Raw genomic sequence first — 56169 nt, forward strand, 5'->3', positions numbered from 1 at the left:
TGAACCTGCCGCCGGTGGATGGCGACTTCGGTATCGCGGGATTTCTTGAAGGCAATCCCAACAAGCCGGTCGCCGTGGCCTTCATTCCGAATGCCCAAAACCCGGACCTCATCAACAGCTCACGCCGACGCATGTCGCGCAGCGAGATACGCACGCGCTCGGGCAACAAGCTGTGGTTCGATGACTGGGAGCAGCAGCGGGGCATCGAACTGGGCACGGAGCATTCGGGCCGCTCGCAGCTCAACCTGGGCTTCATTCCCGACCGCGACCTGAACGAGCGGGGCACGGGAGCGGAGCTTCGCACGGGCGCGCATCTGGTCAATCGTGGTGGCGCTGGCGTGATGGTGACGGCGTACAACCAGCCAGGCGGTGGCGGCAAGGTGCTCGCCATGGATGAGACCAACGCGCTGTTCAAGGACCACCAGGCATTCGCCGGCACGCTCGCGCAGTCCGCTGAAGCGTCGAAGGCCACGCCCGCTGACCTCGACGCACAGAAGGGCATCAACGCAGGTCTGCATGAACTGAAGAAACCCGGTGTGCTGGTGACAGGGCCTGGACCGGTCGCCCTGGCGTCGGGCGATGGTGTGCAGCTCGCCGCCGATGGCTCGATCATCGGCACGGCGAAGAAGGGGATTCACTTCAGCACGCTCAGGCGGTTCACGGTGGCGGCAGGTGACTTGCTGTCGTTGTTCACGCAGAAGGGCCTGAGTCTCATCACGGCGGCGGGTGACTTCGTGGCGCAGGCCCAGCGTGGCAGGATGCAGCTCGCCTCGCAGGAAGGCCTGACGATCGAGTCAGTCAACGGCGCGGTTCACATGAAGGCGGCGAAGGAGATCATCCTGAACGTGAACGGCACCTACGTGAAGCTGACCGGCGAAGGTGTCGAGATCGGCTCGCGCGGCGGGGTGCTGTTCCGGACAACCAGCATGAAGGGCACCGGTCCCGCGCAGATGGACCTGGGTGGCACGGCGTTCGCGCCGAAGTTCGTGCCGTACACGACCGACTGCGAGGTGTGGCGGACCCATCCGAAGTTCGTGGTGCCACCGCCGGCACCTGCGCCACTCCCGGCGCAATGGGAGGCACTGGCGAATACGGGAGCAGTCGCGCCTGCGCCGTCGCTTGATATCACGTCTATGGCCTCGGCGGGTGGCGGAGGGCTGCAGGGCGCGCAGCCGCTGCCACAGACGCAGCAGCTACCGAACTCGACGGGTTCCGCAGATGGTCCGGCAGGTAACGGCGGATTGGTTATCAACGACCCCGACAACACCAACCAGTATTGTGTCGCTCCCGATCCGATCCAGTTGCAGAGTCCAGCGCCATGCGACTGGAGGCTGCCGGATTTCACGGAGTTCGCCCGCATGGAACGGGAGACGCCGGCCTACCAGAAATATGGTTGGACTAGAACCGAGCGTATTAAGGACGGCGATGATCCAGTAATGTGCTCTGGGACGGATATCACGACGTGTCAGTTCAGTTACGACTCCAGCAGTAAGACGTTGACCGCAAAAGTCGTTACGGTATTGGCGCCAAAGTTGCTGGTCAGAATGAATCCTTCAACCGGGGAACCGCTGCGTGATGAGAAGAACAACTACGCGGTCGTGCAGTATGAGACCTTTAAAAACGGAGCGAACTCCCGCAAGACTTTTGCTGCGCAGGGACTAATGCTGGTGGAGCGTGATCCGGCAGAAGTCGATGCTTCGACGTACAAAAACATGATCGAGAAAACGCTGAATCAGGGGAACTACAAGCTGATTCTCGATGGATGCCAGAAGGGTGGCGCGTGTGGTTGCCGGATTGCGGTGAAGTTCTGTGCGGATATCCATGTGGTTAGGGAGGCTGACGCAGCAGCGCTTAATCCGAATATCGTTATTAATCTCTTTCCTACGACCGCACGAGCGGACGCAAGAAATTGGCCGGAAACAGAATACGAGAAAGATCCAGGAACGGGGCGATATACCGAAAAAATTACACAAACGAAAGCGCATGAAACAGGGCATCTGTTCAATTTCCCTGACGAGTATTGGATGCAAGGTGGGTTCGTACATTCCATGTATATCAAGGACGGCATGGATATAGACTTTTCCCTGGCAGACGCCAACAAGACGACGAACAAGGTTTGGGTGATTGAAACTGAAAATAATCTCATGGGAAACGGCTGCAGTAAGCCTATCGCGACTACTTCACCTTATTACCTTGAATATATACGCCGATGGTTCTCGGCGCACACCAGCAAACTGTGGCGGGTGGGCTACAACGCTCCCGCTGCAGCGGGCAAGAAATCTGAACTCGGCACTGGAAACCCTGCGGCAAAGACGCGGGCGATCGATGCCAAAAAATAACGGTGATCCGAAATTTCGAAAGATATGGTGGACGGCTTTTTTGTCCCTGATAGTGCTATGGCCAGGAGGCAGGTGCGCGATGGCGAATGATTCGAATAACGACGTCGTACGACCCGGCGCGTTTTCTCTTTCATGGTCAGGTGGTCTGGAGTATGGGTCGAGGCAAATGACTTTCGACGGCGAAAGCAAGTTTTATTTTGCGAAGGGAGACACGATTAACGAGGAATCCCAGACGGGTATCGGAGTGTTTGTTCTCACCGTACAAAACACGGATTTGCAGGAGCTGACAACTGCTGCCAAGACCCTGTGTGAAACAGATATTCAGGGGGGCGGCCCTGAAACTTACGACCCACCAGCCACGTACCGGGTTGCCTGTCTCGAAGATGGGAAGGTAGTGAATCGGCGTGGATCGATACGAAAGATTCCTGAGAAATTCAACAGAGAAATTTTCGATGCGCCGTTCAGGCTGTCAGAGGAAGCGTGGAAGCATGGCGCGAAACTTATCAAGTTAGACTTCACAACGGAGAGCGTCGAGCATAAAAACGGAAGTTATATTATTTCTGTTCGGTTCATTAATTCCGGAAATCGCTGGATAAGGTTTAAGACACCGGATCATTGGCCCGGTGACAATCGGAATGGCGGACTTGCTGTTGCTCCGTTTAGTGAACTTGGGAAAATGCAAGCTCGTGATGATTGGGGATTTAATCTGGCGAGTAGAAAAATACTCAACAAAAATGAATTTCCAGATGGAGAGATATTGCTCAATCCAGGTGACAGTAGAACTTTGAAAATTGAGTCCATTCCGGACAATAAAATCCAGAAGGGTGAGTACGATCTTTCGGGTGTGGCTTATTTGAATATTCAATATGAGGGCTATGGTTGGGGGCTGTCAACACACGTCGATTTCTGTCCCATTAAAACCCGCATCAGCATCGACCGCGACTACCCCTCAACACCCCAGGAGCACGAGCAGTGGGAAGCGCAGCACCGCCAGGACATGTCGTGGCAACCGGTCAAGCCCGGCGAAACCTTTGCCGAGGACGGCCTGTACCGCGCCGTGCAAAAGAGCGGTGGCATGCCAATTCACAGCCTTCAGCTCAGGCCGTTCAAGGCCGGGGACGTAGCCCCCACGGACAGCGTGAAGATGTTCACGGAGTCCGCCTCCGGCGCGGAGCTGAGCAAGCCGGTGCAGTGGCTATGGGCGGGCAGCGCGCCGACACCCGTCAAGCCATGGTCGCCCGACCTCATCGAAGGCACCGAGCACACGTGTGACCCTGGCGCTGTCTGCCCACGCAGCGGCCGATGGCTTGCGCGTACGGCGACGCGGGACTGGCAGTACAGCTACGACCTCGCGCGCATCGTGACCCGCAGCCGGGGAGAGCGCATGCCGGGTGACGACGGAACAACATGGGAATGGCTGGGGCTCTGACAGTCGCGTGTCCAGCGTGACGTGCCCGCAGCATCCACAACGAAACGATTGAGCCTTTCCCCCGCGCGTCGCCCGAAAACCCTTATGCGACAGGGGGTTGGTGCGGTTGGGCGCGAGTTGTCCCCAGCCTTGCCAACAAAATCTGTGGGTAACTCGAACGCCAGACGCAAACCCGCACAGACATAAAAAAAGGAAGGCGCAGTGCCTTCCCTTTCTTCACAAAGCGACGACGCCTTACTTCTTCTCGTCGTTCAGCTGCGGCAGCGTATAAGCTGCACCCGGCGCGAGCAGACCCACCTTCGAGTACACGCGCAGCTTCTCGCGCGTGTCGGTGATGTCGAGGTTGCGCATCGTCAGCTGGCCGATACGGTCGCGTGGCGAGAACGTCGAGGCGACCTTCTCCATCGACAGACGCTCCGGCTGATACGTGAGGTTGTCCGACTTCGTGCTGAGGATCGAGTAGTCGTTGCCGCGGCGCAGTTCGATCTTCACTTCGCCGGTGATGGCGCGCGCCACCCAGTGCTGGGCCGTTTCACGCAGCATGATGGCCTGCGGGTCGAACCAGCGGCCCTGGTACAGCAGGCGGCCCAGACGGCGGCCGTTCTCGCGGTACTGCTCGATGGTGTCTTCGTTGTGGATGCCCGTCACGAGGCGCTCATAGGCGATGTAGAGCAGCGCCAGACCCGGGGCTTCGTAGATGCCGCGGCTCTTCGCCTCGATGATGCGGTTTTCGATCTGGTCGCTCATGCCCAGACCGTGACGGCCGCCGATGCGGTTCGCTTCGAGCAGCAGTTCCACGGCGTTCGGGAACGTCTGGCCGTTCAGCGCGACCGGCTGGCCTTCCTCGAAGCGGATCGTCACTTCTTCGCGGTCGATCTTGACGTCGTCGCGCCAGAACGCCACGCCCATGATCGGGTTCACGATCTTGATGCCGCTTTCCAGGCTTTCGAGATCCTTCGCTTCGTGCGTTGCGCCGAGCAGATTCGAGTCGGTCGAATAGGCCTTCTCGGCCGACATCTTGTATTCGAAGCCCGACTGGCGCATGAACTCCGACATTTCCGAGCGGCCGCCCAGTTCGTCGATGAACTGCTGGTCGAGCCACGGCTTGTAGATCTTCAGGTCCGGATTGACGAGCAGGCCATAGCGGTAGAAGCGCTCGATGTCGTTGCCCTTGTAGGTCGAACCGTCGCCCCAGATGTTGACGCCGTCTTCCTTCATCGCGGCCACGAGCATCGTGCCCGTCACGGCGCGGCCAATCGGGGTCGTATTGAAGTACGTCACGCCGGCCGTCGAGATGTGGAACGCGCCACATTGCAGGGCGGCGATGCCTTCCGCCACGAGCTGCGCACGGCAGTCGATCAGGCGTGCACCGGCGGCGCCGTACTCGGTCGCGCGGCGCGGGATCGAATCGTAGTCGTCTTCGTCGGGCTGGCCCAGGTTCGCCGTGTAGGCGTAAGGCACGGCGCCCTTGAGCTTCATCCAGTGCAGCGCGGCGCTGGTGTCGAGGCCGCCGGAGAAGGCGATACCGACCTTTTGGCCGGTCGGAAGGCTTTCAAGAATTGTGCTCATGATGAGAAAGAACCCGGTAGAACGAGAATGCGGAAGGAATTCGGTCGAATCGTCAAGTATGTTGTATCCCCGGCCTTTCGGCAAGCCTGGCGGGGAGGGCCACAGGCCCCGTTCGACGCGGCATCCGCGTTAATAAAAAGGGGCGCAGCAAGGGCCCATGCTCAGCGCAGGGTGTCCCAGGCCGCTTCGATCGCACGCAGGGCGCCCATCACGATCGACCGGTTCAGCGCCGCGGCCAGCACGCCGTCGCGCTCGGCATACGCCTCGCACAGCCGCTGGTGGTCGGTGCAGGAACGCTGCAGGCGGCCCGGCAGCGAGGTGCTCAGGTGGCGCAGGCGGTTCGTGCGCATGCGCATGGAGTCCAGCACCTCCTTGAAGATGCCGTTGCGGCTCACACGCAGTTCCTCGTCGCGAAACGCGACGTTGGCCCAGAAGTAGCCGTCCACGTCGCCCTTTGCCGCGACTTCGGCGAGCTTGCCATGCGCGCGCCACAGCGCGGCGATGTCCTCGTCCGTGGCGTGCTCGACGATCGCGAGCGACACCTGGCCGTAAAGCAGGGCGCGCAGCGCGTAGATCTCGCGCACTTCCTTCAACTGCATGGCGGCCACGCGCGGGCGGCGGCGCGGCGACCAGTCGACGAGTCCTTCACGCGTGAGCGCGAATAGCGCCTCGCGCACGGGCGTGCGGCTCACGCCGAAGCGTTTGGCGAGATCGACCGAATTCAGGTCGTCGCCGGGACGCAACCGGCCTTCGATGATGCCGCGCGCCACCCAGTCGACGATCTCGGCCACGCTCGACTGCTCGCCCGTTTCCGGGGCGGCCATTACGCCGACATCTTCATCCATGCGCTTTCCCCCGTGGCGCCGCGAGCGGGCGCAGCGCCGCCGATTGTAACAAATCCGCTGCCTGCTTCGCCTTCGAAGTCGCAGGTCGGTTACTTAAGTGTATACACTCAGGCGCGAAAATCTCTGCGAAAAGCGGAAATTCGCCATATACTGAATATAACTGTCGACACTAAAGCGCAATCCAATTCGACTACCCGTCAGGCAAGGAGACGCCATGTACATGGGAACCGAGATTGCCGGCTCAACGCACGTCGAGGCGAGTGTCTCGGCGCGGCTCGACCGGCTGCCGCCCACGCGGTACTTCCGCGGGCTGGTCGCGCGCATCGCGGTGGGCGGATGGTTCGAGTTCTATGAAATGTTCATGGCGGCCTATATCTCGCTGGGCCTCATCCACAGCGGCCTGTACCGCGCCACCACGGCCGGGCTCTTCGATGTGAACGGCTTCGCCAGCTTTCTGGGCTCGTTCTTCGCGGGCATGTTCGTCGGCACGGTGGCGCTGGGCGGCGTCACCGACCGCTTCGGGCGGCGCATCGTGTTCACCTTCGCCATGCTGACGTACTCCGTGGCGAGCTTCATCGCGGCCTTCCAGCATTCGCCGCTCGGCATGGACGCCTGGCGCTTCGTGGCGGGCGTGGGCATCGGCATGCAGCTCATCACTGTCGACACTTATATCTCCGAGCTCACGCCGCGCGATGCACGCGGGCGCTACACGGCGTTCAGCATTCTCGTCATTCTGACTTCGGTGCCCGTGGTCGCGGTCATCTCCTACGCGCTCGTGCCGCGCACGTTCCTCGGCATGGAAGGCTGGCGCTGGGTGATGATCATCGGCGCGGCCGGCGCGGTGTTCATCTGGTTCATTCGCCACGGCTTGCCGGAATCGCCGCGCTGGCTCGAGAGCAAGGGGCGGGTGAGCGAGGCGCGCCAGATCGTCGACGAGATCGAGCGCAGGGTGGTCGCCGAAACCGGCAAGCCGCTCGCCGAGCCGCCCGAAGGCCCGAATGCGAGCCAGCTGGAGGCGCGCGGCGCGTGGATCGAGATGTGGCAGGGCCGCTACTTCAAGCGCACGGTGATGCTGTCGCTGTTCAACTTCTGCCAGACCTTCGGCGTGTATGGCTTTGGCGCGTGGGTGCCGGTGCTGCTGTACTCGAAGGGCATCACGATCACGCATTCGCTGCTCTACACCATGGTGATCGCCATCACGACCCCGCTCGGCGCCATCGGCGCCATGGCCTGCGCGGAGCGCTACCAGCGCAAGTGGCAACTGGTGGGCTGTGCCATCGTCGTGGCCGTGGCGGGCGTGATGTTCGGCCAGGTGCGCGACCCCGTGCCGATCCTCCTGTTCGGCAGCGCGGTGACGATCGCGAACAACTGGCTCATCGGCATCTTCCACACCTATCAGGCCGAGCTGTATCCCACGCGCATTCGCGCGCGCGCCGTGGGCTTCGTCTTCAGCTGGAGCCGGGTGAGTTCGATCTTCGTCGGCTTTTGGGTCGCGGCGCTGCTCAAGCACTACGGCGTGCCGGCCGTGTTCCTGCTGATCTCGTCGGCCATGGTCGTGATCGTCGTGGCGGTCGGCGCGTGGGGTCCGAAAACCAACGGTGTACGTCTCGAGGAGTTGTCCCAATGAGTGGTTCCATCGCCGCCGCGTTCGCGCAGGGCCTGCATGCACTGGCCCAGCGCCCCTTGCCCGCCGACGTCCTGCAGGAAGCGAAGCGCTCGTTCATCAACGTTGCGGGCACAACGATCGGCGCCTGCACGCATCCGGGCGTGGAAGCGATACTCGCGACTGCGCGCGATCTCGGCGCCGCCCATGAGGCGGGCGTGCCCGGTCGTACGGAGCGCATCGACGTGCATTTCGCCGCGCTGGCGAACGGCTTCGCGGGTCACCTCGACGATTTCGACGATACGCATCTCGTCACCGTGATCCATCCCGCGGCGGCCACGCTCGCCGTACTCGCCGCGCTCGCGCCGCAAACGCGGCCCACGGGCGCGCAGGCGCTCACGGCGTTCGCGCTGGGCTGCGAGGCGCAATTGCGCGTGGGCGTGGCGATCTCGCCCGAGCACTACGACCGGGGCTGGCATATCACGGGCACGTGCGGCGTGATTGGTTGTGCGGTCACGGCGGCGCTGCTGCTCGGCCTCGACGAAGTCCAGCTCAAGGAGGCCGTATCGATTGCCGCCTCGATGTTCGTCGGGCAACGCGAGGCCTTCGGCACCATGACCAAGCCGTTTCATCCCGGCAAGGCGGCTGCCAACGGCATCGACGCGGCACGGCTCGCCCAGCACGGGCAGCGCGCCGCCGAGGACATCTTCGAAGCGCCGGGCGGCTACTCGCGATCGCTCTCGACGAAGGTGGACTTCGAGCGCATGAACGGCGATTTCGGCGAGCGCTGGGAGTTGCTGTTCAACACCTACAAGCCGTATCCGTGCGGGATCGTCGCGCATCCGGCCATCGATGCCGGCCTCGCAATCGCTGAGCGCATTGCGGACGCCGGTTCGATCGACGCGATCGTAGTGCGCTGTCATCCGCTCGTGCCGGAGTTGATGGGCAACCCGCAGCCTCGTGACGGCCTGCAGGCGCGCTTCAGCGCGATCCATGGTGTGGCCGCCGCGCTGTGCGATGGCCAGGTGGGCCTCGCGCAATACGACGACAGCCGCGTGACGCGCGACGACGTGAAGGCGCTGCGCGCGAAGACGACGCTCGCGCCCGACCCCGCCTTGAACCGCGACGAGGTCTACATCGAGGCGCGGCTGCACGACGGCAGCGTGGTCGCGCATCACGTCGACCATGCGCGCGGCAGTCTCGCGCGGCCCCTGACCGACGACGAACTGCTCGACAAGGTGCGTCTGCTGATCGACCCGCGGCTCGGCGCGGGCGCGGCGGATCGCATTGCCGCCGCCGTCGCGAACGTCGAGCGCGCCGCGAGTCTCGATGCGTTCTTCGCCCTTTGCACGCCGAACGAGGATCTGGTTCATGCATAACCCCGCCGCCCATTCCGCCGTTGCCGATGCATTTGTGGCGCTTGCCGCCGCGAAGCCTGGCGAGCGCGAACTCGAAGCCGCGCGCAGCGCCGTGGCGAACGCGCGCCGCTGCGCCGCGCAGCCCCGCGACGCCAGCCCGCTGAGCGCCATGCTCGCGCAGGCCACCGATGCGCGCTCGCGCGCATGGCAGCTCGGCGCCGCGCTCGCCACGCTGGATGCGGGCTCGACCGCCACGCCCGCCGTGGCAGCAGCGCTTACGCTCGGCGAGTCTCTCGGGGCCGACGAAGACGACATTGCCGCTGCCGTCGCGGTCGGCACGCGCGCTTCGGCGCGGCTCGGCGCCGCCGTGGACGACGAAGCGTTCCGTGCGCGCTGGAACGTCGCCGCGTCGCTCGGGATCGTGGGGGCGACGCTCGCGGCAGCGCGCCTGCTCGCGCTCGACGCGCTGCACACGCGCCACGCGCTTGGCATCGCCGCGACGCAGGCGGCCGGGCTCGCGCGCAACGTGGGCGAAGCCATGGGCTCGCTGGAAACCGGCAAGGCCGCTGCCGATGCCATCGAAGCGGCCTTGCTCGCGAAACACGGCTTCACGAGCGCGGCGGCGTCGATAGACGGACGGCGCGGCCTGGCCGCGCTGATGGCCTACCGTTTCGACGCCGGCGCGATTACCGCATGAGCTGCACCGGGCAGCGCGATTCAATATGGATTCCGAACGGATAACGATGCCAATAACGCCTTCGCCTTCGCGCCGCCGCATGCTTCAGTGCGTCGCGGCGTGCAGCATGCTGCCCGTCGTCGGCGCAATGCGTGCGTTTGCCGCCGACGCCTCACCCTCGTCATCGTCATCGCCGGACGACACCGGCATCACCGCGCAGCTTGCGCGCTATCTCGTCGCTGCGCGCGACCAGCCGTTGCCCGACGCCGTAGTGCGGCGGGCACCGTGGAGCAGCCGGGGTGCGCCTTCGTGACGTCGCCAAGGTGAACGACAAGGCGCGCGATCTCATGGAGCCCGTGCTCGGCCAGCAAAAGACCGCGCAACTGATCGAGCGGATCAACGCGCTGGAGCACGTCGCGAACGTGGCCGATCTGCGGCCGCTGTTCACGGCGTGATGCGTTCGCTACGGCATGCGCGTTCGGGACGTATCCACGACCTGCTCGTCCTTCATGCCCAACAGGCCGACGGACTCCGTGCCGGGCCGCCGCGTGGCTTTCCAGATCATCAGCAGGTGGTAGTAGAGTCGCGGGCTGAAGCCGAACCGGTACGCGTAGAGATTGCCGAGCGCGAGCTGGAGCCCGGCGCGCGCCTCGCGATTGCGCGCGAGCAGCGAGACCACGATCGGTACGAGCCGGCGCATGGCGAGCTTGCGCGCCGGTTCGAGTTCGGGCGGCAGCGCGAGGCTCTTGAGAAAGCGCCACGCCGAGATCGACGAGGCATTGATGCTCGTGCGCGTTGCCTGGGATACCGAAACGTCGGTAATGCGATAGCACGAGACGTATTCGTTCACATAGCACACGCGCTTTGCCGCGAGGCACAAGCGCGTGCCGAACACGTAATCGCAGCAGGTGCCGTAGTGGTCGTCGTAGCCGATGCGCTTGACGAGCGCCGCATCGGCGAGCCAGCCGTTATTGGGGAACATCTGCACGATGCCCACGCGGCCCGGCGGGTATTGCAGCCCAGCGGCGCTGGCCGTGCGGTGATACGCGATGTTCATGCGTTCGCTGGCCGCCTGCATGATGCGCCCGTCGTGATCGGTTTCGTATTGATCGCCGAACGCGACTTCCAGATCCGGATAACGCTGCCACTGCGCGAGCAGCTTCTCGATACAGTGCACGAGCAGATAGTCGTCGTCGTGGATCAGTAGGATCTTGTCTCCGCTCGCGCGCTCGAAGAGGCTGGCCACGTTGGGCGCCTGGCCGAGCGCGGGCACGTTGCGCCGGTAGGCGATGCGCGGGTCGTCGCCGTAACGCGAGGCGATCAGTTGCTGCGTGCGATCGTCGCTCGAGTCGTCGCCGATCACGATCTCGACGTTCGCATGCGTTTGCATGAGACACGATTCGATGCAGCGAACCAGCAGTTCAGGCCGGTTGTACGTCGGCAGGCAAATGGAGACCTTCGTTGTTGTCGTCATGGGCAGACCCCAGTGCTTGAGGGATGCGGAGACGTTCGCAAAGACGGGTTCGGAATGCGAACTTCATCCGGTGGACATGACGGTAAAGGAACAAAACGCGAAAGAAATTGAAAATAATTCGCAAGGAATGCGCCTTGCGCACGGCGGCCCGCAAAGCCCCGACCGGCGGGCATCCGCACAAAGTGCCGAGGATTGGTCTTACGAATCGGAAAGAAAATCCGGGCCGCGAAATAATCGGGAAGTCGTCGAGGAGGGTCTGAGTGCCGGAACAGTTGTGGCATTCGCGTTAACATTGGCGCTCCGCCTGAAACGACCGACGGCATCCATGGCCACCATCTCCTACGCCCACAAACCGCTCACGCCGTTTCGCCGTGCGCTCGCACGCTTTTCCCTCTCCGAACTCGCGAAATACACGAAGCTCACGCTCGGCATGTGGATAGGCTTCGGCGTTCCGTACGCGTGCGGGTATCCCGAGGCGGCGGTCGCGCTCTCGGGCTCGGCCATGCTCACGCTCGCGCTCGGCAGTTCCATCTCGGCGGCGCGCGGGTACTTCCACAAGCGCGTGATGTCGAACCTCGTGGCGATGCCGATCGGCACGCTCCTGATCTGGCTGACCGCGCCGCATTTGTGGCTGGGCGTGATCCTGCTGCCGCTCGTGATCTTCACGATCGTGCGCATCCGGCCTTCGGTGTTCCAGATGACGAGCATCACCGTGCCGATGACGCTCGTGCTCTTCACGGGCGTGCACATACCGCTGCTCGAGCAACGGCTGATCGGCGTGGTGCTCGGCATGCTGCTCGGTTTCATCATTCAGCAGGTCGCGTTTCCGCCCGACCACGGATTCTGGGCAAATACGCTCGTGAACGACGGCAACGCACAGGCCGAAGCCTTGCTCAACGAAGTCGCGACGAACACGCTGGACCGCGCGAAGCTGAAATCGGCGACGGCCGCGCTGCGGGTGTCGAGCAGCAATCTGAAGCAGGCGCACGATCTCCTCAAGTCGGACCTGGAGCAGTCGTGGGTGTCGGCGCATCTGAAGCGCAATCGCGATCGCCTGCCGCTGTTCGCTTGCTACCACGAGCTATTCGATTCGATCGTCGGCTTCCTCGAAACGCTCGACACGTTCAACGCGCAATACGAGGCGCTCGACGCACAATGGAAAGAGGCCTACCGGCGCGGCCTTGCGCGCCTCGTGGACGTACACCGGCAACTGGCTTCCCAGGCCGACCTGCGGGTGGAACGCCCAGCTCTGCTCGTGGCGCCGCTGACTCGCGAGGAACTGCATGCGCTCGTCGAAGCGCTGCCCGCCACGGGCGTGTTCACGAGCGTCTATCTCGGGCATTTGACCGGTTACGGCATCCTGCTGAGCCGTTTGAGCGACATGCATACCGAGCACTTGCGCAAAGCGTGAGCGCCGCGCTCATTCCTCGCGGATCTTCCCGGCGATCCGCGCGGCGGCGGCCTGCAGATCGCCCGGGCTCGTGCAACTCATGCGTTGAATGTCTACCGCCCGCCGCGCCAGCGAGCGTCTACCCGTAATAGTCCTGGGGTGGGCGCGCCGCGTCGCATCGCGTGGCGCGCCCCGCTCGCAGCGTCCCGACTGCCGTGCCCGCCGGCCTTGCGCGCCCGATTATTCGCGATCCGCGAATGACGTATTCGGGCGTTATCCGGTACTGATTACACCGCGCTTGCGACTATCTTTGCCTCGTCGATGTCGACGGCGTCCTGCGAGCGTGCAGCGGTGTACGTCGCGTCGCACACCGTTTTCGACCATGAGCGTGTGGCGCGGCATGCGGCCGGCCCAAGGAGACAGAGATGAAACCGAACACATGGGACACGGCCTACGAATGGAAGGCCGTGACGCTGCTGGCGCTGGGCTTCGGCCTCGTGGGCCTCGACCGCTGGCTGATCGCGCCGCTGTTCCCGTCCATCATGAAAGACCTCAACCTCAATGCGCAGGATGTCGGCAATTGCATCGGCATCCTCGGCCTTTCGTGGGGCGTGTTCGCGGCGGTCATGGGCGGCCTGTCCGACAAGGTGGGGCGGCGCAAGGTGCTGATTCCGGCGATCATCGCGTTCTCGCTGCTCTCGGGCTTTTCGGGCCTCGCAGGCGGCTTCGCGAGCCTGCTGGCCGTACGCGCGCTGATGGGCGTGGCCGAAGGTTCGTTCTGCCCGACCAGCTTCGCCGCCACGGCCGATGCTTCGCACCCGAAGCGCCGCGGCTTCAATCTCGGGCTTCAGCAAAGCGGCTTCGCGCTGTTCGGGCTCGCGCTTGCGCCGATCATCGCCACGCAGTTGCTGGGCGTGATGACGTGGCGCTGGGTGTTCGCGCTCGTCTCGGTGCCGGGGCTGATTCTCGGCTTGCTGATGTACCGCGTGATCCGGGAGCCGCAAGGCGCGCCTGCGCGTAATGCCGGTGCGTCTGCCTCGAAGGCCGAACGCGGCCACTGGCGCGACGTGATCCGCAGCCGCAACATTCCCGTGGCGATGGTCGCGCTGTTCTGCGCCATGACGGGCGTGTTCGTGCTCGGCGCCATGCTGCCGCTCTATCTCACGCAGTACCTGTCGCTCGATACGCAGCGCATGGGCGTCGTGGCCTCGGCGATCGGCTTTGGCGGTTTCGTCGGACAGTTCGGTTTGCCGGGGCTTTCGGATCTGCTGGGCCGGCGCCTCGCGAGCGTCATCGGCTTCGTGGGCACCGCTGTCATGCTGATCGTGTTTCGCGGTCTCGGCGCGCAGCCGTTCGCGCTCTTCGCTGTGCTGTTCGCGGCGTCGTTCTTCACGCTCGGCCTCGTTTCGCTGCTCTCGGGACCGGTTGCCACCGAAGCCGCGCCGGCCGGCATGGTCTCGACTTCGATCGGCCTCGTGGTGGGCGCCGGTGAAATCTTCGGCGGCGGCGTGGCGCCCGCGCTCGCCGGATTTGTTGCAGCGCATTTCGGTATCCAGAACATTTTGTGGCTGCCGATCGGCGCCGTGTTCCTCGGCGTGCTGGTGAGCCTCTTCCTCAAGGAAACCGCGCCCGCGAGGCTGCGGCGCAGCGAGGCCGCCGCCCCCATTGCGCCCGCCGCGCCCTTGCCTGCAGCGGGGCAGGCCGAGTAGCGTGCGCGCGCTGTCCGTGTCGTCCTCGGCGGCTGCGCCGCCCGTGCAGGAGCGGCGCGAGCGACCGGAGGCGGGCCCTATACTTGAAGGGCCCGAACCCGAGAAGAAGAGAGGAGCATGGACCGATTCCTGAGCATCGAAGCCTTCGTGCGCGTGGCGGAAACGAGCAGTTTCGCGGAAGCGGCCCGGCAACTCGGCGTGACCAGTTCGGTCGTGACGAACCGGATCCAGCAACTGGAGAAGTTCGTCAACGCCCCGCTCTTTCATCGCAGCACGCGGCACGTGCGCCTCTCCGAAGTCGGGGAGGCGTTTTATCGTGAATGCGCGGAGGTGGTGGGGCGCGTGAACGAACTGACGGACCAGATGCGCGAACTGCGCGCCACGCCCACGGGCAGGCTGCGCATCCAGATCTTGCCGGGCTTCGCGCTGGGCCATTTCGGCGCGCCGCTCGCCGAGTTCAACCGCCGCTATCCCGGCATCCAGCTCGACGTGATCGTCAACGACCGCGTGGTCGATCCGATCGAAGAAGGTTTCGACGTCGCGTTCCAGATCTTCCCGCCGATCTCCGATTCGCTGATCGAGCGGCGGCTCTTTTCGGTGCGCCGGCTCTTTTGCGCCACCCCCGCGTATGTGCAAGAGCATGGCGCGCCGCAGCATCCGCGTGAATTGCTGCAGCACACCACGGCGCTCTATTCGGGCTATCCCTCGCGCAACCGCTGGACGATGACCCGCGGCGACGAAGTCGTGGAAATGGAGTTGCCCGGCATGATCCGCTCGAACTCGGTGCATTTGCTGCGCGATTACGCGCTCACGGGCGGCGGCGTGGTGTGCCTGCCTACGCTCGTGGCGAGCGAGGCGCTCCTCAACGGCTCGCTCGTGCCGATCCTCACCGACTACCACCTCTCGGCGTTGAGCTTTGCCGCCGTGTATCCCTCCACGCAGCGCCAGGCCCTGAAAGTGAAGGCGCTAGTGGAGTTTCTGGCCGAGTATCTGGGCCCCGAGCCCGCGTGGGACGTGCCGCTGATCGAGCGCGGCTGGGTGCGCTAGCGCCTGCGACGATTGCCTGCCGCGATTATTTGCGAAACGCGAATGCCGTAGTCGCCTGGCCGCCGGTTGTTACCGCCGCGCAGCGCTCCTAAAGTTGATTCCAACGAACCTTCCAAAACAGGAGACAGCCATGACCGATTCGTCATTCCACACCGCCTTTGGCTCGCTCGAGCAGTATCGCAAGGGCGAGATCGAAATCACGAGCGGCGACGCCCGCCACTATGTTTTCTCGAACGTCTTCGAAGTCGCCGCAAGCTCGGCGCCCTACGAGAAGGTCGTGGTCGGCAAGAACCTCGAATACGTGATCGAGGTGCTGCGCACGGAAGGGCAGTCGCGCTGGTTCGCCTGCGCACACGATGAGTTCGTGATCCTGATGGATGGCGAAGTGCGCATCGACTTCATCAAGCTCGATACGCCGCTCAAGGGCGGTACGGGTACGGTCGACGCGGGCGAGCAGCCTGCGGGCCGCAAGATGGGCCACGTGGTGCTGCGCCGCGGCCATCAAGCGCTGCTGCCGGCTGGCTGCGCGTATCGCTTCAGCGCGCAGAAGGCTGGCGTCGCGCTCGTGCAGACCATGGCCGGTGAGCTGTCCGTGCAGAAGTGGGCAGAGATCTGCCTGCACTGACAACACGCGCAAACCGAACACTCGACTACTGGAGACGCGACATGGCCACCCTCGAAACCCTCGACCACTCCGCAGGCTTCGCCGCCGACACCGTGCGCGCGAGCGAGCCCGACGCCGTGACCGGCTATCGCCGCTACACGCTCGGCGCCTTCGAATTCACGCGCGACGAATACTTCGTGAAAGTGCTGTGGCCCGCGAAGGGACAGACGCGCACGCACGCCATCCCCGCCGACGCCTTCCTGCGCGCCATGATGCGCGACGTGGCCTGGGGCTTTTTCTACGGCTGGGTGAATTTCGACCACGTGTTCGGCACGCGCAATCACTACGGCAAGGTGGACGTGTACGCGGGCTCGTTCAACGGCATCATGAAGGACGCCGGCGTGGACTATATCGAGACCTTCGAAACGCCCACCATCATGGCGACCTTCAAGGCGATCCTGCACGACTGGACCAACGAAGGCTTCGACCCGTTCGCCGCGCCCGAGGAAACCGGCACCGCATTCGGCCGCAAGCATGGCGAGAACGACGCCGCGATCGAGCGCACGCGCATCGCCACGCGCCGCATGCCGGGCCTCGAAGGCGACTCGCCGCTGCGCGACGACCTGCCGGTGAACCGCGCCTTCGCCGACGTGGCTCAGGACAACCCCGAAGTGCACGCCGAGCCCGGTTTCGAAGGCGAGCTGCATGCGTTCAACCTCTTCAAGTACCTCTCGCGCTCGGACGTGACGTGGAATCCCTCGGTCACTTCGGTGTGCGGCCAGAGCCTGTTCTGCCCGACCACCGAGGAGTACATCCTGCCGGTTTTCCACGGCAACGACCGCGTGGAGTGGTTCCTGCAGCTCTCCGACGAGATCGTCTGGGACATCGGCGACAAAAACACCGGTGCGCCGCGCGCACGCATCACCATGCGCGCGGGCGACATTTGCGCCATGCCCGCCGATATCCGCCATCAGGGCTATTCGACCAAGCGTTCGATGCTGCTCGTGTGGGAGAACGCGACCGCCGGCTTGCCCAAGCGCTACGAGAGCGGCGAACTCAAGCCGTATCCGGTCGAGTTCTGAGCGAGTTCCCAGCAGCTACCCAGCATGCCTAAGCATCAACCGAGGATTTACTCATGCAAACGCAATTGTTCATCGACGGCCGCTTCGTTGACGCCGTCGAGGGCGGCACCATCGACGTGCTCAATCCGCACGACGGCTCGCTGATCACGAAGATCGCCGCCGCCACCGCGGCCGACATCGATCTGGCCGTGGCCGCCGCCACGCGCGCCTTCCCGCAGTGGTCGGCGATGCCGGCCGCCGAGCGCGGCCGCCTGCTGCTGCGTCTGGCCGACGCCATCGAAGCGAACGGCGAAGAACTCGCGCAACTGGAATCGCTCGACACGGGGCACCCGATCCGCGATTCACGCGCGCTAGACGTGCCGCGCACGGCGGCGTGCTTCCGCTACTTCGGCGGCATGGCCGACAAGCTGCAAGGCTCGGTCATTCCGGTCGAAACGGGCTTTCTCAACTACGTGCAGCGCGCGCCCATAGGCGTGGTGGGCCAGATCGTGCCGTGGAATTTCCCGCTCATGTTCACGAGCTGGAAGATGGGCCCGGCGCTCGCGGCCGGCAACACGGTCGTGCTGAAGCCCTCGGAAATCACGCCGCTTTCCACGCTGCGTATCGTCGAGTTGATGGCGGAAGTGGGCTTTCCCGCGGGTGTCGTCAATATCGTGCCGGGCTATGGGCATACGGCCGGGCAGCGGCTCGCGGAGCACGAGGGCGTGGGCAAGATCGCCTTCACCGGCTCGACGGCAACGGGGCGGCGCATCGTGGAGGCCTCGCAGGGCAACCTGAAGCGCGTGCAGCTCGAACTGGGCGGCAAGGGCGCCAATATCGTGTTCGACGACGCCAATCTCGACGCCGCCATCAACGGCGCGGCCTGGGCGATCTTCCACAACCAGGGGCAGGCGTGCATTGCGGGTTCGCGTCTGGTGCTGCATGAGCGCATCGCCGACGCATTTCTCGAACGCTTCGTGGCGCTCGCCGCCTCGATTCGTGTCGGCAATCCTTTGGACCCCGAAACAGAAATGGGGCCGCTCACTTCGCTGCAGCATCTGGAGCGCGTGAAGGCCTTCGTGGACGTGGCGCGCGAGCAGGGCGGGCGCGTGCTCACGGGCGGCAGCGCGCCGCAGGACCCCGCGCTCGCCAACGGCTACTACGTGCGCCCCACGGTGATCGAGGCGAAGACGCCGGACGATCGCATCGCGCAGGAAGAGGTGTTCGGCCCGTTCGTGACCGTGCTGCGCTTCAAGTCCGACGAAGAGGCGCTCGCCATCGCCAACGGCACCGACTACGGTCTCGGCAGCGGCCTGTGGACGCGCGACCTCTCGCGCGCGCACAGCATCGCGGGCAAGATTCACGCGGGCATGTGCTGGGTGAACTGCTACAAGCGCGTGAATCCGGGCAGCCCGTTCGGCGGCGTCGGTCAATCGGGCTACGGTCGCGAAATGGGCTTCGAGGCGATGCACGACTACACGGAGGCCCGCTCGGTGTGGGTCAACGTGGACGCCCAGGTGCCGCCCCACTTCAAGCGTTGAGGCACGTATGGATCGCTTCGTTTATCAGGGCTTGCCGTCGCGCGTGGTGTTCGGCTGGGGCAACCTCGCGCGGTTGCCCGAAGAGGTGGACCGGCTGGGCGCACGCCGCGCGTTGATCCTCTCGACGCCCGAGCAGCGGCCGCTCGCTGAAGAAGTGGCGCGCCTGCTCGGCGAGCGCGCCGCGGGTATCCATGCCGAAGCGGTCATGCACGTGCCCGTGGAGGTCGCGCGGGCAGCGCGCGAGAAAGCGGCGGCACTGGATGCGCAGTGCTGCGTGGCCGTGGGCGGCGGCTCGACCATCGGCCTTGGCAAGGCCATCGCGCTCGAATCGGCGCTGCCGATCGTCGCCGTGCCCACGACCTACGCGGGCTCGGAGATGACGCCCATCTACGGTCTCACCGAAGGGCGCCTGAAAAAGACCGGGCGCGACCTGCGCGTGCTGCCGCGCACTGTGATCTACGACCCGTCGCTCACGGTCTCGCTGCCCGCCGGCATTTCGGCGGCCTCGGGCGTGAACGCCATCGCGCACGCGGTGGAGGCGCTCTATGCCGAGGACGCGAACCCGGTGATCAGCCTGATGGCCGAAGAATCGATTCGCGCGCTGGGCGAAGCGTTGCCGGGCGTCGTGCGTCGCCCGGACGACGCGGCGATGCGCAGTCGCGCGCTCTATGGCGCGTGGCTCGCGGGCACTTCCTTGGGCGCCGTGAGCATGGCGCTGCATCACAAGCTCTGCCACACGCTCGGCGGCACCTTCAACCTGCCGCACGCGCAAACGCATGCGGTCATGCTGTCGCACACGGCGCATTACAACCACGCGGCCGCGCCACACGCGCTCGAGCGCGTGGCGCGTGCGCTCGGCGGCGCGCATGCGGATGAGGCCGGGCCGCGGCTCTATGCGTTGAACGAGTCGCTTGGCATTCCCATGTCGCTCGCGGAGATCGGCATGCCCGAAGCGGGCCTCGACGAAGCGGCCGAACTCGCGTGCACCAATGCCTATCCCAATCCGCGGCCGCTGGAGCGCGCGGCGATCCGCGAACTGCTGCAACGCGCGTGGGAAGGCCTGGTGCCGCGCTAGCCGGGTTGCGCCACGCCACGTGCGCGGCGCACAAAACAACGGAAAGGAGACAACCATGTCGATGCCTGGCACCGAAGCCGAACGCGCCTTGACGGAACAGGTCGTGGGCCGCTTCGCGAACACACCCGATGCGCGCCTGCGCACGCTGATGCAAAGCCTGGTGCGCCATCTGCACGCCTACGTGCGCGAAGTCGAGCCGACGGAGGCGGAGTGGTTCGCTGCGATCCGCTTCCTGACCGAGACGGGCCAGATGTGCGACGACGTCGTGCGCCAGGAATTCATCCTGCTGTCCGACACGCTGGGCGTGTCGATGCTCGTCGATGCGATCAATCACCGCTATGCTTCCGGCGCGACCGATACGACCGTGTTCGGCCCGTTCTACATCGAAGGCATGCCCGAACGCGCCTATGGCGAGAACATGGCGTTCACGCCGGGTACGCCGGCCCTCGTGCATGGCCGCGTGCTGACGACCGACGGCGAGCCCGTGGCGAACGCGCTGCTCGACGTGTGGCAGACGGCCGACAACGGCATGTACTCGGGGCAGGACACCGAACAGCCGCACGGCAACCTGCGCGGCCGCTATCGCACCGACGCCGAAGGCCGCTACGCGCTCCGCACCATCGAGCCCGTGTGCTATCCCATTCCGACCGACGGCCCGGTGGGCCGCATGCTCAACGCCACGGGGCGGCATCCGTGGCGGCCCGCCCATCTGCACTTCATGATCACGGCGCCGGGCCACAGCGCGCTCGTCACGCACCTGTTCAACCAGAACGACCCGTATCTGGATTCGGACGCGGTGTTCGGCGTGAAGCCCTCGCTGCTCGTCGACTATCGCGAGCACGCGGCGGGTGGGGCGGCCGCGCAGCAGTTCGGCTTCGAGGGCGGCTTTCGCGAGGCGTGCTACGACTTCGTGCTGGAGCGCGCATGAGACCGCACACACGCTACTACGCCGTATTCGCCACCGACAAGCCCGGCATGCGCGAAGTCCGCGAGCGCGAACGCGCGGTGCATCGCACCTATCTGCGCTCGGCCGCGCAACGCGGGGTGTTCGTGCGGCTGGGCGGCTCGACGCTCGCGCCGCATTGCGACGCGCTCAACGGCACGCTGCTCGTGATAGAGGCGGAAGGCTACGACGACGTGATGCGCTTCGTGCGCGACGATCCCTATACGCTGGCGGGCTTGTTCGAGCACGTCGAGATCCGTCCGTGGGACTGGAATCTTGGCAATCCTGAGCAAAGAGTGTGAACCATGCAGACCGTGTGCCTGTGTTGCCTTGACGACGTGCCCGACGGCGGCGCGCGCGTGATCGACGCCGCGCTGGCCGGGCGGCCGGTCGTCGTCGTGCGGCGGGCCGGCGAAGTATGGGCGTACGCGAACCGTTGCCCGCACTTCTCGGTGCCGCTCGACTACGAGCCCGGCCATGTGCCGACGTATCGCGCACAGGTGATCATGTGCGCGCATCACAGTGCGTTATTTCGCTTCGAAGACGGGCAGTGCATCGAAGGCCCGTGCGCCGGCGCCAAGCTCGATGCGATTCCCGTGTGGCTCGACGCGCAGTCCAACGTCGTGGCGCATTGCGGCGGCGCCTGACCGTTTTCCACGCACGGGCCATCGATGCTCGCGCTGAGTCCGGCGTCGGATTGCGCATGACGCAGGAACAGCGCGAGCAGTTCAGGCCGTAGCCCGTCGCCGCGTTGAGCGGCGAGCGCGTGAAGGGCGAGGAGCGGAGCAAGCGGTGACATGATTCGACTCCCTATGTGAGACGTTCCGTTCGTGGCGCAGTCAGACCCGCCTGATGAGCCCGAGCTGCGTGAGCGCCGTTACGCCGTCGTCGAGCCCGATCTCCTCGACGATCTTGCCGTCTTTCAGGCGCAATACCGTCGTGCCGGTGAAGTGCATCTTGCGGCCGCTCGCCGCCGGCAACGATCCCGCGAGAAAGTCACCGAACGCCGGGCCCGAATGGGTGCCGCCGCCTTCCCACTGACCCACCACGTATTCGCCTTCAGCGATGAGATCGGCGGCGCCCCAGAAGTTCAGATCGGGGAACGCCGCGCGAAAGCCGGTCATGAACGCCTTGATGTCCTCGCGGCCGCGGCGCGGCTCGTGCAGCGAATACTTGAGCAGCATGTCCGGCGCGGCTAGCTCGTCGACGACGCTGAGGTCGCAGGTTTCGCCCCAGAAACGCGTGAACCAGCGGCCAACGAACGCCTTGTTGTCCTCTTCCATCGACATGTTCGACTCCTTGCTGATCTCGATTCACGGCGAAGCAGGATTGCTCCGCCTGAAATGAACGATATCGACCGGCAAACCACGCAGATACCCGTTTCTTGCCGTGACATTCGCGTGGCATTCACGCCGTGGCACGCGCCGAATTAGAGCGCAACATTCGGATCGGAACGCACGGTGCGCCGGCGTATCGTTGGTCTGTGGGCGAGATCGGCAAGAATGCCGCTTGCGAGAGGAGGAACGCACGCGATGAAAACCGGGGCCATGCGGGCTGAGAAGCCGGAATCCGCAACGTACGACTGGGTCGAGATCGAGCGATCGCTCGACGCGCGCGGCTACGCCGTGCTGCCCCGCGTGCTCAGGCCCGAGCAATGCGCGCAACTCGCCGCCCTGTACGCGAGGGACGATGGCTTTCGCTCGCGCATCGTCATGGCGCGTCACAATTTCGGGCGCGGGGAATACAAGTACTTCGCGTATCCGCTGCCGTCGCTGCTTCAGCGCTTGCGGCATGCGCTCTATCCGTACCTCGCGCCGATCGCCAACCGCTGGAACGGGCAACTGGGGATCGACACGCAATACCCGGCCGACCTCGACGCCTTTCTCGATCAATGCCACCGCGCAGGGCAAACACGTCCGACACCGCTCATCCTCGAATACGGCCCGGGCGACTATAACTGCCTGCACCAGGACCTCTACGGCGAGCATGTGTTTCCGCTGCAGGTGGCGATGCTGCTGTCACGGCCCGGCGTCGACTTCGAAGGCGGCGAGTTCGTGATGACGCAGAGCGCGTCGAACGGTCAGTGTGCCGAAGTGATTCCGCTGGAGCAGGGCGACGCGGTGCTGTTCACCGTCAACCAGCGCCCGGCTGCGACCCGGCGCGGCGGCACGCGCCGGGTCGCCATGCGGCACGGCGTGAGCGTGGTGCGCAGCGGCAAGCGTCATACCGTCGGCCTGATTTTTCACGATTCACGTTAGCGCGCGTACGACGCGAAGGAACGCATCATGCAACTGTTTCTCAGCCATATCGAGTCGCCGCTCGGCGACCTCATGCTGGTGAGCGATGCGCAGCAGCGGCTGCACGCGCTCGAATTCGCCGATCACCGCTCGCGCCTGCATCGTGGCTTGCGCGAACGCCACAACAGTGCCGAATGGATCGACGCCGCCGCGCCGGCTTCGATCGCCGACGCCGTGACGCGTTATTTCTCGGGCGAATTGACCGCGCTCGATTCTCTGCCGGTCGTCATGACAGGCTCGGACCTGGAGGAAAAGGTCTGGGCCGCGTTGCGTCAGATTCCGGCTGGCACCACCACCAGCTACGGCAAGCTCGCGAAAGCGTTGGGATTCGAAGACCCGCGCGCGGCGATCGACATCGGCGCGGCGAACGGCGCGAATCCCATCGCGATCGTCGTGCCGTGCCACCGCGTGATCGCCAGCAACGGCGAGTTGAAGGGCTACGCGTGGGGCTTGCATCGCAAGCGCTGGCTGCTCGAACACGAGAAGGCGATACCCGCCACGCGCGACGTTCCGCAAACGGCAACGCTCCCAGGCTTTTGAAATGAATATGTCCTTGCCTATGACTTCATCTGCCGACCCATTCGACAAGCTCGATTGGAGCGCAATCGCCGCGCAACTGGACAGCGAAGGCTATGCGGTACTGCCTCGGCTAGCCGGCGCGGACGAAGCCCGCAGGCTCGCGCGCGAAGCCGGCACATCGAGCGCATTGCGCCGCGTTGCGCTCGACTCGCTCGATCTCGGCCGTGGCGATCTGCTGTATTTCGGCACGCCTCTCCCGCAGCCGTGGGCGCAATGGCGTGTGGACCTCTATCGTCAGTTGGCGCCCATTGCCAATCGATGGAACGAGATGCTTGGCATGCCTTATCGATTCCTGGCGCAGTTGGATGAATTTCGGCAGCGCAACCGGCGAGCGGGGCAAACGCGGGCGCAGTCGCATTTGAACCAGCTAGGCACCGACGACTATCTGGCGCTGCATCAACGCAGTGACGGCGAGCATGTATTTCCGCTGCAAGTGGTCGCCTTGCTCTCGGCGCCGGGGAAAGACTTCACGGGCGGCGAACTGGTGCTGACCGAGCAGCGTCCGCGCATGCAGTCGCGCCCGACGGTCGTCCCGCTCGGGTTGGGCGACGCGGCGATCATCGCCACGGCCCAGCGGCCATTCAAGGGCAGCAGCGCTTACTACCGCGTGAACCTGCGGCATGCCATCAGCCGCGTGCGCAGCGGCGAGCGCATTGGCGCCGAGTTGTCGTTCCACGACGCACCGCAAGCGGCAAACGATCAACACGCTTTCGATCTCGACATCTGAATCCTGCCGCGCAGGCATTCCAGTCCGGCGCGGCAGATGCAACTAACTGTCCGGCCGACCCACCCCCGGCCCACGCCGCGCCACAGCGCGGCGGTACCAATTCGTCTTCACGCGACGCACATCGCCCAGGGACTTCCCTTACAAAGACTTTATCGACTATTTATCGATAAATTGTCGTGATAGATTTCCGGGCTGAATTGGGCGCAACGGGGAAGCGCGCCAGCGCGCGCCGGGTCCACGAGACCGGCGGAAATCGATAAGGCGGAGGAGAGATGCTGGTTTTGATAGGGGTGCCGATCGTCGTGAACGGTTTCGCATTGCGCATGAACGCGCTGCTCGTCGTGTCGTCGCGGGCCTGATGTTCGCGTCGTTCGCCCTCTTCAACCTGCTCGACCGCGCGAACCCGCGCCGCGTCGTCAACTTCGTGTTCTGGGGCGTCTATGCGCTGACGTTCCTGTTCGGCGGCGTGCTGCCGCATTTCGTGATGGGGTGTCTCGCCATCGCGCTCGCGTTGCTCGCGGGCTCGGGCAAGCTGGGCCGCAGCCCCGCGGCCAACGACGATGCCAAAGCCGAGGCGCGCCGCGAGCAAGGGGCGCGGCGCTTCGGCAGCCGGCTCTTCATTCCGGCGCTGCTCATCGCGGTGGTGACGCTCGTCGGCACGCTCCCACTCAAGTACGCGCCCTTCGTCGAAGCGAAGAACGTCACGCTCATTTCGCTCGTGATCGCCACGCTCGTTGCGTTCGGCGCGGCGCTCGTCATGTTGCGCGATTCGCCCGTGCAGGCGCTCAAGGGCGCGCGGCACACCATGGACGCCGTGGGCTGGGCCGCCATCCTGCCGCAGATGCTCGCGGCGCTCGGCGCGCTGTTCGCCGCGGCGGGCGTCGGCCACGTGGTGTCCGAACTCGTCACGAACTGGATTCCCCAGAATTCGGCGTTCGCGGTCGTGGCCGCCTACACTTTCGGCATGGCCCTCTTCACGATGATCATGGGCAACGCGTTCGCTGCCTTCCCGGTGATGACCGCCGGCATCGGCCTGCCGCTGATCGTGCATCAGTTCCACGGTACACCGGCGATTCTTGGCGCCATCGGCATGCTCTCCGGCTTCTGCGGCACGCTCATGACGCCGATGGCCGCGAACTTCAACATCGTCCCCGCGGCGCTGCTCGAATTGAGCGACAAGAACGGCGTGATCAAGGCGCAATGGCCGACCGCCGTGCTGCTGCTCGTCGTCAACACGCTGCTGATGTACGCCTTAGTTTTCCGGTTCTGATGAGATCACGATGACCACACACCTCACCGCCGCCCATGCCTCGAAGTTCGCCTCGCTCGCGCTTGCCCACCTCACGCGCGAGTACCCGAACAAGCTGACTCACTCGCTCGAAGGCCCGCAGGACGTGCTGGGCCCGCGCGCGCTGCACCCGGTGTTTTACGGCAGCTACGACTGGCATTCGTGCGTGCACGGCTACTGGCTCGTGCTGCATCTGCTGGAGCGCTTTCCCGACCTGCCCGAGGGGCCGCAGATCGTCGCCGTGGTCGACGAGCACTTCACGCCGGAGAAGATGGCCGGTGAGATGGCCTACCTCACGCTCGCGCACAACCGCGGTTTCGAGCGCCCTTATGGCTGGGCATGGCTGCTCGCGCTCGCGGCACAGGTCGACGCGCTGGTCGAGTCGATGAAGCTGCCGCAGGCCGCGCGCTGGCAGGCGGCGCTGGCGCCGCTCACCGACTGGTTCGTCGAGCGTTTCGAGGAATTCCTGCCGAAGGCGACCTATCCGTTGCGAGTGGGCACTCACTTCAATACGGCGTTCGCGCTCACGCTCGCGTACGACTTCGCGAAAGCCACGTCGCGTCCTGCGCTGGCGACGCTGATCGAAGACACCGCCACGCGCTGGCATACGAACGACGCGGGCTGCCAGGCGTGGGAGCCGGGCGGCGACGAGTTCCTCTCGCCCGCGCTGAGCGTGGCCCTGCTGATGAGCCGCGTACTGAGCGCGCAGGATTTCGAGCCGTGGTTCACGCGCTTCTTGCCCAACCTCGCGGTGCAAGAACCGGTCACGCTTTTCACGCCGGCCACCGTGACCGACCGCAGCGACGGCAAGATCGCCCACCTCGACGGGCTCAACCTGAGCCGCGCGTGGTGTCAGCGCTCACTTGCACGCGCGCTGCCCGCGGGCGACGCACGTGTGGCCGTCCTCAACGATGCCGCGCAATTGCATCTGGCCCGCGCGCTCGACCACGTGGCCGGGGACTATATGGGCGAGCACTGGCTCGCCACCTTCGCGACGCTCGCGCTCGAAGCATGACAAAAGCGTGCAGCCGATGGGGCGCGCCGTGTGTGCGCGACCCACGCCGTTTTCCAGACTGAAGATTTACGCGCCTGCGGTCGATATCACGGGCTGAAGCCCCGAGCCGCCGCCGGAATCCGCTGCGCACAGGCCGGCTCGGGACGTCGAACCCATTCAGGTCTGGAAGGTATGCAAGTAGAGAAATTCATGACGAGCCGTGTCGTTACCGTCGGTTTCGACGACACGCTCGCGACGGTGCGCGAGATCTTCGCGGAAGCGAGCTTTCACCATCTGCTCGTGGTCGAAGACGGCAAGCTGCAAGGCGTCGTTTCCGATCGCGACCTGCTGCGCGCGATCAGCCCGTTCATCGACAGCGTGGTCGAATCCGCGCGCGACCTCGGCACGCTCAACAAGCGCGTGCACCAGATCATGAGCCGCAAGCCGCTCACGCTGCGACCCGAGTCGAGCCTCTCCGACGCCGTGGCCCTCTTTCTCTCCAACAAGATTTCGTGCATCCCCATCGTGGATGCCGAATTTCGCCCCGTGGGCATCGTGAGTTGGCGCGACGTGCTGCGCTATCTCGTGCCGGTGGACGAGGGCGAAGCGGGCGCACGCGAAGCCAGCGCGTGATGCGGATTGACTCGTATGCATCCCACATATGGGTCTGTATTACGAAGCGTTGCTAACGGTCGTGCTTCTTTGCTGTCAACCATAAAGTTCGCACGCTCTCCTGCCGTTGTTATGTACTGGGCGCTTAATCAGCCTGAACGCAAGGGCTGCACTGGGTAGGCGCACCGGAACATTCGATGAAAAACGACTGGGACACGCGCGGCCTCCAGAGCCGCGCGCCCCACGGAGAGAGACCAGGAATGCTTCACAAGCTGTCGATACGCGCGAGCCTGACCCTGATGATCGCCTTCTTTGGCGTCGTCCTGATCGTCGGCGCCGCCACAGGACTCCTGTCGATGCGAGCGGGCAACGAGTCGCTGCGCACCATGTACACCGTCAATACGCCGGCCGTCGCCGACCTCGAAGGCAGCGCCGGCCAGTTGCTGCGTCTGCGCCTCGCGCTCGCCACCAACGCGTCGCTGTCCGATCTCGGCGACCACGATGCCGCGGACGCGGTGCTCAAGCGCTTCGATCAATACCTGAAGAACTCGAACGAGCGTCTGGACCACTATCTGTCGATTGCGAGCGGAGAAGGCGAGGCGCAGGATCTCATCGCCGACATGCAGGCCAAGCGCAACAGCTTCCTGCACGATGGCGTCGAGCCGGCGCTGGCGGCGCTCAAGGCCGGTGACAAGACCGCGTTCCAGGAATTGCAGGGCCACAAGCTGCCGTCGCTCTACAGCAACTACGAAAAGGCGATGCTCGTGCTCGAGAAGCGCCAGATCGACCTCGGCGCGCAGCGCTACCAGGAAGCGCAGGACCGCTTCAATGCGGTGAGCGTCGCCGTGGGCGTGGGCATGGTGCTCTCGTTGCTGTTCGCGTGGATCGGCCGCGCGGCGCTCATGCGCGCGATCGTGCATCCCGTGGACGCGGCCATCGCGCAGTTCCAGCGCATCGCCGCCGGCGACCTGAGCGGCACGGTGCAGACGACGAGCAACAACGAAATGGGCCGCCTGCAGGCCGCGCTGCGGCAGATGCAGAATGCACTCATCAAGACGGTCAGCAGCGTGCGTGAAGGCGCGCTGTCGATCGACAAGGGCGTGAGCGAGATCGCCGCGGGCAATACGGATCTTTCGCAGCGCACCGAAGAGCAGGCCGCCTCGCTCGAGGAAACGGCGGCGAGCATCGAAGAGCTGACCTCTACCGTCAAGCAGACCGCAGAAAACGCACGCCAGGCCAGCACGCTCGCCGAGGGCGCTTCCGGCCTCGCCGCGCAGGGCGGCGCGCTCTCGCGCGAAGTGGTCGGCACGATGCAGGACATCGTGGGCGACTCGCGGCGCGTGGGCGAGATCGTCGGCGTGATCGAGGCGATTGCGTTCCAGACCAACATTCTCGCGCTCAACGCGGCTGTGGAAGCGGCGCGTGCGGGCGAGGAAGGGCGCGGCTTCGCGGTGGTGGCGAGCGAAGTGCGCTCTTTGGCGCAGCGCAGCGCCGCGGCGGCCAAGGAGATCAAGGAACTGATCGAGTCGTCGACCTCGCGCGTGGAAACGGGCGCGGGCCTCGTCGAGCGCTCGGGCTCGACGATGAGCGAAATCGTCGAAGCGATCGCGCGCGTCAGCGCGATCATGAACGAGATCGCATCGGCGGCGGCGGAGCAGAGCACGGGCATCGATCAGGTCAACATCGCCGTGGGACAGATGGACCTCGTGACCCAGCAGAACGCGGCACTCGTCGAGCAGGCAACGGCCGCGGCATCGTCGCTCGAAAACGAAGCGCACCGGCTCAATGCAGCGGTTTCGGTGTTCCGCACCGGTCACGCGGGGTAAGGCAAACGCTGCATGGTGTGATGCGCCGGTTATAGTCGTGCCTTCACGACTGCGGACTTCCAGCACCATGCAGCTTCTCGATCACGTTTCGATCGGCGTGCCCGATCTCGACGCAGCGCGTCCCTTCTACGATGCGATCATGAATGCGTTGGGTGCGCTGAAGGTCTACGACCGCCCCAACGCGCTCGGCTACGGTGAGCGTTGCGACGCGGCCGAAACGCAGTCTTCGTATCTTTCCATCTATCTGGATGCCAGCGCCATCGAGCCGAACAAGCGGCACTGGTGCTTCAAGGCCGCGACGCGCTCGCAGGTCGATGCGTTCCATGCCGCCGGTCTCGCGGCGGGCGGACGGTCGGATGGCGACCCGGGCTTGCGGCCGCACTATCACGCCGACTATTACGCCGCCTTTCTCATCGATCCGGCCGGCAACCGGGTCGAGGCCGTGTGCCATACTGCATCGGCCTGACGCTGCGCATCAGGTCAGGCGTGGGAGAGGGGGAAATGACAGGCACTGGCAAATACTGGTTTCGAGCCAAACGCTATGGCTGGGGCTGGGGACTTCCGCTCACCTGGCAGGGGTGGGTGGTACTCGTGGTGTATGTCGTCTCGATCTGTTTGATCGCCGTTTTCTTTGAACCGCACGGGCATCCGTATGCGTTTGCGGGCCTCGCGATACTCGCCACTGTCGCACTCTCGGTGATCTGCTGGCTCAAGGGCGAGCCGCCACGCTGGCGCTGGGGCAAGCACCGCGAGTGAGCCGTTTCAGAATCGACGGCAAATATCTGCATATCACGACACTGCCTGCTCGCGGCCCCGTAAAGAATGCATTTCCGAACGGGTGTGGGTGAAGGTCGAATAGACGGTATCGCACGGCAATCCCGAACGCGTCCGAAGTGCTGCGCCTCGCGTGCGCAGCCGCACGGGGAAACGCGTTTTCTTGCCGCTTTGCACCATAAAATCAGCACCTTATCCGTATGTTACCTGTCATCGTTTTTCCCGATTGAGCGCGTAAAGGCTGGTGATACTGTTGTGGGCACATTCTTCAAAGCAGCAATGTGGCGGGCAGATGTTCCTCAACGATGCTGGCGAATCGGAGATGCATGATGTCCAGTAACGGCGTGTGGCGAAACCTTCATCGCGTAGCGGCGACGGGTATGGTGGCGGCAGGGCTGGGCCTCGCGGCCGGTGCGCATGCCGCGGGTGAGCCGATCAAGATCGGCGTGATCAGCGAGGAGTCCGCGGTGGCGGGCGCTTCGATCAGCAAGGCGGCGCAGCTCGCCGCGGCCGAGATCAACGCGAGCGGCGGCGTGGATGGCCGGCCCATCCAGATCATCGCGTACGACGACCACTCGTCGGCCTCGGACGGCGTGCGCGCGTTCCAGCGCGCCGCGACCCAGGACAAGGTGGTTGCCGTGATCGGCAGCTATATCAGCGAAGTGGCGCTCGCCATGGAACCCTGGTCGGCGCGCCTGAAAATGCCCTTTATCACGCCGGGCGCCGCGAGCAACGATATTTCGAAGCACGTCCACGACGACTACGACCACTACAAGTACACGTTCCACGGCTGGATGACTTCGGCGTTCATCGCGCAGTCGATCTGCGATTTCTCGCACGATATTCTCGTCGGTCAGTTCAAGATGAAGTCGACGGTCGTGATGAGCGAGGACGCCGCATGGACCAAGCCGCTCGACGAGCGCTTCATGGAATGCCTGCCCAAGGCCGGGCTCAAGGTGGTCGATCATATCCGCTTCAATCCGGATACTTCGGACTTCACACCAATTTTCAACCAGATCGAGGCCAGGCACCCCGATACGATCACCACGGGCATCAGCCACGTGGGCGTACAGCCGACGGTGCAATGGCACGATCAGCAGGTGCCGATCCCGATGTCGGGCCAAAGCTCGCAGGCCACGACCACGAGCTTCTGGAAGGACACGAACGGCGCGACGGAGGGCGTGATCACGGCTTCCGCAGCGGCGCCGGGCGTGGCGATCACGCCGAAGACGGTGCCCTTCGCGGATGCCTACCAGAAGAAGTTCGGCGTATCGCCTGCGTATTGCGGCTTCTCGACCTATGACCTCGTGTACATCCTCGCGGATGCGATCAAGCGCAACAAGGGCTCGACCGATCCGGACCAGATGGTCGCCGCGCTCGAGAAGACGGATTACGTAGGCACGATCGGGCGCTGGCAGTTCTACGGCAAGGACGACCAGTTCACGCACGCGCTCAAGTACGGCCCGGGCTATATCACCGGCATCAACCTGCAGTGGCAGGACGGCAAGCAGATCGCGATCTGGCCCAAGTCCGTTGCGAACGGCAAGGTCAAGTTCCCGACCTTCATCAAGCTCCAGCAAGCTAGCGTGAACTAGCTTCGTAGTGCGTCGCGCCGTGCGGCCCTTCGTCTGACGATGGGCCGCACGGCGCTTGTTGCGACACACCAACCCACCTGAAAGGCCGGACATGCTGCTCTTGCAGATCCTCATCGACGGCTTTGCCATCAGTTCGCTCTACGCGCTCGGCGCCATCGGCTTCACGCTGATTTTCGGCGTCTCCGGCATCTTGAATCTCGCACATGGCGGCGTGATGCTCGTCGCGGCGCTGATGGGCTGGATGCTCGCGGGCGAGGCGGGCCTCGGCACCTATCTCGGCACGCTGCTTGGCGTGGTCGCCGGTCTCATCGCGGCCTATGTCACCTACCTGATGGTGGTGCGGCCGATCCAGCGTTCGGCGGCGATTCCGGGCGAAGAGAAGGAAATTTTCGTGCTCACCGGCACCTTGCTGTGGGGCATCATGATCCAGCAGGGCATGGCCTGGCTCTTCACCGACAACCCGGTGACGATGCGCCCGCTCATCAGCGGCGTGGCGATGATCGGCAGCGTGCGCGTGCCGTTCAACGAGATCATGATCGCCGTGGTCTGCTGGGCCGTGATCGGTCTCCTCTGGCTGTTCGTGAATCGCACGCGCGCGGGCAAGGCGCTGCTCGCCGCCTCGATGAATCCGCGCGGCCTCACGCTGCTCGGCTTCGAACTCTCGCGCATCTATCTGCTCGCATGGACCATCTACGGCGTGCTGGCGGGCATTGCGGGCGTGCTGCTGGCGTCGTTCCTCGGCGTGAGCACGAACAACGCCGGGCAGCTCACGGCGAGCGCGTTCTCCATCGTCGTGCTGGGCGGGCTCGGCAGCGTTTCCGGGTCGTTGATGGCCGCGTATGTGGTCGGCTATCTGGAGACCGTGACCGCGTATCTCGTCGCGCCGACGCTGCGGCCGCTTCCGGCGCTGCTGCTGCTGGTGCTCGTCGTGTACGTGCGGCCCCAGGGCTTCCTGGGACGTCGCTAACCGAGCGAAGGGAGCACATCGACATGTCCGGTCTTCTTCGTTCGCGTGGGGTATGGGTGGCCGTGTTGCTCGCCGTCGCGGCGGCCACGCTGCCCTGGTGGATGTCGGGGTATATCCTCGGCGTGCTCACGGTCGCGTACTACTTCGGCGTATTCGCGATGTCGTGGGATCTGCTGTTCGGCTTTGCCGGCGAGGTCAATTTCGGCCCGACGTTCCTGATCGGCCTCGGCGCCTATTCGGCGGCCATCATCGATGCCCACTGGGGGCTGCCGATTCCTGTCTGCGTAATCGCGGGCGGCCTCTTCGCGCTGCTGGGCGGCCTGCTGCTCGCGGTCCCCGCGCTGCGGCTGCGCGGTCCGTACTTCGGCCTCGTCACGCTCGTGGCGGTGCTGCTGCTGCAGAACGCGATCGTGATTTTCGCGGGCGTGACGGGCGGCGAGATCGGCATGATGGTGCCGGACGTGATGTCCGTCGACGCCAACCACAACTACTGGATCGCGCTCGCGTTTCTGGTGGTTTGCGCGATCCTGCTGTTCGGCCTCTCCCGCTCGGCCATCGGCCTCATCCTGCAGGCCAGCGGCCAGGACGCTACCGGCGCGCAGGCGCTGGGCTTCAACGTCACGCGGCACAAGCTCGTGGCCTTTTGCATCAGCGCCGTGTTTTCGGGCGTGGCGGGCGCGATGCTGGTGTTCTATCAAGGCACGGCTTCGGTGAGCACGGTGGTGGACTTGAGCGTCGGCGTGCAGATCATCATCGCGGCCGTGCTCGGCGGGCGCCGCACGATACTCGGCGCCGTGCTCGGATCGATCTTCCTGATCGTGGCCGGCGAGTTCCTGCGTCCGCTCGGCCAGCTCAACACGTTCGTTGTCGCGGCGGTGGCGCTGGCGGCGCTGCTGTTCTTTCCGGACGGTTTGCTCGGCAACCTGCTACGGACGAGGGAACGCCAATGAACGACACGCCACTGCTCTCCGTTCGCGGGCTGACCAAGCGCTTTGGCGGTCTGGTCGCGGTGAAGGACATTGGCTTCGACATCCGGCCCGGCGAGATACTGGGCCTGATCGGACCCAACGGGTCCGGCAAGTCGACCGTGATGAAGCTGATCATGGGCATCGAGCGGCCCAACGCGGGCTCGGTCAAGGTGAACGGCGTGGAGATGGCCGGTTGGGCGCCGCACCGCATCGCGCGCGCCGGCGTGGGCATCGTGTTCCAGCACTCGCGCCCCCTGCATCGGCAAACGGTGCTGGAGCACATCAAGCTCGCGCTGCTGCCAGACTCGCTCGTCAAGCTCGCGGCCGAGCCGCATGTGCATCAGCGCGCGCAGGAAATTGCCGCGCGCGTGGGTCTGGCCGCCGTCATGCACCGGCATCCCGCCACGCTGCCGTTCGCGGACTTGCGCCGTATGGAAATGGCGAAAGCGATTGCGCGCGACCCGCAGGTCGTGCTCGTCGATGAGCCCTTCGCAGGACTCACGGTTGCGGAATCGGAGGCATTCTCCGAGCTGATCCGCGGTTTTCGCGCGGAGGGCCACGCGGTGCTGCTGGTCGATCACAACGTCAAGAGCCTTTCAGCGCTCGCCGACCGCGTGCTCGCCATGTACCTCGGCGAGCACGTTGCCGAAGGCACCGCGGAAGAAGTGATGCAAAACGAAACCGTGCGCCGCGTGTATCTGGGCAGCAAGCTGGAACTGCGTCAGCGCGCGAGCTTTGCGGGCGAAGAGAAGCGCGCCATCCTCGAGGTCTCCGACGTACGCGTGCTGTACGGCAAGGCATGCGCGCTCGACGGCGTGAGCCTCCATGTTCGCGAGGGCGAGTTCGTATCGGTGGTGGGCCTGAACGGCGCGGGCAAGACCACGCTCTTCAACGCGCTCTCGGGTTTGCTGCCGTACAAAGGGACGATCCGCTTCGACGGCCGCGACCTGAAGGGCATGAGCGGCGCGGCCGTGTCGCGCGCGGGCCTCGTGCAATGCCCGGAAACGCGCGAGTTGTTCGGCGACATGACGGTGCGCGAAAATCTCGAACTCGGCGGCTATCATCTATCGGACGACGTGCGCAAGAAGCAGCTCACGTGGCTCTACGACCTCTTTCCGATCCTCAAGTCGCGCCAGGGCCAAACCGCGCGCACGCTCTCGGGCGGCGAGCAGCAAATGCTGGCCATTGCGCGTGCGCTCATGCCCCAGCCCAGGCTGCTGATACTCGACGAGCCGACGCTCGGGCTCGCGCCCGTGATCCTCGAACAGCTTTCGAAAGCGCTCGATGCGCTGCAGCAGTCCACGCCCATTACGGTGCTGCTGGGCGAGCAGAACGTTCGCTTCGCCCTGCCGCACGCGGACCGCGTTTATGTGCTGGAGCATGCGCGCATTGTCTGGGAGGGGAGCGCTTCGCGCTTCGAGGCGGAGATGGGGCGCGGCTTTCTCGAAGCGGTGCCCACGAGCAATCCCCATGCGCTGACCTCGGGCGCTGCGCGTTGAAGGCAACGCTCGGCACGCGCGTGCCGCGTCTTCACGCCTGAGCTTCTGCCTCGGGTTCGGCCACGGCCTCTGCGCTTTCAGGTTCCAGCATTTTCACATCGTGCAGCCATCGCGTGGCCTTGGCGATGGCGCGGGAGAGCCGCGCCACCTCGTTCAACTGCTCGATTACGTCGTTGGCGAAGCGGAAAATGAACGCCGCGCCCTCGTTGCGCAGCTGCACCGCGGACATGATGTGCTGCCGCGCCGAGTCGGACTGGCCTTCGATTTCCGGCTTGGCGTTGACGATGCCCGTCACGACGTCGGCCTCCGGGTGCGCGATCATCTGCACGGCAAGCGTGAAACGCTCGATGACGGACCTGGCGAATTGCACCAGCTCGGGGTTGTTCGCCAACACGGTCACGTCCGCGCTTTGCGCGGCGCGCCTCTGGCTCAGCGCGAGCATGCTCGTGGTGGCCACTTCGCGGATGGCGTCGAGGCAGGTCGCAATTCGCGCGAGATCCACCAGTTGCCTGCCTTCGTCGTCGCTTTGCACGGCGTCGGAGAGCTTGCCGATATAGGTGAGAATGGCGGTGCTGAGCGAGTCCGCCGCCTTGTCCTCGTTCGTCACCGTGGAAAGCCCATGCGTGGAGCTTTCGACCAGAAGCGTGGCGCTATGCTCGACGAGAATCTGCACGAGCTTGCCGAGCGAAGCCAGTTCGAGTTGCACGCGGGCAATGGCGAGCGCCGGCATTTCGACCAGCGTTTCATCGAGGTAACGCGGCACGCCGGGATCCTGCCACCCTTCGCGGCGCGCCGGTGCCAGGCGTTCGGCGAGCTTCGCAATGGGCCCGGTGAACCAGATCAGCACGAAGGTACTGAACACGCTGAACACGGTGTGTGCGTTGGCGGCCTGGCGCGGCGTTTCCGCCGCGAGGCGCGCAGCGCCGGTCAGCTCGGGTGCGGAAGGGGAGATCATGCGTACGAAATCGGCGAACTGCGGAATCACGAAGGCGAAGAACAGCACCCCGAGCACGTTGAAGATCAGGTGAACGATACCGACTTGCGCCGCCTCCGCCGATTTGCCGATTGAAGCGAGCAGCGCCGTGCCACAGGTGCCCACATTGGCGCCGAGTATCAGCGCAATGCCCGATTCGAGCGGAATCAACCCCTGGCTGCCGAGCGCGATCACGATCGCGAGCGTGGCCGCCGAACTCTGCACGACGGCCGTGAATACCGCGCCGATCACGATGCCGATGAGCGGATTGCGCATGTTCTGCATCGCGTCGATGAACGGCTGGTAATCGCGCAGGGGCCGGGTCGCGTTGCCCATCATTTCGATGCCGAGAAACAGCAGGCCGAGGCCGAGCAGCGCGCCGCCCAGTTCGCGCAGCGTTTCGCGCTTCGCGAAGCCATAGAGCAGGAAGCCGCCGCCGAGCATGAACGGCGTGAGCGCGGAGATATTGAACGCGATGATCTGCGCAGTGAGCGTCGAGCCGATATTGGCGCCCATGATCATCGGGATGGACTGCATCAGCGTCATGAGCCGCGCGGAAACGAAGCCCACCAGCAGCACCGTGGTGATGGTCGACGAGTTCAGGAGCGCCGTGATGCCGGCGCCCGCGAGCACGCCGCGAAACCGGTTGGCGGTGAGCGAACCCAGCAGCGATTGCAGGCGCGCGCCGGCAATCGTTTTGAGCGCGCCGGTCATCAGATCCAGCCCGAACAGGAACAGGGCAAGCCCGCCCACCAGCAATCCGGTCACCTCGACCAGGTTCAGGTTCGCACCAGGCAGCATGGCATTGGGCCCTCGCTCTCGAGACGGGACGAAACGATTCTACGCGTCATGGTACTGCCTTGTTGGCGCGCCGCGCTGTTGCGGGCTCACGGACTTCTTCAGCGACGGTATCGAACGAATGACGAGCTTCTCCAGCTCCACCACGAGGAAGAACAGGATCGCGCCCGCCACGAGCCAGAGCCATGCCGAGAGCGGCAGGGACTCGGTATCGAACACGGCGTGAAAGGGCAGCGTATAGGTGAACAGGATCTGCAGCACGATAACGGCACCGATGCCGTACCAGAGATACGGGTTGCCCATGTGCGCACGTACCGATAGCGCCGAATTGATCAGCGAGCGGCTGTTGAGCAGATAGAAGACCTGTCCCAGCGTGATGGCGTTGACGGCGGCCGTGCGCGCCATCGAGTCCGCCGCGCCCTGCGACTTCATCCAGAAGAATGCGGCGAGCGTATAGAGCACGAGCGTGGCGCCGACGAAGAGAATGCGCCACACGCCGAATGGTGTGACGATAGGCCGGTCGATCGAGCGCGGCGGGCGCTGCATCACGTCGTCCTCGTGAGGCTCGAAGGAAATCACGAGGCCAAGGGCGACGGACGTGACCATGTTCACCCACAGCACCTGCGGCGCAGTGATCGGCAGCACGAAGCCGAACAGGATCGCGATGGCAATCACGGCGCCCTGGGCGATATTGGTGGGCAGCATGAAGAGCATGGCCTTTTCGATGTTGTTGTAGACCGTGCGTCCTTCCTTCACCGCCGCCGAGATCGAGGCGAAATTGTCGTCGGCGAGGATCATGCCCGCGGCTTCCTTCGTGACTTCGGTGCCCTTGATGCCCATCGCCACGCCGATGTCGGCCTTCTTGAGCGCGGGCGCATCGTTCACGCCGTCGCCCGTCATGGCGACCACCTGCCGGTTGGCCTGGATCGCCTTCACGAGCCGCAGCTTGTGCTCGGGGCTCGCGCGCGCGAATACGTCCACGTCGCGCACGCATTCCTGCAAGGCGGCGTCGTTCATCGCCTCGATCTCGGTGCCGGCCACGGCCGTCTTGCCGTCGCCGATGCCGAGCATGCCCGCGATCGCGGCGGCCGTGACCTTGTGGTCGCCCGTGATCATCGTCACGCGGATACCGCCGCCGTGGCATTCGCGCACCGCGTCGATCGCCTCCTTGCGCGGCGGGTCCATGAGACCCACGAGACCGAGCAGCACGAGCGTCTTCGGCAGGTCCTCGGGGCCGAGGTTGCCCACTTCGAGGCCGGGATCGGGCAGCCACGCGAGCGCGAGCACGCGTTCGCCCTGCGAGGCGAGCCGCTCGCCTTCGCGCGCAAAGCGCTCGCGGTCGAGCGGCGCGGGGCCGCTTGCCGTTTGCTGGCGGTCGCAATTTTCGATGATCACTTCCGGCGCGCCCTTCACGAGCAGCATCTCGCCTTGCGCCGAGCGGTTCAGCGTGGCCATGAACTTGTGTTCGGACTCGAACGGAATGCCGTCGATGCGCGGCGCGGCGGCGGCTTCGGCAGCGCGGTCCATGCCGAGCTTGCCGGCGAACGGGTAGAGCGCGCCCTCGGTCGGGTCGCCTTCCACTTTCCATTTGCCGTCTTCTTCGAAGAGGCCGGCGTCGTTGCACAGCATGGATACGCGGCCCATGAGCGTGAGCACCTCCGGCCGTTCGGCGCCGAGTGCCTTGCCGCCCGCGCGAACCTCGCCTTCGGGTGCGTAGCCGTCGCCGGTCACTTCATAGGGCGCGTCGGCCGTCACGACCGAGGTCACCATCATTTCCATGAGTGTGAGCGTGCCGGTCTTGTCCGAGCAGATGCGCGAGACGGAACCCAGCGTCTCGACCGCGGGCAGGCGGCGGATGATGGCGTTGCGCTTCGCCATGCGCTGCACGCCGATGGCGAGCGTGATGGTGATGAGCGCCGGCAGCCCTTCCGGGATCACCGAGACCGCGATGCCCACTACGGCCTGGAACAACTGGATGAAGGTCATGTGGCCGAGCCAGTGGCCCCATGCGAACAGCAGCACGCTGATGATGCCGATGGCGATCGTAATGACGTATCCAAACTTCTTGATCTGGCGTAGCAGCGGCGTTTCCAGCGCGCTGACCTCGGCCAGCATCTGGTTGATGCGGCCAAGCTCCGTCTGGCTGCCCGTCGCCACGACGATGCCGGTCGCGCGGCCCGAGAGGACCATCGTCCCGGAAAAGGCCATATTCTCGCGGTCGCCCACGGTGGCATGCGCGGGCACCGCGTCGGTGTTCTTCTCCGCAGGCACGGATTCGCCCGTGAGCGCCGCCTCCTCCGTGCGCAGGTTGCGCGCCTCCACGAGGCGGATGTCCGCGGGGATCTTGTCGCCCGATTCCAGCAGCACGATGTCGCCGGGCACGACCTCGTCGGCGGGAACGAGGCGCACCTCGCCGGCGCGCAGCACGCGCGCTTCCGCGGAGAGCATGTTGCGAATCGAGTCGAGCGCTTTCTCGGCGCGCCCTTCCTGCAGAAAGCCCAGCAGCGAGTTGAGGATGACCACCGCGAAGATGATCGAGGCGTCGAGCCACAGGCTCAGCATCAGCTTGATGAAGCCCGCCGCGAGCAGCACGTAGATGAGCACGTTGTTGAACTGGGCGAGGAACCGCACGAAGGGGCCGCTTTTCTTGCCCTGGGGCAGGACGTTCGGCCCATAGGTGCCGAGGCGCTGTGCGGCGTCCGCCACGTCGAGCCCTTGCGACGGATTCACGTTGAGCTGGCGCTCGATCTCGGCGGCGGGCATGGCGTGCCATTGCACTGCGCCCGCACCGCTAGCCCCACTCCCGGCAGAACTCATCTTCGCCCCCTTGGTTGCGCAGAGATTCAACGCAATAGTAAGTTTTTTTCGCGGCAGGCACGCGCAACCTGGTGCGCGTGCCGTTTTTGCTGGAGGCTGCCGCCGTGAGATGTATGGCAACATCTCCCTGACACGACCCGCCCGAGTCATTCCATGCGCATCACGCCTCTGCCTCCGCTGCCCTGCCTCGTCGCGTTCGAAGCCGCCGTGCGTCACGCCAGCTTCACGCGCGCGGCCGCCGAACTGCACCTCACGCAAAGCGCGATCAGCCGCCAGATCCAGCAACTCGAAGAGTTTCTGGGCCGCTCGCTGTTCGTGCGCGAGCACCGCTCGCTGCGCCTCACGATAGCGGGCGAACAATATGCGGGGCAGGTGCAACGGCTCCTCACGCAATGCGCCGAAGCCACCTTCGACGTGATGAAGCACTATGGCGACCTCGAACTGACCATTGCGTGCTCCTCGGGTGTGGCGGTGCTGTGGCTCACGCCGCGTCTGCCCGCATTCCGCGAGGCACATCCCACCATCAAGCTGCGCCTGATCGTGCGCGATGGGCTCGCCACGATGTCGCCCGCGGAGTTCGACGTTGGCGTGTACTACGTGCGCCAGCAGGCGCCCGCGCATTTCACCGCGCGCCGCCTCTTCAACGAAGAGGTGTTTCCCGTTTGCTCGCCCGGCTATCTCGCGGGACGCGCGCTCGCGCCTGCCGATCTGGCGGCCGAAACGCTGCTGCTGCTCGAAGACGGCCAGCGCCAGTGGATGTCGTGGCCCGAATGGTTCGACCTGAACGGCATGACGATGCCGAAGACCCCGCAGGGCATCACGATCAACCACTATCCGCAGCTCGTGCAGCTCGCCATACTCGGCCAGGGCGTGGCGCTCGGCTGGCGCTACATGATCGACGCGTGCATCGAAGACGGTTTGCTCGTGCGCGTGGGCGAAAGCTCGGCGAGCCACGGCGGCGGCTACTACGTGATCTCGCCCAACGACCGCGCGCAGAACCAGGCGGCGCGTCTATTCACGCGCTGGCTGTTCGAGCAGGTGGAGATGCAAACGGCAGTGTGAAGGACCAGGCGGCGCTCAGGCGCCTCGCATGCGCCCAGCGCATGCATGCATGCGAATCTTTCGTTTCAGAAATTAATCGGGCTGTCATTAGCATGAGGAGCATGTAAGACAGCTCCGGGCGCGTAGTCGTTGGCGCGCAGCGACGATTAATCTGACAAGGAAGAGACCATGCAAGGAACGCTTTCACCTCGCGTCGCGCATGAAGGTGTCGCGACGACCGCGCAGCAGCGCCGCCGCGCGATCATCGCGACGGTATTGGGCAACGGCCTCGAATGGTTCGACTTCACGGTGTACAGCTTCTTCGCCGTGATCATCGCGAAGCTGTTCTTTCCGACCGGCAACGAACTGACCTCCGTGCTGCTCACGGTGGCGACCTTCGGGGTGGGCTTCTTCATGCGGCCGGTGGGCGGCATCGTGCTCGGCATTTACGCCGACAAGGTGGGCCGCAAGGCAGCGCTCTCGCTCACCATCCTGCTGATGGCCTTCGGCACCGCGCTCATCGGGCTCGCGCCCACCTACGAGCAGGCGGGTATTGCCGCGCCGTTGCTGATCGTGCTCGCGCGCCTGCTGCAGGGTTTCTCGGCGGGCGGCGAGATGGGCGGGGCCACGGCGTTCCTCACCGAGTACGCGCCGCCGGGCAAGCGCGCCTACTATTCGAGCTGGATCCAGTCGAGCATCGGCTTCGCGGTGCTGCTGGGCGCTGCCACGGGCACGTTCGTCACGGCGTCGCTCGATGCGCAATCGCTGCATAGCTGGGGCTGGCGGCTGCCGTTTCTGATCGGCATTCTCGTGGGTCCGGTGGGCTACTATATCCGCAGCCAGATCGACGAAACGCCCGCGTTCAGCGCCGTGGAAGCGCAGGCGAAAGACAATTCGCCCCTCAAGGAAGTGTTCGAGCACTACCCGCGCGAGACCTTCGCGAGCTTCTCGATGGTCATTCTCTGGACGGTCTGCACTTACGTGCTGCTGTTCTACATGCCGACCTATTCGGTGCGCACGCTGCATCTGCCGCAATCGACGGGCTTTTCCGCGGGCATGGTGGGCGGCCTGATGATCATGTGCGGCGCGCCGATCGTGGGCAAGCTGGCGGATGCGTGGGGCCGGCGCGTGTTCCTGAGCGGCGCCGCGTTGCTGATTCTCGTGCTGGCGTGGCCCATGTTCGCGTGGATCAACCGCGCGCCCGGCTTCGCCTCGCTCATCGTGTTTCAGGCCGTGTTTGGCGTGCTGATCGCCGCCTACACGGGACCGATTCTCGCCGCCTTCTCGGAGCTGTTCCCGACCAAGGTGCTCTCGACTGGTCTCTCGGTGGCCTACAACTTCGCGGTCACGATCTTCGGCGGCTTCGCACCGTTCCTCATTACGTGGCTCATCGCACGTACCGGCAGCAACATGGCGCCCGCGCTCTACGTGATCGTCGCGGCCGCAATCAGCCTGGTCGGCACCTTCTTCGTGAAAGAAGTGCGGCGCACGAACTGAACGACTCCATAAGGAATCCAGACAATGACCATTACTGTCCTTAAAGGCGGCAACGTACTCGATCTCGAGCGCGGCGTGCTGCTCGAACATCATCACGTCGTGATTGAAGACGAGCGCATCGTGGAGGTGGCCGATCGCCCCGTCGACCTGCCGAACGCGAACGTGGTCAACGTGCGGGGCAAGACCGTCATGCCGGGCTTGATCGACTGCCACGTGCACGTGCTGGCCTCGAATGCGAATCTCGGCGCCAACGCCACGCAGCCCAATATCCTCGCGGCCATCCGCTCGCTGCCGATTCTCGACGCCATGCTCTCACGCGGCTTCACGAGCGTGCGCGATGCGGGCGGCGCCGACTGGAGCCTGATGCAGGCCGTGGAAACGGGCCTCGTGCGCGGGCCGCGCATTTTCCCCTCGGGCAAGGCGCTCTCGCAAACGGGCGGTCACGGCGATTTTCGTCCGCGCGGCGATTTGCTCGAACCGTGCTCGTGCTGCTTCCGCACGGGCGCGATCGCGCGCGTGGTGGATGGCGTGGATGCGGTGCGCCTTGCCGTGCGCGAGGAGATCCAGAAGGGCGCCACGCAGATCAAGATCATGGCGTCGGGCGGTGTGGCCTCGCCGACGGACCCCATCGACAATACGCAGTACTCGGAAGATGAAATTCGCGCCATCGTGGCGGAGGCCGAAGCGGCGAACACCTATGTGATGGCGCACGCCTATACGGGCCGCGCCATCGCGCGCGCAGTGCGCTGCGGCGTGCGCACGATCGAGCACGGCAATCTCGTGGACGAAGCGGCGGCGCAGTTGATGCGCGAGTTCGGCGCGTTCGTCGTGCCGACGCTCGTGACCTACGACGCGCTGGCCGCGCACGGCGCGCAGTTCGGGCTGCCGGCGGATTCGGTGGCCAAAGTGGCTTCCGTACAGCAGAAGGGGCGCGAATCGCTCGAGATCTACGCGAAGGCCGGCGTGCAGATGGGGTTCGGGTCCGACCTGCTCGGCGAGATGCACGCGTTCCAGACCGGCGAGTTCCGCATTCGCGCGGAAGTGCTCGGCAATCTCGAGGCGCTGCGCTCGGCAACGAGCGTGGCTGCGGAAATCGTGAACAGGAAGGGCGAGCTGGGCGTAATTGCAGCGGGTGCAATTGCCGACGTGGTCGTGCTCGATGGCAATCCGCTCGCCGACATCGGCGTGGTGGCCGGCGAGGGCGAGCGGATCGAATACGTGCTGCAGCGAGGGAAGATCGTGAAGGCGCGGGTGGAGGGCTGATCGCCCACCCTCGGTCAGTTGTCGAACGTGCCGCGATATTCAGGCGCGGCGTCCGCGCGAGCCCATGTGGAAGTTCCCGGGCCATGCCGGCGCGTCCATAGCCGATTCAACGATGCAGGAGTGCCGCCGCGGCGGCGCGTACTCGCATTCAGCGGCGCACGAGCGCCACGACGTACACGCACGGGCCCTTGCCCGGATTGAAGAACGCGCAGTCGGCCGGCGGCCCGAGCTGCAGGCAGTCGCCGGCTTCGAGCGTGTGGACCTGTTCGCCTTCCTCGAATACCAGCGTGCCGCTGCGCACCCAGATCTGCTGATGCTGGAACGTGAACGCCGACGCCGGATACGCAACGCGAACGCCGCCCGGCAACGCGATCTCCACGAGGTCGAGCATGCCGCCGTTGCGCGGCGAGACGGCCCGGCGCGTATAGCCGGTTTCGGGGTCTTGCCAGATCTGCTGATCGGCGGCGCGGCTCAAACGCTCGCCGGTTTGCTCGGCGAGCGCGAGCAGCATGGAGAGCTGCAGACCAAAGGCGCCCGAAAGCCGGCCGAGCACGGTAGCGGTGGGGCTCGCTTCGCCGCGTTCGATCTTGCTGATCATCGCTTTGGAAACGCCCGAGCGCTCGGCCATGTCCGCGAGCGACCAGCCGCGCGATTCGCGCTCGATGCGCACGCGCGTGGAAATGGCGGGGGTGGGGTCGGTGAGCGGTCGGTTCATACCTGGAAGATTGGCGGTCTGGGCAGGGGTGAGTCGATTATACGGGCCGGCTTGTGGCGTATCGCTTTGGCGCGGAGATTTTGAATGGCTTCTCGCTGGTGCGCGACTGCTGCCGCAGTTCTACTGCGGCAGCCCCGACCTCACGACGTCATGTCAGTTCCCGCGTGATGAACTGCGCGCGCCCGCGGCCGAAGGACCAGTCCGCGTCGTCGTTCTCGACAATCGACACGATGACGTCGTCCGGCGAAATGCCGCATTGGGCTTGCAGTTTTTCGACGAGCAGGCGATAGAACTCGACCTTTTGCGGCTCGGTGCGCTTGCGGCTCACGGCCGTCAGCAAGATGACGTCTCTCGATCGCGTGTACCCGAGTCCGGTGTCGTCCACCACCAGCTCGCCAGGACGATGCTGCGTGACGCTCTGGTAGCGATCGGTAACGGGTACGTCGAAGGCCTGCACCATGGCCTCATGGGCGGCGTCCAGGAGCGCACGCACCTGTTCGTCGGTGCGGCCCTCGATGATGTCGAATTTGAGCATTGGCATGTGAACTTCTCCTTGAGTGGGACAGCGTCGGGGTGGCACTCCGTCAGCCCGCCGGACCTGGAGTGCCGGGATTCGGGTTGAAGCCGGTTATTCGCGCCAGTAGCGATTGGCTGCGGCAATCGTGGCGAACTCAGCCGCCACGATGTGCCCGACCTGAAGCAGCATGCTCGCGTCGTTCGCATACACGTCACGCAGCTTCTCCCGGATAGCCTCATCCGGCTGGGTTGTCTTGATCACTAACCGCGCCATCTTGATGGCGAGTTGGCGCCCTTCTTCCGGTGTCGCGGTGATGAGCGTATTGCCGGGAACCAGTGTGATATTCATCGTGACGGACCTATCTGTTCAGGATGGCGAAATGAATCGTAGTCGAGTACCAAATTTCGGCGTTGGCGATTATTGCTGGCGGCGGGCGAACGAGACCGGGTAGGCAGCGGAACGCGCATTGATCATCGGATCTTCCACTTCAATGCCGGGCGGCAAGGCGTTGGGAAGGAACAGCAGGCTACGTTGGGCCGCCTGATTGTCCGCCACCGCTTTCGTGATCGAGATCGTGCCCAGTTCCACGGTGCGATGCGCGCTCGACCACGCTACGGACGGATCGTCGAGCTTGTCGCCCGCTCGAGCGATCTGCAGAACGAGACGGAACTGCGCCGGCGCACGCGATACGCGCTGGCGGATTTCCGACTGCAGGTAATCCGGCGCCTTCTTTGCTGCGTCGGCATCCGCCAGGTAGTGTTCGCCGCCAACCGGCACGATCTGATAGCGCCCGTACGTCACGACGCCCTTCGAATCAATGAACCTGAACGGGTTGACCCCGAAGTAGGGCAGCGACGCATAGCTGCGCGGGAATGGCTTGCGGGCGGTGAGGAATGCCTTTGCCACCGGATGGCTGCCCAGATAGGCGTCCAGCGGAGTCGGCTTCGGTGTGTTCGGGCCACTCGTTCCAAGGGCAATCAGGAGATCGCGAAAATCGTCGGCCGTCGCGGAAGGAAATCCGTTGAACGAGTGCGCGACGATATCGGTGTCGCTGCCGTCCGGCAGCTTGAACTTGATGGCTATGCCGCGCGGCGACGCGAGCGGATGGTCGTCGGCGATATCCGGGATGCCGGCGAAGTTCGAAAACCGCACGACGACCGGAACCGCGGTCTGGAAATGCGGTGCCTTGCTCACCCCCGGCGCGGCCGCGCTGGGGGTGAAGGTGCCTTCGAGCACGATGCCTTTCGCATGCACCGCCCGCGCGTCCGGATGCTTGCCGAATACACCGTTCAGGGCGTCGACGAGTTGCACCGGAGTCGACTTTTGAGCGGGCGGGGATGCCGCTGTCTGGGCAGTCGCGGCTTGCCCCGTCGACAGGGCTAACAGGATCGCTAACGAAAAACGGGGCACGGATCGGTTCATGCTGGGGACTCTTCGGTTGGATGTGGGCTGGGCGAGACAGCGCAAGTCTAGTTGATATCGACAATAATGACAATTATATATGTCATTATGGTTAATATGGTCCCGTCCTGGGCGAGGCTATAATCGCCCGCTACGCCTGCTGATCCATACCTCTTTCCCGTGACTACCAAGAACGACGTCTTGCGCGCGCTGCAACGAGAACCGTTGACTGTCGTCCAGCTCTGCGAACGGCTGGCCGTGACGCGCACGGCGATCAACATGCAGTTGAAGCAGCTGGAAGCGGAGGGACTCGTTCAACGGCGTAAATCGCTGCAAACCGGGACGCCGGGAAAACCGGCAGTCCTCTATGAGGCCGCGCCGGGCAGTGAAGATGCATCGTCGAGCGCGTACCCGGGGTTCCTGCTCGGCCTCCTCGCCACACTCAAGGATCGCTTCGACGACCGTGAGCTCGAGGCAATCCTCACGGAAACGGGCCGCCGCCTTGCGCGCGAGAACGGCCTGCCCGCATCACGCGACTTCAAGACCGATCTGGCCGCCGCCATGGCAGTCGTCGACGCGCTCGGCGCGCACACGGAAGCGGTCCCCGACGGCGATGCAATCATGGTCCGCAATTACAGCTGCCCGGTCGCGGGTGCGGTGCGCGAAACGCCATGCGTATGTCGAGCGCTCGCAGCGTATTTTTCCGAGGCGACCGGCCGCCCGGTCAGCGAGCACTGCTTACGCGAAGGCCGCCTCATCTGCCAATATCGCATCGCCAGAAAATAACGGGACCACGCTGCACGCGCCAGCGTCAACGCTTCGTCCCGGCAAACATACGCCACCCGGTCGACCGGGACAAATGACGATCCGTGATGGGTGCCATCACATCCAGTGAACCCGGCAAGGAAAGTTCACCTGACTCCTTCGAGGCAATACCGGATCAATCCCAGGTTTCATTAGTATCCGTTCGTCTACTATAGTAGATGGCATCGAGCGCGCCCAAAAGTAGCCGACATGCCGCGTGAAATCCGTCTGAACGCTTTCGACATGAACTGCGTGGGCCACATTCAGCAAGCTTGTGGACACATCCGCGCGACCAGTCGAGCCGCTATACGGAACTCCAGTACTGGACCGACTACGCGAAGACGCTCGAACGGGGCCTCTTCGACGGCATCTTCTTCGCCGATGTCGTCGGCGTGTACGACGTCTACGGCGGCAATGCCGACGCCGCGTTGCGCGGCGCGGTGCAGGTGCCCGTGAACGACCCCACGCTCGTCATCCCCGCCATGGCGGCGGTGACGCAGCATCTGGGCTTTGGCGTGACAGCCAATCTCACGTATGAACAGCCGTTTCTGTTCGCGCGGCGCATGTCCACGCTCGACCATCTCACGGGCGGGCGCATCGGCTGGAACATCGTGACGGGCTATCTCGACAGCGCGGCCCGCGCCATCGGCATGGACGGCCAGAACGCTCACGACGACCGCTACGATCTGGCCGACGAATATATGGCGCTCGTGTACAAGCTCTGGGAAGGCAGCTGGGACGACGACGCGGTTATCAATGACCGCGCCGGCGGCATCTACGCCGACCCCGCGCGCGTGCGGATGATTCATCATCGCGGGCCGCAATACAAGGTGGATGCGATGCATCTATGCGCGCCGTCGCCGCAGCGCACGCCGGTGCTCTACCAGGCGGGATCGTCTACGCGCGGCAGGCGTTTTGCCGCGACGCACGCCGAATGCGTGTTCATCAATGGTCAGAAGATGGAAGGCGTGAAGGAGATTGTCGGGGACATTCGGGCGCAGGCCGTGCAGCTCGGGCGCGCGGCCGACGACGTGAAGGTCTTTGTGGGCGCGACGCTGATCATCGGACGCACGGATAGCGAAGCGCGCGAGAAGTTCGACGAGTACCGGCGCTACGTGAGCTCGGAAGCGGCGCTCGCGCACGCGGCGGCGTCGCTTGGCATCGACTTCGCGCGTTACGATCTCGACGAGCCCATCGAGGCGGGCAGGAGCCAGGCGATCGTGTCCAACGTCGAAGCCATGACGCGCAGCGCCGGGCCGCAATGGACGCGCCGCAAGCTGCTCGAGCAGATGGTCCTCGGCAGCCGCCAGGCGCCGTGGGTGGGATCGGCCGAGCGCATCGCGCAAACCTTGATCGAGTGGAGCGAAACGGCCGGCGTGGATGGCTTCAATCTCTCGCGCACGGTGGTGCCGGAATGCTTCGACGACGTGGTCGAACTGCTGGTGCCCGAACTGCAAACGCGCGGCGCCTATAAAAGCGCGTATCGTGAGGGCACCCTGCGCGAAAAGCTCTCCGGCGGCGCGCGCCTGCCGGCCTCGCACGCGGCAGCGCAGTATCGCGGCGCGCGCGTGAACGAGGCATGAGCGACGCATGAAAATCGGGCACTGAATTCCCGCTACGAGGAGACCGCGGCAAGCGGGCAAGAATATGGTAGACAAATCCCTCTTTCGCGACGCCATGTCCGGTCTTGGTGCCGCCGTGAACATCGTCACGACCGACGGCGACGCCGGGCGCGCCGGCTGCACGGCGTCCGCCGTGTGCGGCGTGACGGACGAGCCCCCCACGCTGCTCGTCTGCATCAATCGCACGAGCCGCAACAACGCGATCCTGCGCGCGAACGGCCGGCTCTGCGTGAACGTGCTGGCTGCCGACCAGCGCGAGGTGGCCACGCGTTTCGCCACGAAAGACATCGACATGGACGAACGTTTCGCGCTCGCCGAATGGTATCGGCTCGAAACGGGCGCGCCCGCCCTGCGCGGCGCGGTGAGTTCATTCGATTGCCACATCGCGCGCACGACCGAAGTCGGCACGCACACGGTGTTCTTCTGTGAGATCAAGGCAGCGCGCATGGTGGGCGGGCGCGACGGGCTGATCTGGTTCGGCCGCGCGTTTCATCGCGTGCTCGCACAGGCGCACGCGGCAGCGGCGGCCTGAGCGTGGCGCGCACGCCTTCCCGAGGCACTGCCGGTTCCCGTTCGTCGGACGAAACGGGGCCGCCAGGGCTTGGCGCGGCGCAACGCGGCAAGGCCGCCTCGCTCGCGTTGCTGCTCCTCGCGCAGGTGGCGGCGATGGGCGTGTGGTTTTCGTCGAGCACCGTGGTGGTCCTCATCAAGCAGGCGCACGCCATTGCCGCCTTCGACGAAGCCTTGCTCACGAGCGCCGTGCAGTGCGGCTTCGTGGCCGGCACCATCACGTCCGCGTTGCTTTCGCTGCCCGACCGCTACGATCTGCGCCGGCTGCTCGCGGGTTCCGCGCTCGTGGCGGCCGTGGCCACGGCCTCGCTCGCGTTCCTGCCGCCGGTCGGCGGCGCGGTTGTCGCGCTGCGGTTCGTCACCGGCATGTGCATGGCGGGCGTGTATCCCGTCGGCATGCGGCTCGCGGCCACCTGGGCGCAAGGCGATCTCGGTCTGCTCGTCGGCCTGCTCGTGGGCGCGCTCACGCTCGGCTCGGCAAGCCCGCATCTGCTGGCGGCCACGGGCGGGCTCGGCTGGCGCACGATCTATGGCGTCGCCGCGGCGTGCGCCGCGTGCGCCGCGGTGCTGATCGGCTTTGCGGGCATCGGGCCGAACATTCGGCGCGCCACGCGCATCGACGTTGCGAAGGTCGCGCAAGCGTGGCGGCGGCCCGCCCTGCGGCTCGCCAATCTCGGCTACCTCGGCCACATGTGGGAGCTTTACGCGATGTGGGCGTGGCTCGCGCTGTTCCTGCAGCAAACGTTCGTCGCGCGCGGCATGGCCAAACCCCGCACGCGCGCGGAGTGGATGACCTTCAGCGTGATCGCGATCGGTGCGATGGGCGCGTGGCTCGGCGGCGTGCTGGCGGACCGCGTGGGGCGCACGGCGGTCACGATCGGCGCGATGGCGACGAGCGCAACCTGTGCCGCGCTGATGGGCTGGCTGGCTCACGCGCCGCTCGTCGTGATGGGCGCGGTCGCGCTCGTATGGGGCGTCTCGGTGATCGCCGATTCCGCGCAGTTTTCGGCGAGCGTGGCCGAACTGGCCGACCCGGACTCGGTCGGTACGCTGCTGACCGCGCAGACCTGCGCGGGTTTTCTGCTCACGCTGGTGAGCATTCATCTCGTGCCGTACGCAGTGGCGTGGCTGGGATGGCGGGGCGGCTTCGGCATGCTGGCGGTGGGGCCGGCGCTCGGCTGTGTGGCGATGCTGCGGTTGCGGCGGCATCCCGAGGCGGTGCGGCTGGCGGGCGGGCGTCGGTGATCCGCAAGGGCCCCGGCGCGCGGGAATCGAAAAGCACAGGAAAACTGAACAATTAAAAGTGCGCTACGCGATGTGCCGGTAGCGCGCTGCGTGGTTCCACGCTCCCTGCCGTTCGTGGACCTTTCCACAGAACCACGACATGCGGTAACTTAACGCGGATATGGTTACGTCCCGCGCACGAGGAGCTTGTCACGCATGTCAGCAAGACTGAACGAATTCCAGCAGCCCATTGGCGACCCGGTCACCGGCTGGCAGCCGCGCGAACGGCCTGCGCGTGTGACGATCGAGGGCCAGTTCTGCCGTATCGAGCCGATTGACCTCGACCGCCACGCCGCCGATCTCTTCGAAGCCTACGGCACGGCGGCCGACGGGCGCGACTGGACCTACCTGTTCGCCGAGCCGTTTACCGACTTTGCCGCGTTTCGCGAATACCTCGCGAAAGCCGCGGCTTCGAGCGACCCGTTCCATTACGCCGTGATCGACCGCGCGAGCGGGAAAGCCGTGGGCACGTTCGCGCTCATGCGCATCGAGCCGGTGCATGGCGTGATCGAAGTGGGCAGCGTGACGTTTTCGCCGCGCCTGAAGCAAACGCCGCTCTCCACCGAGGCGCAGTACCTGCTGATGCGCTACGTGTTCGACGACCTTGGCTACCGGCGCTACGAATGGAAATGCGACAGCCTCAACGCGCCTTCGCGCAAGACGGCGCTGCGTCTGGGCTTCCAGTTCGAGGGCATTTTCCGCCAGGCGATCGTGTACAAGGGCCGCAACCGCGACACCGCGTGGTTCGCGATCATCGACCAGGACTGGCCGCTCGTGAAAGCCGCGTTCGAGCAGTGGCTCTCGAACGAGAACTTCGACGCGCAAGGCCGGCAGCGCGCGTCGCTTGCGAGCTTGAGAGAAGCTGCAGCCCCCTGAATGTCCGGGGCGATCCTTATCCGCGAAGTCGCGCCCGCCGATCGCGACGCGTGGTTCGGCCTCTGGGCGGGCTACAACGCGTTTTACGAGACGACCGTCGCGCCGCACGTCAGCGAGCGCACCTGGCAGCGCATGCTCGATGCGAACGCGCCGGTGTTCGCGCGAGTCGCCGAAGTCGAGGGACGGCTGTTGGGATTCAGCCTTTGTGTGCTGCATGAAGGCACATGGGTCGATGCACCCATTTGTTACCTCGAAGACCTGTTCGTCGATCCCGCTTGCCGTGGCCAGGGTATAGGCAGGCGGCTCATCGAAGACATCATCGCACTGGCGCGTTCGCGCGCCTGGTCGCGTCTTTACTGGCATACGCGCGAGGACAACCCCGCGCGCAGGCTCTACGACGAATTCGCGCAAGCCGACGATTTCGTACGGTATCGGTTGCAGTTCTAAACCACTCTCAGGATGAGGCGCGCGCGTGCGCGCAAACGCAGGCTCCGGGCGAAAGCCGAACGTGCGGGCCGGCGTTCCCACGTCCTGAGCCCGATAGATAGGATTGTAACGAGTATTGTCACGATCATTTCATCGGTATAGGATGAGTGCGAATAAACCACCACGGTTTGATGTGCATTGCACAAATTCGCCACCCAGCCCATGTCAGAAGCCTCAACGAACTCGCTCGTCGTGCTGCGCGGCGCGCCCGCCCAGCATGCTGCGCATGTCGCGCGCAACGCCGGCGTGGCGTTCGACGCGGCGTGGCTCGACGCCCTGCGCGTCAACCAGTCCGCCGTCGAGCGGCGCACGGCCACGCTCGGCACGCGCCGCGCGGTCAAGAAGGACGCGCAGGCCGCGTGGCTCCTGAAGGCCATCACCTGCATCGATCTCACCACGCTCAACGGCGACGACACCGAAGGCCGCGTGCGCCGCCTGTGCACGAAGGCGCGCCACCCCGTGCGCGCCGACCTGCTCGCGGCGCTCGGCTTCGCACCCGACGCCATCACGACAGGTGCGGTGTGCGTGTACCACCGCTTCGTCGCGGCCGCCGTCGACGCGCTGGCGGGCAGCGGCATTCCCGTCGCGGCCGTCTCCACCGGCTTCCCGGCGGGCTTGAACCCGCACGCGCTGAAGCTCAAGGAAATCGAGGCCTCCGTTAAGGACGGCGCCGAGGAAATCGACATCGTCGTCACGCGCGAGCACGTGCTCACCGGCAACTGGCGCGCGCTCTACGAGGAAGTGCGCGAGTTTCGCGCGGCCTGCGGCGACGCGCATCTGAAGGCGATTCTCGCCACGGGCGACATTCGTGTGCTGTCGAACATCGCCCGCGCGTCGATGGTCTGCATGATGGCGGGCGCGGACTTCATCAAGACGTCCACTGGCAAAGAAGGGACCAACGCCACGCTCGACGTTTCGCTCGTGATGGTGCGCATGATCCGCGAGTACCGCGAGCGCACTGGCGCGCTGGTGGGCTTCAAGCCCGCGGGCGGCGTATCGAACGCCAAGACCGCGCTTGCGTACCAGATCCTCATGAAGGAAGAGCTGGGGCGGCCCTGGCTCGAGCCCGAGCTGTTTCGCTTCGGCGCGTCGAGCCTGCTCGCCGACATCGAGCGCCAGCTCGAACACCATGTGAGCGGCCGTTATTCCGCCTTCCACCGCCACCCCGTAGCCTGAGCAGACCATACCGATGAGCGTAGCCGAGTATTTCCGAACGATGGATTACGGTCCCGCCCCCGAGGACGATCAGCCCGTGCGCGCGTGGCTCGCGCAGCACGAGGCCGCGTTTGGGCATTTCATTGACGGCGCGTGGCGCGAAAGCGCCGATGGTGCGCGCTTCGAAGTGCGTGCGCCCGCCACGGGCGAAGCGCTTGCCGCCGTGGCGCAGGGCGGTGCGGCGGACGTAGCGGCGGCCGTTGCGGCAGCACGCGCGGCGCAGCCCGAGTGGTACGCCATGGGCGGCGCGGCGCGCGCGCGGCATCTCTACGCGCTCTCGCGCATGGTGCAGCGCCACAGCCGCCTCTTCGCGGTGCTCGAGGCGCTCGACAACGGCAAGCCGATTCGCGAGGCGCGCGACATCGACGTGCCGCTCGTGGCGCGCCATTTCCTCCATCACGCGGGCTGGGCGCAGCTTCAGGACAGCGAGCTGGAAGGCTGGTCGCCGCTTGGCGTGATCGGCCAGATCGTGCCGTGGAATTTCCCGCTGCTGATGCTCGCGTGGAAAGTGGCGCCCGCCATCGCGCTCGGCAATTGCGTGGTGCTCAAGCCCGCCGAATACACGCCGCTCACCGCGCTCCTGTTCGCCGAACTGGCGCATCGCGCCGGCCTCCCCAAGGGCGTGCTCAACGTGGTGACGGGCGACGGCAGCACGGGCGCGGCGCTCGTCGAGCATCCCGGCGTCGACAAGATCGCCTTCACCGGTTCGACCGAAGTGGGCCGCCTCATCCGCACCGCCACGGCCGGCACGGGCGTGTCGCTCACGCTCGAACTGGGCGGGAAGTCGCCGTTCATCGTGTTCGACGACGCCGACCTCGACGGCGCCGTGGAAGGCGTGGTGGACGCCATCTGGTTCAACCAGGGCCAGGTCTGCTGCGCGGGTTCCCGGCTGCTGGTGCAGGAGGGCGTCGAGGCGCGCTTTCTCGAGAAGCTCAAGCGCCGCATGGCGACGCTGCGCGTCGGGCCCTCGCTCGACAAGGGCATCGACATTGGCGCGATCGTCGATCCGGTGCAGCTCGAACGCATCGAGTCGCTCGTCGAAGCCGGGCGGCGCGAAGGCTGCAACGTGTGGCAGCCGCGCGAAGTCGAACTGCCGTCGGGCGGCTGCTTCTATCCGCCGACGCTCGTGACGGGCATCGGGCCCGCCTCGACGCTCGCGCAGGAAGAAATCTTCGGGCCGGTGCTCGCGGCCATGAGCTTTCGTACGCCGGAAGAGGCCGTGGCGCTCGCCAACAATTCGCGCTATGGCCTCGCCGCGAGCGTGTGGAGCGAGACCATCGGGCGCGCGCTCGACATTGCGCCGCGCCTGCAGTGCGGCGTGGTGTGGATCAACGCGACGAACCTCTTCGACGCGAGCGTGGGCTTCGGCGGCTACCGCGAGTCGGGCTTCGGGCGCGAGGGCGGCCGCGAAGGCGTATTCGAATATCTGAAGCCGGCCGCATGGAGCAAGCTGCCGGTGCGCGCGCAACGTGAAGTGCGCCCGCCGGCACCCGACTTTACGCACGCGGGCAGCGGTCTCGATCGCACTGCGAAGCTATTCATCGGCGGCAAACAGGTGCGGCCCGACAGCGGCTATTCGCACGCTGTCTACGCGCCGAATGGCGAATGGGTGGGCGAAGTCGGCGCGGGCAGCCGCAAGGACGTGCGCGACGCCGTTGCCGCCGCGCGCGGCGCGGGCAAGTGGACGCAGACGAGCACGCACGCTCGCGCCCAGGTGCTGTACTACCTCGCGGAAAACCTGAGCGCGCGCGCCGAAGAATTCGCGCGGCAGCTCACGCGCCGCGCCGGGCACGACGCGCGCGCAGCCGGGCGTGAAGTGGAGATGGCGATCGACCGGCTGTTCAGCTATGCGGCGTGGGCCGACAAGTTCGATGGCGCGGTGCATACCCCGCCGTTGCGCGGCGTCGCGCTCGCCATGCACGAGGCGCTGGGCGTGGTCGGCATCGCTTGCCCCGACGAAGCGCCGCTGCTCGGCTTCATTTCGCTGATCGCCCCGGCGCTGGCGATGGGCAATCGCGTCGTGGCGCTGGCGAGCGAGGCCTGCCCGCTGGCGGCAACGGACTTCTATCAGGTCGTGGAAACCTCGGATGTGCCTGCGGGCGCGCTCAACATCCTGACCGGCGAGCGCGCCGCGCTGCTGCCCGCCCTCGCGAAGCACGACGACGTGGATGCGCTCTGGTGCTTCGGCACGGCGGCCGATTCGTCCCTCGTGGAGCGCGAGTCGATAGGCAATCTGAAGCGGACCTTCGTCGATCATGGCCGCGAGGTTGACTGGTTCGACCGGACGAGCGCAGGATTGCCGTTCCTGCGCCATGCCGTGCAGGTGAAGAACATCTGGATACCGTACGGCGACTGAGCGCTTCGAACAAGAAAACGCCAGATCAATGGAGACAAAAGCATGCTGAAGAATCTCGACCCGCTTCTGAACGCCGATGTCCTGCAAGCGCTGCGCGCGATGGGTCACGGCGACGAACTCGTCGTTTGCGACGCCAACTTTCCCGCCGACTCCGTTGCGCGCGCCACGGTGCTCGGCAAGCTCCTGCGCATCGACGGCGCCGATGCGCCCCGCGCCGTGCGCGCGATCCTCTCCGTGCTGCCGCTCGACACCTTCGTCGAAGCCTCGGCCATGCGCATGGAAGTGGTCGGCGAACCCGACACGATTCCCACCGTGCAGCACGAAGCGCAGGCCGAAGTCGACGCCGCGGAAGGCCGCGCGGTGCCGTTCGCGCCCATCGAGCGTCATGCGTTCTATGCGCGCGCCCGCAAGGCCTACTGTGTGATCGCCACGGGCGAAACGCGCGGCTACGGCTGCTTCGTGTTCACCAAAGGCGTGCTGCTCGCACCCGACGCGCCGCGCGCCAGGGAGCACGGCCAATGAGCGGACGCGTCGTCATCCTCGGCATCTATGTGACCGATCTGGCGTTCCGCGCGAGCCGCATGCCGATGATCGGCGAGACGCTCGCCGGATCGGCATTCGCGATGGGGCCGGGCGGCAAGGGCTCGAATCAGGCCGTGGCCGCCGCGCGCGCGGGCGCGCAAGTGGTGTTCTGCACGCGCGTGGGCAACGACGCGTTCGGCGACATCGCGCGCGCGACGTGGGCCGCCGAAGGCATCACGGCGCGCACCCAGGCCGCGGACGGACTGGCCACGGGCGCGGCGCACATCTTCGTGGACGACACGACGGGCATGAATGCGATCATCGTCGCAGCGGGCGCGGCAGCCGCGATGGAGCCCGGCGACGCCGAAGCGATCGAAGCCGATATTGCGGCCTCCCAGGTATTCGTCACGCAGCTGGAACAGCCGCTCGCGGCAGCGCGGCGCGGCCTCGAACTCGCGCGCCGGCATGGCGTGAAGACGGTGTTCAATCCGGCGCCCGCCATGGCGCTCCCCGACGACATCTTCCCGCTGTGCGACTACATCACGCCCAATGAGACCGAGGCGCAGGCGCTCACGGGCATCGAGATCCGCAACGCCGACGACGCGCGCCGCGCCGCCGACGTG

52 protein-coding genes and 2 pseudogenes (1 of these 54 only partly in view) are annotated in these 56169 nt (G+C 65.3%); 44 read left to right on the forward strand and 10 right to left on the reverse strand.

The window, feature by feature from the left end:
* Window positions 1-2339, forward strand: a 2339-nt coding sequence (locus tag AB4Y42_RS26185) for a DUF2345 domain-containing protein (protein WP_368695782.1), incomplete at its 5' end; no start/stop codon positions are given.
* A 79-nt stretch (window positions 2340-2418) separates the two neighbouring features.
* On the forward strand, window positions 2419-3768 hold the full coding sequence (locus tag AB4Y42_RS26190) for a hypothetical protein (protein ID WP_368687344.1): 1350 nt from the start codon (window positions 2419-2421) through the stop codon (window positions 3766-3768).
* A gap of 234 nt (window positions 3769-4002) precedes the next feature.
* Here the strand turns inward: AB4Y42_RS26190 and argG are convergent, their stop codons facing one another.
* Window positions 4003-5337 (reverse strand): argininosuccinate synthase, encoded by a 1335-nt coding sequence (gene argG / locus AB4Y42_RS26195; RefSeq protein ID WP_110383903.1) that lies wholly within the window; start codon window positions 5335-5337, stop codon window positions 4003-4005.
* Window positions 5338-5498: 161 nt separating this feature from the next.
* Complete coding sequence (locus AB4Y42_RS26200) at window positions 5499-6182, reverse strand: GntR family transcriptional regulator (protein ID WP_368687342.1); 684 nt, start codon at window positions 6180-6182, stop codon at window positions 5499-5501.
* Window positions 6183-6396: 214 nt separating this feature from the next.
* Here AB4Y42_RS26200 and AB4Y42_RS26205 point away from each other — a divergent pair, with 214 nt between their 5' ends.
* From AB4Y42_RS26205 to AB4Y42_RS26225, 5 genes are all read left to right on the forward strand, one after another.
* Entirely contained in the window at window positions 6397-7809 is a 1413-nt protein-coding gene (locus tag AB4Y42_RS26205) for an MFS transporter (protein WP_368695783.1), read from the forward strand.
* On the forward strand, window positions 7806-9164 hold the full coding sequence (locus AB4Y42_RS26210; protein ID WP_368687340.1) for an MmgE/PrpD family protein: 1359 nt from the start codon (window positions 7806-7808) through the stop codon (window positions 9162-9164). The genes AB4Y42_RS26205 and AB4Y42_RS26210 overlap by 4 nt, the downstream gene beginning before the upstream one ends.
* Window positions 9157-9840 (forward strand): MmgE/PrpD family protein, encoded by a 684-nt coding sequence (locus tag AB4Y42_RS26215; protein ID WP_368695784.1) that lies wholly within the window; start codon window positions 9157-9159, stop codon window positions 9838-9840. The genes AB4Y42_RS26210 and AB4Y42_RS26215 overlap by 8 nt, the downstream gene beginning before the upstream one ends.
* A 106-nt stretch (window positions 9841-9946) precedes the next feature.
* Entirely contained in the window at window positions 9947-10132 is a 186-nt protein-coding gene (locus AB4Y42_RS26220; RefSeq protein ID WP_368687338.1) for a hypothetical protein, read from the forward strand.
* Entirely contained in the window at window positions 10119-10274 is a 156-nt protein-coding gene (locus AB4Y42_RS26225; protein ID WP_368687337.1) for a hypothetical protein, read from the forward strand. Before AB4Y42_RS26220 ends, AB4Y42_RS26225 begins: the two co-directional genes overlap by 14 nt.
* Window positions 10275-10282: 8 nt before the next feature.
* Here the strand turns inward: AB4Y42_RS26225 and AB4Y42_RS26230 are convergent, their stop codons facing one another.
* Window positions 10283-11293 carry a glycosyltransferase family 2 protein gene (locus AB4Y42_RS26230; RefSeq protein WP_368695785.1) on the reverse strand — a complete coding sequence of 337 codons (1011 nt, stop codon included), beginning with the start codon at window positions 11291-11293 and terminating at the stop codon, window positions 10283-10285.
* Between the two features lie 325 nt (window positions 11294-11618).
* On the opposite strand from AB4Y42_RS26230, the gene AB4Y42_RS26235 reads away from it, so the two are divergent.
* The 10 genes from AB4Y42_RS26235 to AB4Y42_RS26280 all read left to right on the forward strand — a co-directional run bounded on the left by AB4Y42_RS26235 (window position 11619) and on the right by AB4Y42_RS26280 (window position 21310).
* Window positions 11619-12704, forward strand: coding sequence for an FUSC family protein (locus AB4Y42_RS26235; RefSeq protein ID WP_368695786.1), 1086 nt, complete (start codon window positions 11619-11621; stop codon window positions 12702-12704).
* A gap of 404 nt (window positions 12705-13108) precedes the next feature.
* Window positions 13109-14392 carry an MFS transporter gene (locus AB4Y42_RS26240; RefSeq protein ID WP_368695787.1) on the forward strand — a complete coding sequence of 428 codons (1284 nt, stop codon included), beginning with the start codon at window positions 13109-13111 and terminating at the stop codon, window positions 14390-14392.
* 117 nt (window positions 14393-14509) lie between these two features.
* Window positions 14510-15439 carry a LysR substrate-binding domain-containing protein gene (locus AB4Y42_RS26245; RefSeq protein ID WP_368695788.1) on the forward strand — a complete coding sequence of 310 codons (930 nt, stop codon included), beginning with the start codon at window positions 14510-14512 and terminating at the stop codon, window positions 15437-15439.
* 130 nt (window positions 15440-15569) lie between these two features.
* Window positions 15570-16064: a hydroxyquinol 1,2-dioxygenase gene (locus AB4Y42_RS26250; RefSeq protein ID WP_368695789.1), complete on the forward strand. Its 495-nt coding sequence runs from the start codon at window positions 15570-15572 to the stop codon at window positions 16062-16064.
* 41 nt (window positions 16065-16105) lie between these two features.
* Window positions 16106-17125 carry a hydroxyquinol 1,2-dioxygenase gene (locus AB4Y42_RS26255; protein ID WP_368687331.1) on the forward strand — a complete coding sequence of 340 codons (1020 nt, stop codon included), beginning with the start codon at window positions 16106-16108 and terminating at the stop codon, window positions 17123-17125.
* A gap of 53 nt (window positions 17126-17178) precedes the next feature.
* A complete protein-coding gene (locus AB4Y42_RS26260) occupies window positions 17179-18645 on the forward strand; it encodes an aldehyde dehydrogenase family protein (RefSeq protein ID WP_368695790.1) in 1467 nt (488 codons plus the stop codon).
* A 7-nt stretch (window positions 18646-18652) separates the two neighbouring features.
* A complete protein-coding gene (locus tag AB4Y42_RS26265; protein ID WP_368695791.1) occupies window positions 18653-19720 on the forward strand; it encodes a maleylacetate reductase in 1068 nt (355 codons plus the stop codon).
* A 55-nt stretch (window positions 19721-19775) separates the two neighbouring features.
* Window positions 19776-20648: an intradiol ring-cleavage dioxygenase gene (locus AB4Y42_RS26270; protein ID WP_368695792.1), complete on the forward strand. Its 873-nt coding sequence runs from the start codon at window positions 19776-19778 to the stop codon at window positions 20646-20648.
* Window positions 20645-20965 carry a YciI family protein gene (locus AB4Y42_RS26275; protein WP_368687327.1) on the forward strand — a complete coding sequence of 107 codons (321 nt, stop codon included), beginning with the start codon at window positions 20645-20647 and terminating at the stop codon, window positions 20963-20965. Before AB4Y42_RS26270 ends, AB4Y42_RS26275 begins: the two co-directional genes overlap by 4 nt.
* Window positions 20966-20968: 3 nt before the next feature.
* On the forward strand, window positions 20969-21310 hold the full coding sequence (locus AB4Y42_RS26280; RefSeq protein ID WP_321921483.1) for a Rieske 2Fe-2S domain-containing protein: 342 nt from the start codon (window positions 20969-20971) through the stop codon (window positions 21308-21310).
* Between the two features lie 192 nt (window positions 21311-21502).
* Here AB4Y42_RS26280 and AB4Y42_RS26285 read toward each other — a convergent pair whose 3' ends face one another.
* Window positions 21503-21952 (reverse strand): ester cyclase, encoded by a 450-nt coding sequence (locus AB4Y42_RS26285; protein WP_368687326.1) that lies wholly within the window; start codon window positions 21950-21952, stop codon window positions 21503-21505.
* A 243-nt stretch (window positions 21953-22195) separates the two neighbouring features.
* Between AB4Y42_RS26285 and AB4Y42_RS26290 the strand changes: the two genes are divergently transcribed.
* The 14 genes and pseudogenes from AB4Y42_RS26290 (at window position 22196) to AB4Y42_RS26355 (ending at window position 34789) form a co-directional block, all read left to right on the forward strand.
* Complete coding sequence (locus tag AB4Y42_RS26290) at window positions 22196-22921, forward strand: 2OG-Fe(II) oxygenase (RefSeq protein ID WP_368695793.1); 726 nt, start codon at window positions 22196-22198, stop codon at window positions 22919-22921.
* A gap of 27 nt (window positions 22922-22948) precedes the next feature.
* Window positions 22949-23500 carry a methylated-DNA--[protein]-cysteine S-methyltransferase gene (locus AB4Y42_RS26295; RefSeq protein WP_368695794.1) on the forward strand — a complete coding sequence of 184 codons (552 nt, stop codon included), beginning with the start codon at window positions 22949-22951 and terminating at the stop codon, window positions 23498-23500.
* A 19-nt stretch (window positions 23501-23519) separates the two neighbouring features.
* Window positions 23520-24266 carry a 2OG-Fe(II) oxygenase gene (locus tag AB4Y42_RS26300; protein WP_368695795.1) on the forward strand — a complete coding sequence of 249 codons (747 nt, stop codon included), beginning with the start codon at window positions 23520-23522 and terminating at the stop codon, window positions 24264-24266.
* Between the two features lie 272 nt (window positions 24267-24538).
* Window positions 24539-24610: pseudogene (locus tag AB4Y42_RS26305) on the forward strand (DUF969 domain-containing protein); the annotation flags it as partial.
* Window positions 24611-24624: 14 nt separating this feature from the next.
* Window positions 24625-25536, forward strand: coding sequence for a DUF979 domain-containing protein (locus tag AB4Y42_RS26310; RefSeq protein WP_368695796.1), 912 nt, complete (start codon window positions 24625-24627; stop codon window positions 25534-25536).
* 10 nt (window positions 25537-25546) lie between these two features.
* On the forward strand, window positions 25547-26569 hold the full coding sequence (locus AB4Y42_RS26315) for a DUF2891 domain-containing protein (protein ID WP_368695797.1): 1023 nt from the start codon (window positions 25547-25549) through the stop codon (window positions 26567-26569).
* 171 nt (window positions 26570-26740) lie between these two features.
* Window positions 26741-27181: a CBS domain-containing protein gene (locus AB4Y42_RS26320; RefSeq protein ID WP_368695798.1), complete on the forward strand. Its 441-nt coding sequence runs from the start codon at window positions 26741-26743 to the stop codon at window positions 27179-27181.
* Window positions 27182-27420: 239 nt separating this feature from the next.
* The gene (locus AB4Y42_RS26325) at window positions 27421-28986 is read left to right on the forward strand and encodes a methyl-accepting chemotaxis protein (RefSeq protein ID WP_368695799.1); all 1566 of its coding nucleotides are present in this window, start codon (window positions 27421-27423) and stop codon (window positions 28984-28986) included.
* A 67-nt stretch (window positions 28987-29053) separates the two neighbouring features.
* On the forward strand, window positions 29054-29452 hold the full coding sequence (locus AB4Y42_RS26330; RefSeq protein ID WP_069267035.1) for a VOC family protein: 399 nt from the start codon (window positions 29054-29056) through the stop codon (window positions 29450-29452).
* A 35-nt stretch (window positions 29453-29487) separates the two neighbouring features.
* A complete protein-coding gene (locus AB4Y42_RS26335) occupies window positions 29488-29742 on the forward strand; it encodes a hypothetical protein (RefSeq protein ID WP_368687318.1) in 255 nt (84 codons plus the stop codon).
* A gap of 347 nt (window positions 29743-30089) precedes the next feature.
* A complete protein-coding gene (locus AB4Y42_RS26340) occupies window positions 30090-31355 on the forward strand; it encodes an ABC transporter substrate-binding protein (RefSeq protein WP_368695920.1) in 1266 nt (421 codons plus the stop codon).
* Between the two features lie 91 nt (window positions 31356-31446).
* Entirely contained in the window at window positions 31447-32322 is an 876-nt protein-coding gene (locus AB4Y42_RS26345; RefSeq protein WP_368687317.1) for a branched-chain amino acid ABC transporter permease, read from the forward strand.
* Window positions 32323-32345: 23 nt separating this feature from the next.
* Entirely contained in the window at window positions 32346-33272 is a 927-nt protein-coding gene (locus AB4Y42_RS26350) for a branched-chain amino acid ABC transporter permease (protein WP_368687316.1), read from the forward strand.
* Window positions 33269-34789, forward strand: coding sequence for an ATP-binding cassette domain-containing protein (locus tag AB4Y42_RS26355; protein WP_368687315.1), 1521 nt, complete (start codon window positions 33269-33271; stop codon window positions 34787-34789). Before AB4Y42_RS26350 ends, AB4Y42_RS26355 begins: the two co-directional genes overlap by 4 nt.
* Before the next feature lie 31 nt (window positions 34790-34820).
* On the opposite strand, the gene AB4Y42_RS26360 is transcribed toward AB4Y42_RS26355, so the two are convergent.
* Window positions 34821-36563: a Na/Pi cotransporter family protein gene (locus AB4Y42_RS26360; RefSeq protein ID WP_368687314.1), complete on the reverse strand. Its 1743-nt coding sequence runs from the start codon at window positions 36561-36563 to the stop codon at window positions 34821-34823.
* A 39-nt stretch (window positions 36564-36602) separates the two neighbouring features.
* Window positions 36603-39377 carry an HAD-IC family P-type ATPase gene (locus AB4Y42_RS26365; protein ID WP_368695800.1) on the reverse strand — a complete coding sequence of 925 codons (2775 nt, stop codon included), beginning with the start codon at window positions 39375-39377 and terminating at the stop codon, window positions 36603-36605.
* A gap of 153 nt (window positions 39378-39530) precedes the next feature.
* Between AB4Y42_RS26365 and AB4Y42_RS26370 the strand changes: the two genes are divergently transcribed.
* The 3 genes from AB4Y42_RS26370 to AB4Y42_RS26380 all read left to right on the forward strand — a co-directional run bounded on the left by AB4Y42_RS26370 (window position 39531) and on the right by AB4Y42_RS26380 (window position 43178).
* Window positions 39531-40439 carry a LysR substrate-binding domain-containing protein gene (locus tag AB4Y42_RS26370; protein WP_368687312.1) on the forward strand — a complete coding sequence of 303 codons (909 nt, stop codon included), beginning with the start codon at window positions 39531-39533 and terminating at the stop codon, window positions 40437-40439.
* Window positions 40440-40607: 168 nt separating this feature from the next.
* Complete coding sequence (locus tag AB4Y42_RS26375; protein ID WP_368695801.1) at window positions 40608-41915, forward strand: MFS transporter; 1308 nt, start codon at window positions 40608-40610, stop codon at window positions 41913-41915.
* A gap of 24 nt (window positions 41916-41939) precedes the next feature.
* A complete protein-coding gene (locus tag AB4Y42_RS26380; protein WP_368695802.1) occupies window positions 41940-43178 on the forward strand; it encodes an amidohydrolase family protein in 1239 nt (412 codons plus the stop codon).
* 148 nt (window positions 43179-43326) lie between these two features.
* On the opposite strand, the gene AB4Y42_RS26385 is transcribed toward AB4Y42_RS26380, so the two are convergent.
* The 4 genes from AB4Y42_RS26385 to AB4Y42_RS26400 form a co-directional block, all read right to left on the reverse strand.
* Window positions 43327-43893, reverse strand: coding sequence for a helix-turn-helix domain-containing protein (locus tag AB4Y42_RS26385; RefSeq protein WP_368687309.1), 567 nt, complete (start codon window positions 43891-43893; stop codon window positions 43327-43329).
* A gap of 148 nt (window positions 43894-44041) precedes the next feature.
* Window positions 44042-44434: a tautomerase family protein gene (locus tag AB4Y42_RS26390; protein WP_368687308.1), complete on the reverse strand. Its 393-nt coding sequence runs from the start codon at window positions 44432-44434 to the stop codon at window positions 44042-44044.
* Window positions 44435-44521: 87 nt separating this feature from the next.
* Window positions 44522-44758, reverse strand: coding sequence for a hexameric tyrosine-coordinated heme protein (locus AB4Y42_RS26395; RefSeq protein WP_368687307.1), 237 nt, complete (start codon window positions 44756-44758; stop codon window positions 44522-44524).
* 69 nt (window positions 44759-44827) lie between these two features.
* A complete protein-coding gene (locus AB4Y42_RS26400) occupies window positions 44828-45877 on the reverse strand; it encodes a catalase family peroxidase (RefSeq protein ID WP_368695803.1) in 1050 nt (349 codons plus the stop codon).
* Between the two features lie 114 nt (window positions 45878-45991).
* Here AB4Y42_RS26400 and AB4Y42_RS26405 point away from each other — a divergent pair, with 114 nt between their 5' ends.
* The 10 genes and pseudogenes from AB4Y42_RS26405 to rbsK all read left to right on the forward strand — a co-directional run.
* Entirely contained in the window at window positions 45992-46597 is a 606-nt protein-coding gene (locus AB4Y42_RS26405) for a helix-turn-helix transcriptional regulator (RefSeq protein WP_368687305.1), read from the forward strand.
* 228 nt (window positions 46598-46825) lie between these two features.
* Window positions 46826-48198: pseudogene (locus AB4Y42_RS26410) on the forward strand (LLM class flavin-dependent oxidoreductase).
* Window positions 48199-48262: 64 nt separating this feature from the next.
* Window positions 48263-48769: a flavin reductase gene (locus AB4Y42_RS26415; RefSeq protein ID WP_368687303.1), complete on the forward strand. Its 507-nt coding sequence runs from the start codon at window positions 48263-48265 to the stop codon at window positions 48767-48769.
* Window positions 48770-48771: 2 nt separating this feature from the next.
* Entirely contained in the window at window positions 48772-50052 is a 1281-nt protein-coding gene (locus tag AB4Y42_RS26420; RefSeq protein ID WP_368695804.1) for an MFS transporter, read from the forward strand.
* A gap of 195 nt (window positions 50053-50247) precedes the next feature.
* Window positions 50248-50967, forward strand: a complete 720-nt coding sequence (locus AB4Y42_RS26425; protein WP_368695805.1) for a GNAT family N-acetyltransferase — start codon at window positions 50248-50250, stop codon at window positions 50965-50967.
* Complete coding sequence (locus AB4Y42_RS26430; protein ID WP_368695806.1) at window positions 50968-51414, forward strand: N-acetyltransferase family protein; 447 nt, start codon at window positions 50968-50970, stop codon at window positions 51412-51414.
* 201 nt (window positions 51415-51615) lie between these two features.
* Window positions 51616-52629, forward strand: a complete 1014-nt coding sequence (gene deoC, locus AB4Y42_RS26435) for a deoxyribose-phosphate aldolase (RefSeq protein WP_368687299.1) — start codon at window positions 51616-51618, stop codon at window positions 52627-52629.
* A gap of 13 nt (window positions 52630-52642) precedes the next feature.
* Window positions 52643-55024 (forward strand): aldehyde dehydrogenase family protein, encoded by a 2382-nt coding sequence (locus AB4Y42_RS26440; protein WP_368695807.1) that lies wholly within the window; start codon window positions 52643-52645, stop codon window positions 55022-55024.
* Between the two features lie 42 nt (window positions 55025-55066).
* Window positions 55067-55546, forward strand: coding sequence for an RbsD/FucU family protein (locus AB4Y42_RS26445; RefSeq protein WP_368695808.1), 480 nt, complete (start codon window positions 55067-55069; stop codon window positions 55544-55546).
* A protein-coding gene (rbsK, locus tag AB4Y42_RS26450; RefSeq protein ID WP_368695809.1) for a ribokinase crosses the window boundary here: on the forward strand, window positions 55543-56169 show its 5' portion. The gene runs 315 nt beyond the window's last position; the window shows 627 of its 942 coding nt (coding positions 1-627); the start codon lies at window positions 55543-55545; the stop codon falls past the right edge of the window. The genes AB4Y42_RS26445 and rbsK overlap by 4 nt, the downstream gene beginning before the upstream one ends.

The organism is Paraburkholderia sp. EG286B (assembly GCF_040965655.1).
Taxonomy (GTDB): Bacteria; Pseudomonadota; Gammaproteobacteria; order Burkholderiales; family Burkholderiaceae; genus Paraburkholderia.

What these genes read in the sequence shown, in the direction of transcription:
- AB4Y42_RS26190 (WP_368687344.1), top strand. Translation starts at nt 2,419, where the DNA reads ATGGCGAATGATTCGAATAACGACGTCGTACGACCCGGCGCGTTTTCT.
- argG (WP_110383903.1), bottom strand. Translation starts at nt 5,337, where the DNA reads ATGAGCACAATTCTTGAAAGCCTTCCGACCGGCCAAAAGGTCGGTATC.
- AB4Y42_RS26200 (WP_368687342.1), bottom strand. Translation starts at nt 6,182, where the DNA reads ATGGATGAAGATGTCGGCGTAATGGCCGCCCCGGAAACGGGCGAGCAG.
- AB4Y42_RS26205 (WP_368695783.1), top strand. Translation starts at nt 6,397, where the DNA reads ATGTACATGGGAACCGAGATTGCCGGCTCAACGCACGTCGAGGCGAGT.
- AB4Y42_RS26210 (WP_368687340.1), top strand. Translation starts at nt 7,806, where the DNA reads ATGAGTGGTTCCATCGCCGCCGCGTTCGCGCAGGGCCTGCATGCACTG.
- AB4Y42_RS26215 (WP_368695784.1), top strand. Translation starts at nt 9,157, where the DNA reads ATGCATAACCCCGCCGCCCATTCCGCCGTTGCCGATGCATTTGTGGCG.
- AB4Y42_RS26220 (WP_368687338.1), top strand. Translation starts at nt 9,947, where the DNA reads ATGCTGCCCGTCGTCGGCGCAATGCGTGCGTTTGCCGCCGACGCCTCA.
- AB4Y42_RS26230 (WP_368695785.1), bottom strand. Translation starts at nt 11,293, where the DNA reads ATGACGACAACAACGAAGGTCTCCATTTGCCTGCCGACGTACAACCGG.
- AB4Y42_RS26235 (WP_368695786.1), top strand. Translation starts at nt 11,619, where the DNA reads ATGGCCACCATCTCCTACGCCCACAAACCGCTCACGCCGTTTCGCCGT.
- AB4Y42_RS26240 (WP_368695787.1), top strand. Translation starts at nt 13,109, where the DNA reads ATGAAACCGAACACATGGGACACGGCCTACGAATGGAAGGCCGTGACG.
- AB4Y42_RS26245 (WP_368695788.1), top strand. Translation starts at nt 14,510, where the DNA reads ATGGACCGATTCCTGAGCATCGAAGCCTTCGTGCGCGTGGCGGAAACG.
- AB4Y42_RS26250 (WP_368695789.1), top strand. Translation starts at nt 15,570, where the DNA reads ATGACCGATTCGTCATTCCACACCGCCTTTGGCTCGCTCGAGCAGTAT.
- AB4Y42_RS26255 (WP_368687331.1), top strand. Translation starts at nt 16,106, where the DNA reads ATGGCCACCCTCGAAACCCTCGACCACTCCGCAGGCTTCGCCGCCGAC.
- AB4Y42_RS26260 (WP_368695790.1), top strand. Translation starts at nt 17,179, where the DNA reads ATGCAAACGCAATTGTTCATCGACGGCCGCTTCGTTGACGCCGTCGAG.
- AB4Y42_RS26265 (WP_368695791.1), top strand. Translation starts at nt 18,653, where the DNA reads ATGGATCGCTTCGTTTATCAGGGCTTGCCGTCGCGCGTGGTGTTCGGC.
- AB4Y42_RS26270 (WP_368695792.1), top strand. Translation starts at nt 19,776, where the DNA reads ATGTCGATGCCTGGCACCGAAGCCGAACGCGCCTTGACGGAACAGGTC.
- AB4Y42_RS26275 (WP_368687327.1), top strand. Translation starts at nt 20,645, where the DNA reads ATGAGACCGCACACACGCTACTACGCCGTATTCGCCACCGACAAGCCC.
- AB4Y42_RS26280 (WP_321921483.1), top strand. Translation starts at nt 20,969, where the DNA reads ATGCAGACCGTGTGCCTGTGTTGCCTTGACGACGTGCCCGACGGCGGC.
- AB4Y42_RS26285 (WP_368687326.1), bottom strand. Translation starts at nt 21,952, where the DNA reads ATGTCGATGGAAGAGGACAACAAGGCGTTCGTTGGCCGCTGGTTCACG.
- AB4Y42_RS26290 (WP_368695793.1), top strand. Translation starts at nt 22,196, where the DNA reads ATGAAAACCGGGGCCATGCGGGCTGAGAAGCCGGAATCCGCAACGTAC.
- AB4Y42_RS26295 (WP_368695794.1), top strand. Translation starts at nt 22,949, where the DNA reads ATGCAACTGTTTCTCAGCCATATCGAGTCGCCGCTCGGCGACCTCATG.
- AB4Y42_RS26300 (WP_368695795.1), top strand. Translation starts at nt 23,520, where the DNA reads ATGACTTCATCTGCCGACCCATTCGACAAGCTCGATTGGAGCGCAATC.
- AB4Y42_RS26310 (WP_368695796.1), top strand. Translation starts at nt 24,625, where the DNA reads ATGTTCGCGTCGTTCGCCCTCTTCAACCTGCTCGACCGCGCGAACCCG.
- AB4Y42_RS26315 (WP_368695797.1), top strand. Translation starts at nt 25,547, where the DNA reads ATGACCACACACCTCACCGCCGCCCATGCCTCGAAGTTCGCCTCGCTC.
- AB4Y42_RS26320 (WP_368695798.1), top strand. Translation starts at nt 26,741, where the DNA reads ATGCAAGTAGAGAAATTCATGACGAGCCGTGTCGTTACCGTCGGTTTC.
- AB4Y42_RS26325 (WP_368695799.1), top strand. Translation starts at nt 27,421, where the DNA reads ATGCTTCACAAGCTGTCGATACGCGCGAGCCTGACCCTGATGATCGCC.
- AB4Y42_RS26330 (WP_069267035.1), top strand. Translation starts at nt 29,054, where the DNA reads ATGCAGCTTCTCGATCACGTTTCGATCGGCGTGCCCGATCTCGACGCA.
- AB4Y42_RS26335 (WP_368687318.1), top strand. Translation starts at nt 29,488, where the DNA reads ATGACAGGCACTGGCAAATACTGGTTTCGAGCCAAACGCTATGGCTGG.
- AB4Y42_RS26340 (WP_368695920.1), top strand. Translation starts at nt 30,090, where the DNA reads ATGTCCAGTAACGGCGTGTGGCGAAACCTTCATCGCGTAGCGGCGACG.
- AB4Y42_RS26345 (WP_368687317.1), top strand. Translation starts at nt 31,447, where the DNA reads ATGCTGCTCTTGCAGATCCTCATCGACGGCTTTGCCATCAGTTCGCTC.
- AB4Y42_RS26350 (WP_368687316.1), top strand. Translation starts at nt 32,346, where the DNA reads ATGTCCGGTCTTCTTCGTTCGCGTGGGGTATGGGTGGCCGTGTTGCTC.
- AB4Y42_RS26355 (WP_368687315.1), top strand. Translation starts at nt 33,269, where the DNA reads ATGAACGACACGCCACTGCTCTCCGTTCGCGGGCTGACCAAGCGCTTT.
- AB4Y42_RS26360 (WP_368687314.1), bottom strand. Translation starts at nt 36,563, where the DNA reads ATGCTGCCTGGTGCGAACCTGAACCTGGTCGAGGTGACCGGATTGCTG.
- AB4Y42_RS26365 (WP_368695800.1), bottom strand. Translation starts at nt 39,377, where the DNA reads ATGAGTTCTGCCGGGAGTGGGGCTAGCGGTGCGGGCGCAGTGCAATGG.
- AB4Y42_RS26370 (WP_368687312.1), top strand. Translation starts at nt 39,531, where the DNA reads ATGCGCATCACGCCTCTGCCTCCGCTGCCCTGCCTCGTCGCGTTCGAA.
- AB4Y42_RS26375 (WP_368695801.1), top strand. Translation starts at nt 40,608, where the DNA reads ATGCAAGGAACGCTTTCACCTCGCGTCGCGCATGAAGGTGTCGCGACG.
- AB4Y42_RS26380 (WP_368695802.1), top strand. Translation starts at nt 41,940, where the DNA reads ATGACCATTACTGTCCTTAAAGGCGGCAACGTACTCGATCTCGAGCGC.
- AB4Y42_RS26385 (WP_368687309.1), bottom strand. Translation starts at nt 43,893, where the DNA reads ATGAACCGACCGCTCACCGACCCCACCCCCGCCATTTCCACGCGCGTG.
- AB4Y42_RS26390 (WP_368687308.1), bottom strand. Translation starts at nt 44,434, where the DNA reads ATGCCAATGCTCAAATTCGACATCATCGAGGGCCGCACCGACGAACAG.
- AB4Y42_RS26395 (WP_368687307.1), bottom strand. Translation starts at nt 44,758, where the DNA reads ATGAATATCACACTGGTTCCCGGCAATACGCTCATCACCGCGACACCG.
- AB4Y42_RS26415 (WP_368687303.1), top strand. Translation starts at nt 48,263, where the DNA reads ATGGTAGACAAATCCCTCTTTCGCGACGCCATGTCCGGTCTTGGTGCC.
- AB4Y42_RS26425 (WP_368695805.1), top strand. Translation starts at nt 50,248, where the DNA reads ATGTCAGCAAGACTGAACGAATTCCAGCAGCCCATTGGCGACCCGGTC.
- AB4Y42_RS26430 (WP_368695806.1), top strand. Translation starts at nt 50,968, where the DNA reads ATGTCCGGGGCGATCCTTATCCGCGAAGTCGCGCCCGCCGATCGCGAC.
- deoC (WP_368687299.1), top strand. Translation starts at nt 51,616, where the DNA reads ATGTCAGAAGCCTCAACGAACTCGCTCGTCGTGCTGCGCGGCGCGCCC.
- AB4Y42_RS26440 (WP_368695807.1), top strand. Translation starts at nt 52,643, where the DNA reads ATGAGCGTAGCCGAGTATTTCCGAACGATGGATTACGGTCCCGCCCCC.
- AB4Y42_RS26445 (WP_368695808.1), top strand. Translation starts at nt 55,067, where the DNA reads ATGCTGAAGAATCTCGACCCGCTTCTGAACGCCGATGTCCTGCAAGCG.